This window comes from Bradyrhizobium sp. MV1.5 (assembly GCF_055807615.1).
This window is the reverse complement of sequence record NZ_JBVVPL010000028.1, coordinates 24,654-78,702: the sequence shown is the minus strand read 5'-3', so window position 1 is coordinate 78,702 and position 54,049 is coordinate 24,654. Positions and strand designations below refer to the sequence as shown.

General features: G+C 61.9%; 49 protein-coding genes and 2 pseudogenes. 17 read left to right on the top strand and 34 right to left on the bottom strand.

Annotated elements, in window-relative coordinates:
• The 7 genes from AC0L2J_RS24140 to AC0L2J_RS24110 form a co-directional block, all read right to left on the bottom strand.
• Nucleotides 1-1,074 (bottom strand): NAD(P)/FAD-dependent oxidoreductase (locus tag AC0L2J_RS24140; RefSeq protein WP_473394753.1); only part of this gene is annotated, 1,074 nt, incomplete at its 3' end.
• Nucleotides 1,071-1,367, bottom strand: coding sequence for a (2Fe-2S)-binding protein (locus tag AC0L2J_RS24135; protein WP_063994747.1), 297 nt, complete (start codon nt 1,365-1,367; stop codon nt 1,071-1,073). The genes AC0L2J_RS24135 and AC0L2J_RS24140, both read right to left, overlap by 4 nt.
• 19 nt (nt 1,368-1,386) lie before the next feature.
• Entirely contained in the window at nt 1,387-2,523 is a 1,137-nt protein-coding gene (locus AC0L2J_RS24130; RefSeq protein ID WP_007614352.1) for an NAD(P)/FAD-dependent oxidoreductase, read from the bottom strand.
• 8 nt (nt 2,524-2,531) lie between these two features.
• A complete protein-coding gene (locus tag AC0L2J_RS24125; RefSeq protein WP_007614354.1) occupies nt 2,532-3,338 on the bottom strand; it encodes an ABC transporter permease in 807 nt (268 codons plus the stop codon).
• Complete coding sequence (locus AC0L2J_RS24120; protein WP_473394752.1) at nt 3,335-4,210, bottom strand: ABC transporter permease; 876 nt, start codon at nt 4,208-4,210, stop codon at nt 3,335-3,337. The genes AC0L2J_RS24125 and AC0L2J_RS24120 overlap by 4 nt, the downstream gene beginning before the upstream one ends.
• Nucleotides 4,207-5,241: an ABC transporter ATP-binding protein gene (locus tag AC0L2J_RS24115; RefSeq protein WP_007614358.1), complete on the bottom strand. Its 1,035-nt coding sequence runs from the start codon at nt 5,239-5,241 to the stop codon at nt 4,207-4,209. Before AC0L2J_RS24115 ends, AC0L2J_RS24120 begins: the two co-directional genes overlap by 4 nt.
• A gap of 23 nt (nt 5,242-5,264) precedes the next feature.
• On the bottom strand, nt 5,265-6,299 hold the full coding sequence (locus AC0L2J_RS24110) for an ABC transporter substrate-binding protein (RefSeq protein ID WP_063994743.1): 1,035 nt from the start codon (nt 6,297-6,299) through the stop codon (nt 5,265-5,267).
• Nucleotides 6,300-6,574: 275 nt separating this feature from the next.
• Here AC0L2J_RS24110 and AC0L2J_RS24105 point away from each other — a divergent pair, with 275 nt between their 5' ends.
• Entirely contained in the window at nt 6,575-7,474 is a 900-nt protein-coding gene (locus AC0L2J_RS24105) for a LysR substrate-binding domain-containing protein (RefSeq protein WP_007614361.1), read from the top strand.
• A 200-nt stretch (nt 7,475-7,674) separates the two neighbouring features.
• Here AC0L2J_RS24105 and AC0L2J_RS24100 read toward each other — a convergent pair whose 3' ends face one another.
• Genes AC0L2J_RS24100 through AC0L2J_RS24060 form a run of 9 tightly spaced genes read right to left on the bottom strand, consistent with a single transcriptional unit; the run spans nt 7,675 to nt 16,442 of the window.
• Entirely contained in the window at nt 7,675-9,048 is a 1,374-nt protein-coding gene (locus tag AC0L2J_RS24100; protein WP_473394751.1) for an amidohydrolase family protein, read from the bottom strand.
• The gene (locus tag AC0L2J_RS24095; RefSeq protein WP_473394750.1) at nt 9,045-10,628 is read right to left on the bottom strand and encodes an ABC transporter substrate-binding protein; all 1,584 of its coding nucleotides are present in this window, start codon (nt 10,626-10,628) and stop codon (nt 9,045-9,047) included. The genes AC0L2J_RS24100 and AC0L2J_RS24095 overlap by 4 nt, the downstream gene beginning before the upstream one ends.
• A gap of 22 nt (nt 10,629-10,650) precedes the next feature.
• On the bottom strand, nt 10,651-11,301 hold the full coding sequence (locus AC0L2J_RS24090; protein WP_063994740.1) for an aspartate/glutamate racemase family protein: 651 nt from the start codon (nt 11,299-11,301) through the stop codon (nt 10,651-10,653).
• A gap of 8 nt (nt 11,302-11,309) precedes the next feature.
• Nucleotides 11,310-12,194 carry a polysaccharide deacetylase family protein gene (locus AC0L2J_RS24085; RefSeq protein ID WP_473394749.1) on the bottom strand — a complete coding sequence of 295 codons (885 nt, stop codon included), beginning with the start codon at nt 12,192-12,194 and terminating at the stop codon, nt 11,310-11,312.
• Nucleotides 12,181-12,996, bottom strand: coding sequence for an ABC transporter substrate-binding protein (locus AC0L2J_RS24080; protein WP_473394748.1), 816 nt, complete (start codon nt 12,994-12,996; stop codon nt 12,181-12,183). The genes AC0L2J_RS24085 and AC0L2J_RS24080 overlap by 14 nt, the downstream gene beginning before the upstream one ends.
• A gap of 14 nt (nt 12,997-13,010) precedes the next feature.
• A complete protein-coding gene (locus AC0L2J_RS24075; RefSeq protein ID WP_473394747.1) occupies nt 13,011-13,775 on the bottom strand; it encodes an amino acid ABC transporter ATP-binding protein in 765 nt (254 codons plus the stop codon).
• Nucleotides 13,772-14,629 carry an amino acid ABC transporter permease gene (locus AC0L2J_RS24070; protein WP_473394746.1) on the bottom strand — a complete coding sequence of 286 codons (858 nt, stop codon included), beginning with the start codon at nt 14,627-14,629 and terminating at the stop codon, nt 13,772-13,774. Before AC0L2J_RS24070 ends, AC0L2J_RS24075 begins: the two co-directional genes overlap by 4 nt.
• Nucleotides 14,626-15,450: an ABC transporter substrate-binding protein gene (locus AC0L2J_RS24065; protein ID WP_063994736.1), complete on the bottom strand. Its 825-nt coding sequence runs from the start codon at nt 15,448-15,450 to the stop codon at nt 14,626-14,628. The genes AC0L2J_RS24070 and AC0L2J_RS24065 overlap by 4 nt, the downstream gene beginning before the upstream one ends.
• A gap of 35 nt (nt 15,451-15,485) precedes the next feature.
• Nucleotides 15,486-16,442, bottom strand: coding sequence for an N-carbamoyl-D-amino-acid hydrolase (locus AC0L2J_RS24060; RefSeq protein ID WP_007614391.1), 957 nt, complete (start codon nt 16,440-16,442; stop codon nt 15,486-15,488).
• A 151-nt stretch (nt 16,443-16,593) separates the two neighbouring features.
• On the opposite strand from AC0L2J_RS24060, the gene AC0L2J_RS24055 reads away from it, so the two are divergent.
• Together AC0L2J_RS24055 and AC0L2J_RS24050 are read left to right on the top strand one after the other, a co-directional pair.
• Nucleotides 16,594-17,526 (top strand): LysR family transcriptional regulator, encoded by a 933-nt coding sequence (locus AC0L2J_RS24055; protein ID WP_473394745.1) that lies wholly within the window; start codon nt 16,594-16,596, stop codon nt 17,524-17,526.
• 17 nt (nt 17,527-17,543) lie between these two features.
• Nucleotides 17,544-18,263: a type 1 glutamine amidotransferase gene (locus AC0L2J_RS24050; RefSeq protein WP_473394744.1), complete on the top strand. Its 720-nt coding sequence runs from the start codon at nt 17,544-17,546 to the stop codon at nt 18,261-18,263.
• Nucleotides 18,264-18,383: 120 nt separating this feature from the next.
• On the opposite strand, the gene AC0L2J_RS24045 is transcribed toward AC0L2J_RS24050, so the two are convergent.
• Nucleotides 18,384-18,851, bottom strand: a complete 468-nt coding sequence (locus AC0L2J_RS24045) for a nuclear transport factor 2 family protein (protein WP_473394743.1) — start codon at nt 18,849-18,851, stop codon at nt 18,384-18,386.
• Nucleotides 18,852-18,928: 77 nt separating this feature from the next.
• Nucleotides 18,929-19,444, bottom strand: a complete 516-nt coding sequence (locus AC0L2J_RS24040; RefSeq protein WP_473394742.1) for a YbgC/FadM family acyl-CoA thioesterase — start codon at nt 19,442-19,444, stop codon at nt 18,929-18,931.
• A gap of 1,101 nt (nt 19,445-20,545) precedes the next feature.
• Between AC0L2J_RS24040 and AC0L2J_RS24035 the strand changes: the two genes are divergently transcribed.
• Together AC0L2J_RS24035 and AC0L2J_RS24030 are read left to right on the top strand one after the other, a co-directional pair.
• Nucleotides 20,546-21,280 (top strand): outer membrane protein, encoded by a 735-nt coding sequence (locus AC0L2J_RS24035; protein ID WP_085348947.1) that lies wholly within the window; start codon nt 20,546-20,548, stop codon nt 21,278-21,280.
• 291 nt (nt 21,281-21,571) lie between these two features.
• Entirely contained in the window at nt 21,572-21,673 is a 102-nt protein-coding gene (locus AC0L2J_RS24030; RefSeq protein WP_369126693.1) for a hypothetical protein, read from the top strand.
• Between the two features lie 2,162 nt (nt 21,674-23,835).
• On the opposite strand, the gene sbmA is transcribed toward AC0L2J_RS24030, so the two are convergent.
• A complete protein-coding gene (sbmA, locus tag AC0L2J_RS24025) occupies nt 23,836-25,047 on the bottom strand; it encodes a peptide antibiotic transporter SbmA (protein WP_473394741.1) in 1,212 nt (403 codons plus the stop codon).
• A 164-nt stretch (nt 25,048-25,211) separates the two neighbouring features.
• Entirely contained in the window at nt 25,212-25,955 is a 744-nt protein-coding gene (locus AC0L2J_RS24020; protein WP_473394740.1) for an outer membrane protein, read from the bottom strand.
• 861 nt (nt 25,956-26,816) lie between these two features.
• On the opposite strand from AC0L2J_RS24020, the gene AC0L2J_RS24015 reads away from it, so the two are divergent.
• Entirely contained in the window at nt 26,817-27,020 is a 204-nt protein-coding gene (locus AC0L2J_RS24015; RefSeq protein WP_143272996.1) for a hypothetical protein, read from the top strand.
• Nucleotides 27,021-27,089: 69 nt separating this feature from the next.
• Here AC0L2J_RS24015 and AC0L2J_RS24010 read toward each other — a convergent pair whose 3' ends face one another.
• Nucleotides 27,090-27,305 (bottom strand): hypothetical protein, encoded by a 216-nt coding sequence (locus tag AC0L2J_RS24010; protein WP_473394739.1) that lies wholly within the window; start codon nt 27,303-27,305, stop codon nt 27,090-27,092.
• A 125-nt stretch (nt 27,306-27,430) separates the two neighbouring features.
• Entirely contained in the window at nt 27,431-27,874 is a 444-nt protein-coding gene (gene ybgC / locus AC0L2J_RS24005; protein ID WP_007596415.1) for a tol-pal system-associated acyl-CoA thioesterase, read from the bottom strand.
• Nucleotides 27,875-28,231: 357 nt separating this feature from the next.
• Between ybgC and AC0L2J_RS24000 the strand changes: the two genes are divergently transcribed.
• Entirely contained in the window at nt 28,232-29,515 is a 1,284-nt protein-coding gene (locus tag AC0L2J_RS24000; protein WP_473394738.1) for an NAD(P)/FAD-dependent oxidoreductase, read from the top strand.
• A 1,162-nt stretch (nt 29,516-30,677) separates the two neighbouring features.
• Here the strand turns inward: AC0L2J_RS24000 and AC0L2J_RS23995 are convergent.
• Nucleotides 30,678-30,839: a hypothetical protein gene (locus tag AC0L2J_RS23995; RefSeq protein ID WP_204512251.1), complete on the bottom strand. Its 162-nt coding sequence runs from the start codon at nt 30,837-30,839 to the stop codon at nt 30,678-30,680.
• A 208-nt stretch (nt 30,840-31,047) separates the two neighbouring features.
• Between AC0L2J_RS23995 and AC0L2J_RS23990 the strand changes: the two genes are divergently transcribed.
• Nucleotides 31,048-31,278 carry a hypothetical protein gene (locus tag AC0L2J_RS23990; protein ID WP_473394737.1) on the top strand — a complete coding sequence of 77 codons (231 nt, stop codon included), beginning with the start codon at nt 31,048-31,050 and terminating at the stop codon, nt 31,276-31,278.
• A 1,186-nt stretch (nt 31,279-32,464) separates the two neighbouring features.
• Nucleotides 32,465-33,151, top strand: a complete 687-nt coding sequence (locus AC0L2J_RS23985) for an HAD family hydrolase (RefSeq protein WP_473394736.1) — start codon at nt 32,465-32,467, stop codon at nt 33,149-33,151.
• Nucleotides 33,152-33,559: 408 nt separating this feature from the next.
• Here AC0L2J_RS23985 and AC0L2J_RS23980 read toward each other — a convergent pair.
• The 4 genes and pseudogenes from AC0L2J_RS23980 to AC0L2J_RS23965 all read right to left on the bottom strand — a co-directional run bounded on the left by AC0L2J_RS23980 (nt 33,560) and on the right by AC0L2J_RS23965 (nt 38,077).
• Nucleotides 33,560-35,069, bottom strand: a pseudogene (locus tag AC0L2J_RS23980) (ISL3 family transposase).
• Between the two features lie 959 nt (nt 35,070-36,028).
• Nucleotides 36,029-36,439: a ubiquitination-like system serine protease family protein gene (locus AC0L2J_RS23975; RefSeq protein ID WP_473394735.1), complete on the bottom strand. Its 411-nt coding sequence runs from the start codon at nt 36,437-36,439 to the stop codon at nt 36,029-36,031.
• Complete coding sequence (locus tag AC0L2J_RS23970; protein WP_473394734.1) at nt 36,436-37,635, bottom strand: ThiF family adenylyltransferase; 1,200 nt, start codon at nt 37,633-37,635, stop codon at nt 36,436-36,438. The genes AC0L2J_RS23975 and AC0L2J_RS23970 overlap by 4 nt, the downstream gene beginning before the upstream one ends.
• Nucleotides 37,610-38,077, bottom strand: a complete 468-nt coding sequence (locus tag AC0L2J_RS23965; protein WP_473394733.1) for a multiubiquitin domain-containing protein — start codon at nt 38,075-38,077, stop codon at nt 37,610-37,612. Before AC0L2J_RS23965 ends, AC0L2J_RS23970 begins: the two co-directional genes overlap by 26 nt.
• A 135-nt stretch (nt 38,078-38,212) precedes the next feature.
• Here AC0L2J_RS23965 and AC0L2J_RS23960 point away from each other — a divergent pair, with 135 nt between their 5' ends.
• Entirely contained in the window at nt 38,213-38,581 is a 369-nt protein-coding gene (locus AC0L2J_RS23960) for a helix-turn-helix domain-containing protein (RefSeq protein WP_473394732.1), read from the top strand.
• The gene (locus tag AC0L2J_RS23955; RefSeq protein WP_473394731.1) at nt 38,578-39,504 is read left to right on the top strand and encodes an ImmA/IrrE family metallo-endopeptidase; all 927 of its coding nucleotides are present in this window, start codon (nt 38,578-38,580) and stop codon (nt 39,502-39,504) included. Before AC0L2J_RS23960 ends, AC0L2J_RS23955 begins: the two co-directional genes overlap by 4 nt.
• A 1,623-nt stretch (nt 39,505-41,127) precedes the next feature.
• Here the strand turns inward: AC0L2J_RS23955 and AC0L2J_RS23950 are convergent.
• A complete protein-coding gene (locus AC0L2J_RS23950) occupies nt 41,128-42,459 on the bottom strand; it encodes a tyrosine-type recombinase/integrase (RefSeq protein ID WP_473394730.1) in 1,332 nt (443 codons plus the stop codon).
• Nucleotides 42,460-43,021: 562 nt separating this feature from the next.
• Between AC0L2J_RS23950 and AC0L2J_RS23945 the strand changes: the two genes are divergently transcribed.
• Entirely contained in the window at nt 43,022-43,294 is a 273-nt protein-coding gene (locus tag AC0L2J_RS23945) for an AbrB/MazE/SpoVT family DNA-binding domain-containing protein (protein WP_473251235.1), read from the top strand.
• Nucleotides 43,295-43,562: 268 nt separating this feature from the next.
• Here the strand turns inward: AC0L2J_RS23945 and AC0L2J_RS23940 are convergent, their stop codons facing one another.
• The 4 genes from AC0L2J_RS23940 to AC0L2J_RS23925 form a co-directional block, all read right to left on the bottom strand.
• A complete protein-coding gene (locus AC0L2J_RS23940; RefSeq protein WP_473251236.1) occupies nt 43,563-44,240 on the bottom strand; it encodes a hypothetical protein in 678 nt (225 codons plus the stop codon).
• Nucleotides 44,241-44,294: 54 nt separating this feature from the next.
• On the bottom strand, nt 44,295-44,777 hold the full coding sequence (gene greA / locus AC0L2J_RS23935) for a transcription elongation factor GreA (RefSeq protein WP_473394729.1): 483 nt from the start codon (nt 44,775-44,777) through the stop codon (nt 44,295-44,297).
• A gap of 91 nt (nt 44,778-44,868) precedes the next feature.
• The gene (locus tag AC0L2J_RS23930) at nt 44,869-45,381 is read right to left on the bottom strand and encodes a hypothetical protein (RefSeq protein ID WP_007614466.1); all 513 of its coding nucleotides are present in this window, start codon (nt 45,379-45,381) and stop codon (nt 44,869-44,871) included.
• 362 nt (nt 45,382-45,743) lie between these two features.
• Nucleotides 45,744-46,082 carry a hypothetical protein gene (locus tag AC0L2J_RS23925; RefSeq protein ID WP_063993803.1) on the bottom strand — a complete coding sequence of 113 codons (339 nt, stop codon included), beginning with the start codon at nt 46,080-46,082 and terminating at the stop codon, nt 45,744-45,746.
• Between the two features lie 168 nt (nt 46,083-46,250).
• Between AC0L2J_RS23925 and AC0L2J_RS23920 the strand changes: the two are divergent.
• From AC0L2J_RS23920 to AC0L2J_RS23905, 4 genes and pseudogenes are all read left to right on the top strand, one after another.
• Nucleotides 46,251-46,355: pseudogene (locus AC0L2J_RS23920) on the top strand (DUF3551 domain-containing protein); the annotation flags it as partial.
• A 324-nt stretch (nt 46,356-46,679) separates the two neighbouring features.
• The gene (locus AC0L2J_RS23915) at nt 46,680-48,215 is read left to right on the top strand and encodes a peroxidase family protein (protein WP_007614469.1); all 1,536 of its coding nucleotides are present in this window, start codon (nt 46,680-46,682) and stop codon (nt 48,213-48,215) included.
• 263 nt (nt 48,216-48,478) lie between these two features.
• Nucleotides 48,479-50,080, top strand: a complete 1,602-nt coding sequence (locus AC0L2J_RS23910) for a tetratricopeptide repeat protein (RefSeq protein ID WP_473394728.1) — start codon at nt 48,479-48,481, stop codon at nt 50,078-50,080.
• Between the two features lie 22 nt (nt 50,081-50,102).
• Nucleotides 50,103-50,669, top strand: a complete 567-nt coding sequence (locus tag AC0L2J_RS23905; protein WP_063993804.1) for a hypothetical protein — start codon at nt 50,103-50,105, stop codon at nt 50,667-50,669.
• 45 nt (nt 50,670-50,714) lie between these two features.
• Here the strand turns inward: AC0L2J_RS23905 and AC0L2J_RS23900 are convergent, their stop codons facing one another.
• The gene (locus AC0L2J_RS23900; protein ID WP_473394727.1) at nt 50,715-51,233 is read right to left on the bottom strand and encodes a hypothetical protein; all 519 of its coding nucleotides are present in this window, start codon (nt 51,231-51,233) and stop codon (nt 50,715-50,717) included.
• A 136-nt stretch (nt 51,234-51,369) separates the two neighbouring features.
• Nucleotides 51,370-52,917, bottom strand: coding sequence for an acetolactate synthase large subunit (locus tag AC0L2J_RS23895; protein WP_473394726.1), 1,548 nt, complete (start codon nt 52,915-52,917; stop codon nt 51,370-51,372).
• 262 nt (nt 52,918-53,179) lie between these two features.
• On the opposite strand from AC0L2J_RS23895, the gene AC0L2J_RS23890 reads away from it, so the two are divergent.
• Complete coding sequence (locus AC0L2J_RS23890; RefSeq protein ID WP_007614485.1) at nt 53,180-53,755, top strand: L,D-transpeptidase; 576 nt, start codon at nt 53,180-53,182, stop codon at nt 53,753-53,755.
• Nucleotides 53,756-54,049: the final 294 nt, after the last annotated feature.

Sequence of the window (54,049 nt, the reverse complement as noted above, 5' to 3'; positions counted from 1 at the left end):
CCCCCGCCCCGGCGGGGCCGGGGCTAGCGGGGCGGGGCGGCCCCCCTTGGCGCCACGCGGGGGGGGGGCGGGGGGCCCAAATGCTCCCACGCCCGCGGGCGCCGCGCGGGGCCCGCCCACCACGGCTGCATTCGCGCCGCCGATGCCGGCGCCGTCGCCGGCGATCGCAATGCCGGCGACCGATGAATTGCCGCTGGCATCGAGCACCGGAGACCAGCACAATTGCAGATCATCCCAGCGATGCTCGATTCCGGCCGCCATCGCCAGATTGACATTGGGCACGACGCCCTGGTGCAGCAGCAAGAGATCCGCAAGGACGGTCTCGCGCTTGCCGCCGGCGACATAGCTCACGCTCGCGAGCTGGCCGTCGCCGGATGCCGAAAGCTCGGTGACGCCGGACACGACCTGCACTTTCGCCTTCACTTCGCGCATCATCGAGAGGCCCTTGGCGAAATACGGCGAGGTCAGGAAAGCAAAGGCGTGGGGAAGAGCCGCGAAGTAATTGCCGCGCTCGGTGGTGTCGAGAATGCGATCGATGCGACCGCCGAGACGCAAGATCTGCGCGGCGAGCAGCCAGAGCAGCGGCCCCTGCCCCGCGATCACCGTGCGGCCATCCGGCACCAGGGCCGACGATTTCAGCATCGTCTGCGCGGCGCCCGCGGTCATCACGCCCGGCAGCGTCCAACCGGGAATCGGAAACGGCCGCTCCAGCGCGCCGGTCGCGAGGATCACGCGCCTGGCCTTGACGAAGGCGGACGCGCCGCCGACCGAGACGGCGATGTCGAGATTGCGGTCGAGGCTCCAGACGGTGGCACGGTGGATGACCTCGGCGTCGCTCGCGCGCAGCGCCTGCACGAGTTCGGTGCCTACCCAATAGTCCTCACCGAGCTGTTTGCGGTCGGTCACGGGCGTCGAGGCGATGGCACGAAACACTTGGCCGCCCGGGCCGATATTCTCGTCGAGCAGTAGCGTCGACAGGCCGGCTTCGGCGGATGTCGCGGCGGCGGCGAGGCCGGCGGGGCCGGCACCGATCACCACCACATCATAATCTTCGCGCTTGGGAGCCACAGTCATTTTCCGATCTCCCGCTTGCCCTTCTGGATCTCGATCTGCATGCCTTCAGTGACCGGCACCAGGCAGCCCTGTCGGTTGCCGACGCCATCGATGGTGACGAGACAATCGAAGCACACGCCCATCATGCAATAGGGCAAACGCGGCGCGCCGCTCACCGCGGTCGAACGGCGTGCATCGCAGCTCGAGGCCAGCAGCGCCGCGGAGACGGTGTCGCCCTGCCGCGCGGCGACGGCAATGCCATCGACGAAGATTTGCACCGGCGGCCGTTTGTCCTGTTCGGATCGTTTGAACATCTGGGCTCCTTCAATATCCCTAGTAGCCGCTATTGTTCGCAGCGCCCGCGCCGCCGAAACGGCTGGCCGAGAACGCGCCGACCAGCTCCGGCTCGAGCGAACCTTGCGCGACCATGCGCGCGATCTCGAAAGCGTGGTTGGAGGCGAGCGTCACGCCGGAATGGCAGCAGGCGACGAAGGCGCCGGGATGCGTTTCCGACTGGTCGTAGATCGGAAAGCCGTCCTGCGGCATGACGCGGATGCCGGCCCAGCTCCTGACCACATTGAGCCGCGCGAGATGCGGAAACATGCGCTGGGCGCGATCCGTCATCACGGCGCTGATCGAATGCTTCAGCGTGCGGTCGTCGAGCTCGTCTTCCTTGCTGTCGCCGATCATCACCGTGCCCTCATCGGTCTGGCGGATCGTGGTCAGCGGGTGCGGCAGAAACGGCATGGTGCGTTCGGTCACCACGATCTGGCCGCGGGTCGGGCCCATCGGAGCGGTGAGACCGACCATCGGCGCCAGCGTCTGGTTGGCATTGCCGGCGGCGAGCACGATCTTGGCGGCGCGGAGCTCGCCCTGCGGCGTTATCAGGCGGAATTCGCCGCCGTTCTGGCTGATCGACGAGACCGGGCGCTCCGGAAGATAATCGATGCCGAATGCCCTGAAGCCGGTGTGGAACGCACGAAACGTGCGCAGCGAATTGACGTGACCGTCGAGTGGACAAAAGCTGCCGCCGGAGACTTCAGGCCCGATCAGCGGCAGCACCTTCTTGACCTCGGACGCCGGCAGCATCTCCATCTTGTAGTCGGCAGCGCCCGTCTGGTTGTGCATGCGCTTGACCAGCTCAGTGCGCTGGCCGAATTCGTCTTCGCCGAGCGTGAGATGAAAGCCGCCATTCTGCTGAAGCGAGACGTCGAGGCCGGTCTGCTGCTTCAGCTCGGACGCGAGCCGGCTCCATGCCTGTGACGCCTGCACGGTCCACACCGTATAGGCCGGCATGCCGAGGCCCTTGCTCTGCACCCAGACCAGCGCAAAGTTGGCACGCGAGGCACGCTTGGTGATGTCGCCTTCGTCGAGCACGGCGACGCGCTTGCCGAGCCGGCCGAGGCCCCAGGCGATGGCGGAGCCGAGCAATCCGCCGCCGACGACGGCGACGTCGTAATCTGTTCGCATGGATTCTCCTATCGCCCCGTATCGCCCTTGCCGGCGAGCACGCGATCGAGCCCGTAGAAGCGGTCGAGCAGAATGAGGGCGGTCATGGTGATCGCGATCACGCAGGCAGAGACCGACGTCACCAGCGGATCGATGTTGTCCTGGATGTACAAAAACATGCGCACCGGCAATGTTTCGGTGCCGGGTGCCGCGAGGAAGACGGTCATGGTGAGATCGTCGAAGGACTGGATGAAGGCGAGCGCCCAGCCGCTGATGACGCCGGGCAGGATCAGCGGCAGCGTCACGCGGCGGAACAGCGTCCAGCCGCCGGCGCCGAGCGAGACCGCCGCCATCTCGACCGAGAGGTCCATGCCGGTCGCCGCCGCCAGCGTCAGCCGCAGCGCGAACGGAAACACGATGATGACATGCGCGATGATCAGCGCGGCGAAGCTGCCGCCGAGGCCAGCCGAGGTGAAGAAGCGCAGGAACGCGATGCCGAGCACCACATGCGGAATCATCAGCGGCGACAGGAACAACGCCGCCAATGTGTCACGACCGCGAAACCGATAGCGCGCGATCGCCAGCGCCGCAGGGACCGCGAACAGCAGCGCCACGAAGGAGGATAGTGCGCCAAGGCCAAGGCTGACCCAGAAAGCATGGATGAATTCGGGATAGTTGGCGATCGCCCTGAACCAGCGCAGCGAAAAGCCGTTGGTCGGCAGCGACAGGAAGCCTTCTGGCGTGAACGCGACGAGGCAGACGACGAGGATCGGCGCCACCATGACGATGACGAAGATGGTGTGGAAGATCAGCGCGAGCGGCCCGTTCCGGCTCATCGGAACACCTCCGCGTAACGGCGCTCGATCAGCGCGTTGCTGCCGACGACAATCAGCACCAGCGCGGCCAGCAGCAGCGTGGCAACCGCCGCACCCAGCGGCCAGTTCAGCGTGTTGAGGAATTCGTCATAGGCGAGCGTCGCCGCGACCTTGAGTCGGCGGCCGCCGATGATGGCGGGCGTCGCAAACGCACTGGCCGAGAGCGAGAACACGATGATCGCCCCCGACAGCACGCCCGGCATAATCTGCGGCATGATGATGCGGCGGATGATGGTCACAGGGGCGGCGCCGAGCGACATCGCGGCATTCTCGATCTGCGGATCGAGACGCTGCAGCGCCGCCCACACCGACAGCACCATGAACGGCATCATCACGTGCGCGAGCGCGACAACCATACCGGTTTCGGTGAACATGAAGGGGATAGGCGCGCGGATCAGCCCGGCCGACATCAGCAGCTTGTTGACGAGCCCGTTGTTGCCGCCGAACAGCAGCGCCCAGCCGAGCGTCCGCGCCACCACGGAAATCAGCAGCGGCCCCAGGATGACCAGCAGGAAAGCGCTCTTCCAGCGTCCGCTCATGCGGTTGAGGATGTAGGCCTCGGGCGCACCGAGCAGTGCGGTGAGCAGCGTGGTCAGGATCGCGATGCGAAACGTCCGCCCGAACATCTCGGCGTAATAGGGATCGGTTACGATCTCGCGCCAGTTCTTGAGGATGAAGACGGGCTCGATGCCCTTGTACTGGCCCCAATCGTGGAACGACAGCATCACGGTCATTGCCAGCGGAATCAGGAGCACGCCGAAGAACAACATCAAGGCGGGCGCGGTCAGCGCCCAGGGCGTGCGTGCGTTTCGTTCCTCGGCGGAAGCGCTCATGCGACGCCTCTCACGCCCATGTCCTCCGGCCTCCAAGTGAGGTGAACTGCCTCGCCTTCGACCGGCTGCGACCGGCCGTCATTCTGGCGGATTACGGTCGCCGGGCCGCATTCGCTCTCGCACTGGTACAGCCAGTGATTGCCCTGGAAGATGCGCGTGACGATCTTTGCGCTGAGGCCTGCGTCGCCAAAGTCGATCCGCTCGGGGCGAATGCTGACGGTGACAGGACCGCTGCGCCCGGCAGGCGCAGGCGCGCTCCACGAGCCGGCGATCAATCGCGCAGGCGCACTGGTCTGATCGATCGTCGCGGCAAAGTCGTTGGTCTTGCCCAAAAATTGCGAGACGAAGGCCGAGGCCGGCTTCTCATAGGTCTCCTGCGGCGTGCCGATCTGCTCGATCCGGCCCTGGCTCATCACCACGATGCGGTCGGACAGCGACATCGCCTCGTTCTGGTCGTGGGTGACGAGGATCGTGGTGGTGCCGATGGTGCGCTGGATCTGGCGCAGCTCGATCTGCATCTCCTCGCGCAGCTTGGCGTCGAGATTGGACAGCGGCTCGTCGAGCAGCAATACGCTCGGCTTGATCACCAGCGCGCGCGCCAGCGCCACTCGCTGCTGCTGGCCGCCGGACATGCGGCGCGGATGACGCTCCTCGTAGCCGGCAAGCCCGACCATCGCGAGCGCGGCGCGGACGCGCTCGGTCCGTTCGCCGCGCGGCACATTGCGCATCTCGAGGCCGAAGGCGACATTCTCGGCCGCGGTCATGTGCGGAAACAGCGCGTAGCTCTGGAACACGATCCCGAGCCCCCGTTTGGCCGGATGGATCGCGGTCAGATCCTTGCCTTCCAACCGGATCGCGCCGCGGGTGGGATCGAGGAAGCCCGCGATCATTTGCAGGGTCGTCGTCTTGCCGCAGCCGGAGGGACCGAGGAAGGAGATGAACTCTCCCTTCCCCACCGCGAGACTGAAGTCGTCGACGACAGTCTGCGCTCCGAATTGCTTGGCGACCCCTTCGAGCTCGAGATAGGCCATCATACTGACTCCGGTATGACCGATCAGCGCTCGACCTCGCGATTCCAGCGCTTGGTCCATTCCTCGCGCTTCTCGTTGATGACGGTCCAGTCCGGATTATAGAGCTTTGCCGCGCGCTCGCCGATCGGCGCCATCTTGCCGAGCTCGGGCGGGATCACCAGCGATTTCAACACCGGGCCGTAGCCGTAATCCTTCAGCATCACGAGCTGGATCTTGGGTTCGAGCAGCATCTTGACGAAGCTGGACGCAAGCGGCGAGGCGTTCGGCTTGGTGATCGGACAGGCGGTCGTCAGCAGCGTCGCGGCGCCTTCCTTCGGGTAGACGAAGTCGACGGGAAAACCGGTATTGGCAAAGCTCTGCACGCGGCCCGTGCCCCACACCGCGATCACGGCCTGGCCGGACTGAAACAGCTCGGTCATCTTGCCCGGCGACGGCTCATAGGCGAGCACGTTCGGATTGATCTGCTCCTTGAAGATCTTGAAGCCGGAATCGACATTGGACTCGCCGCCGCCATTCATCTTCGACAACATAACCAGCGCTTCGAGCCCATAGGTGTTATTGATCGGCGGGATCACGAGCTGCTTGGCGTATTTCGTGTCCTTCAAATCGTTCCAGGAGGTCGGCGGCGCCCAGCCCTTCTCCGCAAACACCTTGGTGTTGTACATCAGACCGGTCGCGACGATGCCGATGGCAACCGCACGATCGTCCTTGAAGCGCGCGGTGTCGTAGAGATCGGCCGGCAGGCCCTCGAGCTTGCCACAGAAGCCGAGCTGGATGGCCTGGTACATCGGGCCGTCGTCGACGATGGCGACGTCGATCTGCTGGTTGCCCTTCTGCGCCTGGAGCTTTGCCAGCGTGTCGGTGGAGTTGCCGGCGACGTACTCGACCTTGACGCCGTTCTCCTTCTCGAAGGTCGGGATCACCTCGTCGCGGATGGTCTTCTCGAACGAGCCGCCATAGCCGGCGACATAGAGCGTCTTTTGCTGGGCCGTGGCGACCGACGGGGCGGCGATGAGCGCCGCGATGCTGACCGCTGTCAGAAGGCGAAAAGTCTTCATGTGGTCCGATCTCCATACCGGGATGAGGTGATGTGCCGACGAGTCTCGCTGGCCGAAGCGCGTTGCCGCATTTCCTTCCGCGCAAATCCCTCTCTGATCAGGGCTCCGGCCCCTGCTTGGCGGGTTTGGCGCGATCTGGAGGTTCGAACCCCTCCAATCTGCCGGAAAAGCGGGCTGTCTCCAGTCCTGATGAAAAAGATTGCAAACCCAAGCTTCCATCGTCCAATGAATAATGGCACCCTTTGCATGCCTAAATGTTATGAATGGAATTGAGGATGGCACGGATCAATTCGCGGCAGGTCGAGGCCTTCCGGGCCACAATGCTGACCGGCAGCGTGACCGAGGCGGCGGCGCTGATGACGGTGACGCAGCCGGCGGTCAGCCGGTTGCTGCGCGACCTCCAAGCGCTGTTGAAGATGGAGCTGTTCGAGCGGCGCGGCACCGGCCTCGTGCCGACCGCTGCGGCCATGGCACTCTACACCGAAGTCGAGCGCTCCTTCGTCGGCCTCGAACGCATCACCGCGGCAGCCGAAGAAATTCGCGGCCGCCGCACCGGCTCGCTGCGGATCGCGGCACTTCCAGCACTGTCGAATGGCTATTTGCCGCGGCTCACCGGGCACTTCCTGAAGGAGCGGCCGAACCTCAACCTCGCTTTCTTCGGCGTGATCTCGCCGATCGTGGTCGATTGGGTGCTGAACAACCAGTGCGACGTCGGCTTTGCCGAGGTGCCGATCGCGCATTCGGGCTTGCCGAGCCAGAAGCTGCCAGCGCCGGCCCGCGTCGCGGTGCTGCCGACCGGTCATCGCCTCGCGGAAAAGGAAGTGCTGGAGCCCCGCGATTTCGAGGGCGAGACCTTCATCTCGTTGTCGGCGGGATCATCAAGCCGGCATCTCGTCGACCAGGTCTTCCATCGCCACGATGTCCGCCGCGTGCTCAGGGTCGAGACCACGCTGTCGGAGATCATGTGCGGCATGGTGTCGTCGGGACTTGGCGTCGCCATCTGCGATCCCTTCACCGCGCAGGAATTTTCGACCCGCGGCATCGTCGTGCGCCGCTTCCTGCCTCGCATCGACTTCGAATTCTCGGCGGTCTTTCCAGCGCAGCGCAGCCCCTCGCCGGTGGCGCTGGATCTGGTGGAGACCATGCGCAAGTCGCTCGCCGAATTCGACGACTAGCCAAGAACGATTTGAGTTCAATCGATCTCGCCGCGGGCTCGCTGCAACCTCTCCCGCTTGCGGGGGAGGTCGGCGCGAAGCGCCGGGTGGGGGCTCTCTCCTCATCGGGAGTGTCCCCGTATGGAGAGAACCCTCTCCCCCCTGCCCTCTCCCGCAAGCGGGAGAGGGAGCGCACCACCATCGTGGCTCCAGGAGACCCCTCAACCGTTGAACGCAGCCTGCGCCTCGGGCAGGTCCCAGATCTTGCCGATCGCAGCGGTGCCCGCCGCCGTGATCGCCGCCTCGTCGGCGCCAAGATAGCGGCCGGCATCGATCAGCATGCGGCCGTCGACCATGACCTGATCGATATTCGCGCGATTGGCGAGCGCGATCAGCGCGCGGCGCGGATCGAACAGCGGCTGAAGATGCGGATGGGTGAGATCGACGATCGTGAGGTCGGCGGTCGCGCCGGGCTCGATCCGGCCGAGGTCGGGCCGCTTGATGACATCGGCGGCGATTGCCGTGTTCGCCTCGATCAACTCGGGCGCGTTCGCGACATCGGCGCGCGCCGAGGTGATCTTGGAGATCAGCGACGCCGCATTGAGCTCGCCGAGCAGGTCCATGTTGTAGCCGTCGGTGCCGACCACGGTGCGAACGCCGTGCTCCGCAAACCGGCTGAATGCGGCGGTGACGCCGGCGCGCGCGAACACGCGCGGGCAGTTGAGAACCGTGATGCCGCGCGCGGCCATCAGCTTGAGATCGTCGTCGGTGCTGAACATGCAGTGCGCCGCCATCAGATCGGGAGCCAGCAGGCCCAGCCAGTCGAGATATTGCGCCGGCGTGCGGCCGCCATAGCGTTTGCCGATGGTTTCAACCTCGGCGCGGCTCTGCGCCATATGCGTCGTGATCGGCACACCAAGCTCGCGCGCCCGCGCGGCACAGGCCTTCAAGAGATCGGGGCCGCAGGTGTCGGTGGCATGTGGACTCATCGCGAGACCGATGCGGCCATCGCCGCGATTATTCCAGCGCTGATAGAGCGCATCCCACGTCGCCATGTCGGCGGTGCCGTCATCGCCGGAATAGTGCACGACCCCATCGGGTCCGGCCTTGGCGTCCGACGTCGAAAACAGATAGGGCGCGCCGTAGAAACGGATGCCCATCTCCTCGGCGGCGTCGAACATCTCCGGGATCGAATTCCGGAACGGCTCCATCACCGTGGTGGCGCCGCCCTTCAGGAGTTGAAGGATGCCAAGCCGCGCGACCGCCATGCGCTCTTCCGCCGACAAGATATCTGCGCCGCGCTTGGTCAGCGGCAAAAGCACCGTGTAGACAATGCTCTGGTTGTTGCGGCGGCCATTGCCGTCTTCGGTGTGGCTGCGCGCAACCGCTTCCGAGAAGCAGTGATTGTGCAGGTTGAGCAGGCCGGGCAGAACGAAGCGGCCGGGACGGTCATGCACCTCGTCCGCACGTGGCTTGTCGCGCGTGACCGCGGCGATCGTCTTGCCTTCGATCAGGACCCAGTGGTCGCGCAACACGTCCTGCGCGCCGTCCTTGCGTGACAGCACATAGCTGCCGAAGATTGCGATCGTGCTCATGCGGGGCGTACGTTCCAGAAGACGGCGGTGCCGTCGAGAATGCCGGTGATGGCTTTGCGATAGGCGGTCGGCTGCTTGTACAGGCCGATCGGAATATAGGGGATTTCCTGAAACGCCACCGCCTGGATCTCGCGGCAGATGCGCTGCTGCTCGGCGAGCTCGGAGGCCGCGAGCCATTGGCTGCGCAGGCCGGCCATCTTCTCGCTCGCATACCAGCCGGCGACCTTGCCCTCGCCACGGATGTTGGTGTTGCCGGCCGGATTGAGCCAGTCGATGCCCTGCCAGTTGCCGACCGCCGCGCTCCAGCCGCCCTGCGGAAGCGGATCCTTCTTGAGCTGGCGCTGCAACACCACGGCGAAATCGAGCCCGGCATATTCGACGTTCATGCCGGCCTTCCGCAGACTGTCGACGGCGATCTCGCCAAGCGGCTTCTGCGCCAGCGAGTTGGTGGGGACGAGCACCACGATCTTCTCACCATTGTAGCCCGCGGCCTTGAGATCGGCCTTCACCTTGGCGTAGTCACGCGGGCCGCGGAAGACATCGAGGCCGACCTCGCTCGCCATCGGCGTATTCGGCGCGAAATAGCCGATGGGAGAGACCTGAAAGTTCGGATCGGTACCGGCCACCGCGGTCATGAAGGCGGATTGATCGATCGCCCCCAGCAGCGCGCGGCGAACGGCAGGGTTGTCGAACGGCGGCTGAAGATGATTGAGGCGCAGCATGCAGGCATAACCTCGGGGATCGAGCACGCGCGTCTCGATGTCGCCGGCCGCCTTGATGATCGGCAGCAGGTCGTGCGGCGTGGTCTCCTGCCAGTCCTGCTCGCCGGTCTGCAGCGCGGCGACGCCGGTGCCGGCATCGGGCGTGGTGGTCCAGACCACCCGATCGTAATGCACGATCTTCGGACCCGCGGTCCAATCCGGCTTGCCGTCGCCGCGCGGCTGATAGCGTTCGAATTTGGCATAGGCGTTGCGCGCGCCCTGCACGCGCTCGTCGGCGAGATAGCGGAACGGGCCGCTGCCGATCACTTCGGTGAGCGGCTTGAACGGATCCTGGCTCGCCAGCCGCTCCGGCATCATGAAGCACGCGTTGATCGCGGCCTTGCCCAGCGCCTGCGGCAGGAGCGGGAACAGACGCTTGAGGCGGAAGCGGATGGTGCGGTCGTCGGTGGCCGACAGCTCGTCCGTCGCCTCCATCAGCTCACCGCCAAAGCCGTCGCGCGCGGCCCAGCGGCGGATGCTGGCAACGCAGTCGCGGGCGAGCACGCGCTCGCCGTCGTGCCAGAACAGGCCGTCGCGCAGGCTGAGGTCCCATTGCAGCCCGTCGCCGGAGACGACATGGCCCGACAGCATCTGCGGCGAGACTTGCAGGGAGGAGCTCATGCCGTAGAGCGTGTCGTAGACCATGAAGCCATGGTTTCGCGACACTTGTGCCGTCGAATAGATGGGATCGACGAAGGCGAGGTCGATCACGGGAATGAAGCGCAGCGTGGTCCGGGATTCGGCGCGCAGGATGCCCGGGAATGACAGCGCCGGTACAGCGGCTGCGGCCTTGAGGAGCGAACGGCGGGAGACGGGCATTGCAAGAGGCTCCTGAAGGATCTTACGTGTTCAGCAAGACGGCACCGATGGCAGCAGCCACCGCCTGTTGCGCTGGCTCGACCACGGGAACGCCGATGGCCTCCGCAATCGCCGCGCGATGCGAGGCCATGCCGGCGCAGCCCATCACCACGACGTCGGCGCGGCATTGCGCAACCAGCGCGCGGCCGGCTTCGATCAACCGTCCGCGGACGTCGGCGCCTGCCGTCTCGGCCGCGCTCGCACCGACCGACCAGCTTCCGGCATAGCGGCTATCGACACCCATCAGCCGCACCATCCGCTGCTGGCGGCGAATGCTCGAGGGCGACAGCGCGATGATTCCGAAGCGCTCGCCCAGCATCAGCGCGCGAAAGATGCCGCACTCGGCGATACCCATCACCGGGCGCCCGCCGGCTGCCTCGCGCACCGCATGCAGGCCGGGATCACTGAAGCAGGCGAGCACGAAGGCATCCGCCTCGTCGCGCATGACGCGATTGACCAGCGGCATGACGACGCTGTCGGCGTCGCGTTGCGAGCTGATGCCGGGCGGCCCCTCGGCAAGACCGACGACCTCGATTTGGGGTCCGCCGACGATGCGCAGCGGCGCGACGGCGTCATCGATTGCCGCCGTCACCGATGCGGAGGAGTTGGGGTTGATGACGAGGATGCGGGTCATGGCGTGGCTCAGCTTTGTCCGGCCTCGTGGCGCAGGAAGTTGGCCGCGATCTTCTCGCCGGTCGTGATCCAGACATCCGGGCACGACTTCGCGTAAGTCAGGAACTCACGCAGCAGGCGCAGCCGCATCGGTCGGCCGCTGCATTGCGGATGCAGCACGGTCGTCACCATCGCGCCCCAGTCGCGGACTTCGTCAAGCTCGTCCTTCCAGATCGAAAGCACATGCTCCTTGGGGAAAATTGAGCGCGGACTGAAGCGCGCGGACAGACCGTGCATCCAGTCGTCATAGCTTGCGGTCACCGGCAGCTCGATCGTGCCCGGCTTGCCGTCGGCGAGACGATGGCGGTAAGGCCGCACGTCGTCGCGAAACGAGGAGGTGTAGACGATGCCGTGGCGCACCAACCCCACCCGCAGCTCCTCGGTGAACTCGCCGTAAGGCGCGCGGTAGCCGGTCGGCTTGACGCCAAGCCGGCGCTTGAGCGCCTCGAAGCCGCGCTCAAGCTCCTCCTCGATCCAGGGATCGCCGGGATCGGGAAGGAGATGGTGATAACCGTGGTGGCCGATCTCGTGACCGGCCTTGAGAATGGCCTCGGCCATCGCCGGATGCGCGTCGACCGACCATCCCGTGACGAAGAAGGTCGCCTTGAGATCCAGCTGGTCGAGCAACTCCAGGAGCTTCGGCGTGCCGACGCGCGCCTCATAGCCGCCATAGCTCATGGTGATGAGCCGCTGCGCATGCATCGCGTCCTTGCTGGTCCAGGCGCTCTCCGCGTCCACGTCGAACGACAGGAACATCGCCGAATTGTACGGCTTCGGCCAGGGGTATTCCGGCGCAGGATCCGCGGTGTTGGCTGGGGTGAGCGGAATGCTCTGGAGTGCCTTACTGTCCAGCATTGATGGTCGCCTTTTCGAGTGCGTTGTCAGTCAGTTTCCACTTGGCCAGCAGCGTACGATAGGTGCCGTCCGCGATCAGCGCATCGACCGCCTCCAGCATGGCTTGCTGCAGCGCCTTTTCCTTGACCGGCAGAGCGATGCCGGTGAATTGCTGCGCAATGGGCTCGCCCACAGTCGCATAGGTGCCGGGCTCGAGGTCCATGATGTAGGGCAGCGTCTCGTTGCCCTGGGCGGCGGCATCGATGCGGCCCTGCCTCAGCTGGGTGCGGGCGTCGCCCGATCCGTCGGTGCCGACGAACTGGATCGGATTGGTACCGCAATTCTTCTCGCTCCAGGCCGCGATCTGGGCCGGGAACATGGTGCGGCGGCTGGCGCCGACCTTCTTGCCGCAGAGCGCGGCCGCGTCCTTGAACTCCGCCTTGCGCGACTGCTGCACGAAGAACTGCGGACCGCTGCGCAGATAATCGACGAAGGACGCGATCTCGTGCCGGCTGGCATAGTCCGTGAAGCCGGACAGGATGGCGTCCACCCGCCCGGTCGAGATCGACGGCATGAACTCGGCAAAGCTGGTCTCCTGCCATTCGATCTTGACGCCGAGCTTGCGGCCGATGGCCTCGCCGAGATCGACGTCGAAACCGGACAACGCGTTGGTGGCGGGATCGCGGAACTCCATCGGCGGATAGTTCGGCACCAGCGCGACCTTGATGCTGCCGCGCTTGGCGATCTCCGCCGGCAGCTCGACTGCCATGACCGGAGCGCTCATGGCGCCCACGAGTGCTGCCGTAACCAGAAGTCTCTTCATCGATACGCCCCCATTCAGATCACTGCCGAAAGAAATGCCCTGGTGCGCTCCTCGCGCGGCGCGCCCAAGACGTCGGATGCGCGCCCCTGCTCGATGATCGCGCCCTGGTCCATGTAGACGACGCGGTCGGCGACCTCGCGCGCGAAGCCGAGTTCGTGTGTCACCACCATCATGGTCATGCCGCTCCGCGCCAGCTCCTTCATGACCGCCAAGACCTCGCCGACGAGCTCGGGATCGAGCGCGCTGGTCGGTTCGTCGAACAGCATCAGCATCGGCTTCATGGCAAGCGCGCGGGCAATCGCGACGCGCTGCTGCTGGCCGCCGGAGAGCTGGGCGGGATACGAGTCGGCTTTGGCCGACAATCCGACGCGCCGCAGCAGCTCGATCGCCTCCGCACGTACTTCGTCGGATTTTCGGCCTTGAACCTGGAGCGGACCCTCGGTGATGTTTTCGAGCGCGGTCTTGTGCGGAAACAGGTTGAAACGCTGGAACACCATGCCGGTCTTCAGCCGCTGCCGCCCGATTTCGCGCTCGGTGAGGCGATGGAGCCGCCCGCCCTTCTCGCGCACGCCCAGGAGCTCGCCGTCGAGCCAGATGCCGCCACTGTCGATCGCGGCGAGCTGGTTAATGCAGCGGAGCAGCGTGGTCTTGCCGGAGCCGGAGGCGCCGATCAGGCACATCACCTCGCCGGGCCGGATGTCGAGCGAGACATTTTTGAGAGCCTGAAACTCACCAAAACTCTTGCTGACGGAGCGGATCGCGACGAGGGGTTTTGTCATCGTGCGAGCCGCAATGTGCCGCGCGCAAAACGGCGTTCGAGCAGCATCTGGAGCGGCGTCAGCACCGAGACGACGAGCAGGTACCAGAGCCCGGCGACGATCAGGAGCTCGATCACGCGTGAATTGGCGTAGTAGATGTTTTCGGCGTTGTGCAGCAGTTCCGGATACTGGATGACGCTGGCGAGCGAGGTCGCCTTCACCATGCCGATGAACTCGTTGCCGAGCGGCGGGATCACCACCCGCATCGCCTGCGGCAGAACGATCCGGCGCAGCGCACGCAAGCGTCCCATGCCGATCGCCTGCGCCGCCTCATATTGCCCGATATCGACCGACAGCATGCCCGCGCGCATCACTTCCGACGTATAGGCGCCTTGGTTGATGCCGAGTCCGAGCAGCGCGGCAAGGAACGGCGTCATGACGTCGACGGCGCGCGCGCTCCACAGGCCGGGAATGCCGATGGTCGGAAACACCAGCGCGAGATTGAACCACAGCAGCAGCTGCAGGATCAGCGGCGTGCCGCGGAACAGCCAGGTATAGCCAGCGGCGACGGTCTTCAGCACCGGGTTGGGCGACAGTCGCATGACCGCGACGACCACGCCGAGGAAGATGCCGAGCGCCATCGCCAGCACCGCCATCACCATGGTGTTGACGATGCCTTCGAGAATGACCTTTGCCGTGAGGAAGCGGCTGACATAGGACCATTCGATCTGGCCAGCCGCAAACGCACGCACGATCAATGCGAGCACAAGAACGATCAGCGCTGCGCTGAGCCAGCGAAACCAGTGCGGCTCGCGCGCGATCCGCATCCCCGACAGATCGGGAAAACCCTCCGCGAGTGCCGGTACCGTCTTCATTGCGGCGCCGCGTTCAGCATGGGCTTCTCGACTGCGTTGGCGCCGAGACCCCATTTGTCGAGGACAGCCTTGTAGGAGCCGTCGGCGATCATGGCGGTGAGCTTCTCGGTCACCACCTCACGAAGCGCCGCATCGTCCTTGCGGAACATGATGCCCTGATATCCTTTGGCAAAAGGCTCGCCGATCACGCGGTATTTGCCGGGTTCCTGCGTCTGCGCATAAGGCAGGGTTTCGCTGCCCTGTACGGCGGCGTCGATGCGGCCCTGCTTGAGCTGGTTGCGAACGTCGATCGAGTTCTCGCCCGGCACGTACTGGATCGCCGGCTTGCCGGCCGGCTCGCAATTCTGCTTGCTCCACTTCTCGATCTCGACCGGGAAGCTGGTGCTGCGGGTAGTCCCGACCTTCTTGCCGCAGAGATCGGTGGCGACCTTGGCCTCGTTCTCCGCCATCACGAAGAACTGCGGGCCGGTCCCGAGATAATCGACGAAATCCGCGGTCTCGCGCCGCGAGGCGCGATCGGAGATGCCGGAAATGACGAAATCGGCGCGCCTGGTCTGGAGCGACGGGATCAATTCGGCGAACGGCGTCTCGCTCCAGACGATCTTCACGCCGAGACGCTTGGCGAGCTCGTTCGCCAGATCGACATCGAGCCCGACGAGCTCATTCGTCGCGGGATCGCGATATTCCATCGGCGCGTAAGTGGAGTTGACCGTGAGCTTCAACGCGCCCGCCTGCTTGATCTCCGCCGGGAGCTCCGCCGCCTGCGCGGACATCACGGCAGCCAACGCTGCGAACCCGAGGAAATGCGAGAGGCGTGTCATGTCAGCTCCTTTGCCAACGTTGTTGGAACGTCCTGTCAGTCTGCGTCGAGAACCGCGGGTTCGATCACGCCGGCACGTTCGGTGATCACCCTGTATTGCTCCGGCCGCCGGTGGGCGGCGAAGTTGAACATCTTGTCCTTGCCCTGGCGGCAGAGGTCGAGATCGATGTCGGCGACGATCACCTCGTCAGTCAGCGTTGCGGCCTGCGCGACGATGCGGCCATTGGGATCAACGATGCAGGAGCCGCCGATCAGCCCGGAGCCGTCCTCCTCGCCTGCCTTCGCCACCGAGATCGCCCAGGTCGCGTTCATGTAGGCGTTGGCCTGCGTCACCAGCGTGGAGTGGAAGGTGCGCAAGGAGGCATCCTCCGTGCTGCCGCCATTGGGATCATAGGCCGCGGAATTGTAGCCGATGCAGACAAGCTCGACGCCCTGCAGGCCAAGCACGCGCCAGGATTCCGGCCAGCGGCGATCGTTGCAGATCATCATGCCCATGATGGCGTGGGCCCAGGCCGAGCCGGCGCGGAAGGCGGGAAAGCCGAGGTCGCCATAGTCGAAATAGCGTTTCTCGAGCTGCTGGTAGCGCGCACCTTGTCGCGGCTCGACCGAGCCCGGCAGATGCACCTTGCGATAGCGGCCGAGCAGCTCGCCGTCGCGATCGACCAGGATGGCGCAATTGTAGCGGCGTCCATCCGGCGTCAGCTCGGCATAGCCGACATAGAAGCCGACGCGCAGCGCACGCGCACGGTCGAACAAGGCGGCGACGTTCGGGTTCGGCATGCCGCGTTCGAAATAATGGTCGAGCGACTCGCCTTCGAGCAGCCAACGCGGAAAGAATGTGGTGAAGGCAAGCTCGGGAAACACCACGAGGCTGGCGCCGCGGCCGGCCGCCTCCTCCAGCAGCGCAAGCATCCGCGACAGCGTATGCTCGCGCGTATCGGCTTTTTGCGTCGGCCCCATCTGTGCGGCGGCGGCGCGAAGGACACGAACCAAGATTGCCTCCAATCTGTGCGCAGTGCTGCCTCAATGGGCGAATGAACCCTTTGATGCGACGTGCAAATCCGCTGCCATTACGCGGAAGCGGGGCTGCAAAATCAATTCGTTCTGCTATGATGTTTTGGCCCAGAGTATAATCGGCAGTGATATGAACCTGCGCCAGCTCGAGATTCTCCGCGCCGTCATCCGCCACCGCACCACGGTTGCGGCCGCCGACGAACTGGCGCTGTCGCAGCCTGCGGTCAGCAATGCGCTGAAGACGATGGAGGCGCAGGCGGGTTTTGCGCTGTTCGAGCGCGTCAACAACCGGCTGTTTCCGACCACGGAAGCGATGGCGCTCTACAAGGAGAGCGAGGCGATCTTCGCGCTGCACGCCAAGCTCGAGAACCGCGTGCGCGATCTGCGCGAGAACCGTTCCGGGCATCTCGCGCTGGTCGCCACGCCGCCGCTCGCCTACAGCATCATCCCCGCGGCGCTGTCAGGCTTCCTGCGCCGCCGCCCGGAGACGCGGGTGTTCTTCGACGTGCGGCGCTACGAGGGCATCATCGAAGGCGTGCTCAACCGCGTCGCCGAGCTCGGCTTTGCGCTCGGGCTGACACATCATCCAGGCATCGCCCATGAGGTGGTGCACACCGGCGAGATGGTCTGCGTGCTGCCGCCGCAGCATCCGCTCGCCGACCGGCCGGTGATCTCGGCCGCGGACCTGTCTGGCCTGCCCTTCATCGGGCTCGAGCGCGGCACGCGGCTTGGTGAGGCCGTGCGCGACAGTTTCGCACGCGCCGGCGCGCCGTTCCAGCCGACCGTCGAGGTGCGCTACTGCAACACGGCCTGCGTGCTCGCCGCCGCCGGCGTCGGCGCCGCGGTGGTCGATCCCTTCTCGCCGCGGCAGAACGGCGGGACCGGCCTCGTCGTACGGCCGTTCGCGCCGACAACGCACGCGGTGGCCTATATGCTATGGTCGGAAGCCGAGCCGCTGTCGCGCCTGGCCAAGGCGTTTCTCAACGAGGTCCGGAAAGAGAGTGCGCTGCTGGAGCGCACAGCGCCACACCAGCAACATGGAGCAGGAAGCGACGAGGCTTGACCTTGACCAGAGGGCACATGGCACGCATCACCATCATCGAGACCGGGCAGGTCCCACAAAAATATCGCGAGCGCCACGGTTCGTTCCCGGACATGTTCGAACGCATGGTCCGCGCCGAGGATCCGACGGCCACGATCGACATCGTCAGCATCCCGAATGGCGAAGCGCTTCCCGACCCGCGCAGTTTGGGGGCGGTGCTGATCACCGGCGCGGCCGCCGGCGTCTATGACGGGCTCGACTGGATCGCACCGCTGGAGGATTTCGTCCGCACCGCCTATGCGAACAAGACGCCCATGGTCGGCATCTGCTTCGGTCATCAGTTGATCGCGCAGGCGCTCGGCGGCACCGTGCGCAAATCGGAGAAGGGCTGGGGCATCGGCCGGCACGTCTATCAGGTGCTGCCGGACAACGGCGTCGTCGACGGCGAAGCGGTCGCCATCGCCTGCTCGCATCAGGACCAGGTGATTGAGCCGCCGAATGATGCGCTGACGATCCTCTCCTCCGAGTTCACCCCGCATGCCGGCCTGCTCTACGCCAACGGCGCAACGCTCACCGTGCAGCCGCATCCGGAGTTCGACGTGGAGTTTGCGCAAGTGTGCTGCGAGCTGCGCGACGGCAAGGCGCCGGACGATGTCGTTGCAACCGCGAGGAAGTCACTGGCGCAGCCGATGGACCACGCCAAACTCGGAGGCGCGATTACGCGGTTTCTGGCGCGCAAATCCATCCCCTCATCCTGAGGAGCGCGCTCTCGCGCGCGTCTCGAAGGACAGAGGCCCGGATGCGGCAACGGGGGCCTGCATGGTTCGAGACGCCGCTTCGCGGCTCCTCACCATGAGGGGTGACAGTTGTTTCTCGGCTCAGAAAGGATCCGTCCCCAACCCCGCCACGTCCGCGGGCCTCGGCCCCGGCGCCGGCCAGTGAAATCGCCTGTCCTTCTCCGCGATCGCGATGTCGTTGATCGAGGCTTCGCGCCGCCGCATCAGGCCGTGCTCGTCGAACTCCCACTGCTCGTTGCCGTAGGAGCGATACCACTGGCCGCTCGCGTCGTGCCATTCGTACTGGAAGCGCACGGCGATCCGGTTTTCGTCGAACGCCCAGAGGTCCTTGATCAGGCGGTAGTCGTGCTCCTTCTCCCATTTGCGGGTGAGGAATGCGACGATGGCTTCACGCCCCTGAAAAACCTCGGAGCGATTGCGCCAGCGGCTGTCCTCGGTATAGGCGAGCGACACGCGCACCGGGTCGCGCGAATTCCAGGCATCCTCGGCCATGCGGGCCTTCTGCGCTGCGGTCTCACGGGTAAAGGGCGGAAGCGGCGGGCGCGACATGATGGCCTCATCGGTTGGCGGGAGTGCAATCTATCGCCGCGCGCGGGGGAGTCGAGAGGCCGTCCGCTATCGCCCGATCACGAAATCAGATCAGCCTTCATCAAGGCGCGGATCGACTTCGGGATCGGCTGGGCGCGGCCGCCGCTGATGAAGGCGACACGCACCTCGGCTTTCACCAGCACGTTTTCCCCGCGCCGCACCTCCTGCGCCAGCACGATGGACGCACCCTTCACGGCGACCGGCCAGGTCACGACATCGAGCACGTCATCCATCCGGGCAGGCTTGAGGAAATCGAGATGCATCGAACGCACCACGAAGGCAAAGCTTGCGTCTTCCGTCTCGGCCTGCTCGAACAGCGCCTGCTGTTCGGCACCCATTAGTCGCAGATGGTTGGTCCGTCCGCGCTCCATGAAGCGCAGATAGTTGGCGTGATAGACGATGCCGGAAAACTCGGATTTGACGATATCGCAACAGAATACCAACTGCTTGATCTCGTTGGGGCGCTGGAGGGCGGTAGCGTGAACAAGCGCAGATTTTTCTACGTCCCTTTCATGGCGAGCCGCAGCGCCTTCGGGATCAGCTTCAGTGTTCACCTAGCTCGCCTCGAGAGAAATGTCAGCCCGGCCGCGAGCATAGCGGCCCGAAGGGGCATGCGGGACGAGTGCAGCGACAACACCGGTGTTTGAGCGGCACGCGGGAACGGGGCCGTAATAACGCTCGCCACAGGCGAGCCCGTTTTCCGAGTGCCCCCGGCGAGGAGCACTTTATGGCTTGCGCGAGGCATCGTGATCCGAAAGGCCGAGACAGCATGGCTCGGCAAGCTGGCTCATAGAGCCCCGTCCGCGGAGCGGACGCGCCCACAACCTAATCGGACCCGTACTTGTGGCATGGGCGAAAACCGCGGCACTTATGAGCCTGATTTCGGGAGATCCTATCGCGGACCTCACACCACTGACCCACATTAAGAACGTGTGCGGTTATTTGCGTGAGAGTTTCCGGGTTCGTTGCTCCGTCGGCGCCGCCCCTGACCGAAAGCCCAACCGATCGCTCCTGCATTGACGGTTTCATCCGCGGAGCCGGAGCAGGACTGGCGTGTATCGTACTCCGTCAACCCAGCTCCATGGTCTGGCCGGAATAGTCGACGAACAGCTTCTCGCCGGCGACATGGCCTGGGACAGGATGGGCTTGAGGGGGCCGGCCCATTGCTTGTAGCGTTCGAATAGCTGAAGCAGTCGGAGTTAGGCAAAAGACCAAGGTAGCCGGGTTGCAGACTGTCAGCGGTGCGCGCCTCCTGGTTACCCCGATCGCAATCGCTGAAATAGCGATCACGATCGGCTGGAAACGGTGATCACGATGCTCTGGAATGGGCGATCACGATGGCTTGGACTCCGTGATCACGAACGGCTGGAACACGCACTTACCGGGCGCCCCGTCGACCTACCACGCTACTACGTCGCGAGGTGGAGCATGCCGTCAAGCTGTCGGGTGCGCGAGAGGCAGGACACCGCGCTGATCTACGCTCGCAAGCGAAGGGGCATGTCAAGGAGTTGGAGATATCTGCAACGCCGCAACCTGACGCGGCGTTTGTTTCACGCATTTCTTCCAGCGCCAATGTTGCGATGCAGTTACAGCAATTTGCGTGCACGTTGTTAAGACGCAGCAGGCTCGGGGGCACTCAAGACATGGGAATAGAAATGAAGAACTTGTTGCTTATGACAGTCAGTACGGTGGCGCTTGCTGCGGTGGCCCCCGCATTCAGTGCTGATCTGCCTGCGCAACCCATCAGGCCTCTCTACACCACCGCTCCGGGACCTGTCGCGGCTGCAATCTACGATTGGAGTGCTTACTATTTCGGCGTGAACGGTGGTCTGAGCTCAGGCGAGAGTTGTTGGGAGTACCTTGGCAGCAAGCCCGAGGGCTGTCATCATCCGACAGGCGGTAGCGTGGGCCTCCAGATCGGCTATCGATGGCAGATGGGCCAGATCGTGCTGGGTGTTGAGGGCCAGGGCAACTGGGCTGATTTGACCGGGTCCAATCACAGCATCCCGTTTTCCGATACTACCAACCAGACTAAGATTGACGCGTTCGGTCTCATGACGGGGCAGATTGGTTATGCCTTTGGGAATAACGTACTTTACGGCAAAGGCGGCGCCGCAGTCACGAGCAACATCCATCAGATCAGCTCGACCGTGGCAGGAGCCGCTAGGAAAAGTGACGTTCTTTGGGGCGGTGTGTTGGGGGTCGGATTCGAGCACGGCATCGCACCGAACTGGACGGTGGGCTTCGAGTACGACCACCTGTTCTTCCAGCCCCGCACGGTGAAATTCAGCGGGAACATTGGTGGGGCCGATCGCATCCGCGAGGATCTCGATCTTATCACGGTACGGGTCAACTATAAGTTTGGCGGTCCGATTCTCCTGAAATATTGATCCCTAGTTGCGTCGATGGCCCCGGCCTAGCCGGGGCCATTTGAAGGGAAGCATGGCCCGCTCAGAGCCCGGCCATTCAGGCAATTCCGACGTGAGATTCAAGCGCCGCCTGCGCGATCCCGGCCCCTTTCGCTGGCCTGCGACCCCTCCTTCTCCGGACGGCAAGCTCAGCACTTCGCGGGGAACCGCCGGCTCAGCGCTGAGCACACTCGACACCGCAAGTCAGCCGTAGTCGTGGAGAGGGGTAGTCGCAAGGGCGACGAGCTCGGAACCTGCGTCGATGCCGCGGGAATGATACTGCTTGGCTTGCGGCTGCCGCCTTGCCAGGGTAAGCGGCGCATCGCCGTCGCAATCGAGGCAGACGAGATCGTCGAACACAGCTGCCTCCGCTGAGGCGGCCACGGCAAGAGTCCGCCTGCAAGCGTTGAGGACATAATAGATCGGCTCATCCGCGTCTGTCGCGAACCCGGACGATAGGCAGCTCGGCTTTCCAACATCTCACCGGCCCGTCCGATCTTTCGGATCACTCGGCCTCGCCCGCTTCGGCTACTAGCGGCAACCGGGCAGGCGAGCACCCTGCCCTCCGACATCGCCGATATCGCGCGCCAAGCGCCGATGCGGACAGAGGAGAAATCCGTATGTGCCGCGGGCGGGGCGCAATGACGTCAGTGAAAGCCGCGGACACGGGCGACCTCATGATGGAGCAAGGCGGCATCCACAGCAGGACTGACCCGAGTTTCTCCGGGCAGGACGCCATAACCCTCGCGCTCAGATGGCATCGCTGCCGGGCGCAAGCTCCATGGCCGGGCAGACCTCTAATCTCGCGCCGCCTTGCAACCCGCCGAAACCCAGGCGGTCAGCTACGCCGGAGCGCGGGGAATAGGTTTGGAGTTCATTCTCGGTCCTTCACACCTCGGAGGGGGTTCTGCAGTTCGCACCCGTAGCAACCACAACAGGATTCCTGCAGACTCCGTAGCGCGAGACGCGTCAAGACAGTTGGATCCAAGTGACCTTTTGCGGCCAGAGCTAATACCTTTTCGGCGAGGCACGCCTTCAACGAAGACGTCCGGTTTGCTTCGGGCACCATCCCGATCGCATCGTCCAGAACACCTCGCAACAAAGCGCATAGTTTGGTTTTCGGTGTCATGGCGCTAATCCAAAAACAACGGAGATCTGGCCGACCTCGGCTCCGGCCCGCCTGGCCGGTGGCCCCCGGAAAGCCGTGCGGAATAAACCTTCTTCGCTCCAGGGAGCGGGAGGAGTAAGGGAGACGGCCGAGCCTACAAGTACAAGAGCTAGGTTTCGGTAATGTGACAGTTCGTGCTCCGCTCATTCTGGATGCATGACGGCTTAAGAAAGCATCCTGCGGATAGGTCCTTTGGTTTTCAAGTCGACGCTTGCTGACGCTATCAACAAAAGTTCGTAAAGCATTTGGTGAGGATCGCCGAGCCGTGAATTGGGCAGCCTTAGTGGATTGCTTGTTCCGATCGCGCCAATTCCAGCTTAGGAGCTCGTCGCGCCTTTTGAGCCGGATGTGCGGCGCGGTTGCTATAGTCGGCGAGCCACGCTTGTGAATCCACGCTGCTCAATCTGGCGGTCATGTTCACGGCCAGAGCTCCGGCTCGGCGGAAACGGATTGGTCCGCAGGCTCAGAGTTGTCAAATCCCGGTTCTGGTAGTTGAAACACGACGCAACATCATCTTGAACTCTTCTGGCACGGTTCACAGTTGAGCTTACGGTGATAAGAATTTCTCTTCGAGATAATTTCGGCGTGCTCCGGCCAGCCCAGCTTGTCGCCGTCCAGGATCGCTGGTTCGAGTGGCTCGATATTCGCACCGAAACTTTCGCCCAGCTGCGCGATCCAGTGACGCTAGAACGAGCTTGGGTGCCACTGGGCTCGATTACCGTTCCGCCAGAACCAGAATGGACACCAACACATCCGGCGGTCACAAGGGCTCGCCGCCCCACGTAATGCCTACCCCTGTTTAGCACCGTATTCCATGGAGGCGGATCAAGTTTGAAACATCCCGCATGGTCGTTCTGGCTAGTCAGTCAGTGTCCGGTGCCATGTGTGACACAATTATGATTGCTCGCTGGACAACACCGTTGAGGCGTGTCTGACTCACACTGTCGAACTTACGACACGCTGGTACTTATTTGTAGAGCTAGGCGGTGTGGACTCTGAGAACCCATTTCCAGGAGCAAATCAGATTCATGGCTGTTTTCTCGGAGCAAGTCTTCGGTGTCATGAACCCGCTGGCTCGACTGCAGGTCGAACGCGACGCGGCTGCTTTGTAGCTTACCCGCCGCGGCTGTAATGGCCCCTACAGCCATCCGCCGCCCCTTTGCCTCAGTCCGCGCGCTGCAACGGCGCGCTAGCCGTCATCCACAACAACACGTCACGGGGGTTCCGATATGCAGTTGCTAAGTTTCTCCACGCCGAGCGCCATTCTCTCGAGTGCCCCTTCTCACAACTTAAGCAATTCAGCAGCGTTGCGACCGATTGACGCGGAACGGAAGGTCAGGTGTCCGTCAACTCCCTATAGCTATAGGAATCATGTGGCTGGCTTCCTTATCTCGATCGACGGCAGTGGCCCACCGTGGATCTTTGCCTCAAAGCTCCGCAGCCGCTGATAGATCGAGATCAGTTCGACGATCGTGCTCCAGGAGTTGACGAGATACTGAAACGAGGTTCGTACTTGCGTGAACGCGTTGAGGATCTGGTTCATCGCGCCGAGGGTGATCTTGCCCGCGATGATTGTGGGCGCAAGCAGCAGATAAGGAAAGATGACGTCAGTCTGGAGATAGACGATCCGGCCGATATTGAAGTACATGAAGCTCAGATAGAGCCGGAAGTAATTCCTGCGAATGTCTCTAAACAGCACGCTCAATGTCGGCGCATTGGCACGCGCCGTATCATCCTCGCCGAGCACGAGCTCCTTGCGATAGGCCGCTTCGACCCGCTGGTTGAAAAATTCAATTCCGGGCAGGCGGATGCCGATAAGCGCGAGAACGCCGGTGCCCAGGATCGACCAGATCACCGCGGCGAACACCAGCGGATAGGCAATCGAGCCGAACAGAGGCAGCTCCGTGACGTTGCTGGACAGCCTCACCAGAACCGGCAGGAACGCCAACAGTGTCAGCACCGCGCTGATGAGATTGACGCCTAGACCTTCCATGGTGCTGGCGAAGCGCATGGTGTCTTCCTGGATCCGCTGGGAGGCGCCTTCGATCGTGCGCAGCCGTGGCCAGTTGGCGACATAAAAATCGTTCATCGCCGTGCGCCAGCGGAAGATGTAGTGGCTGACGAAGAATCGCGTCATCACGCCGACCACGACGGCCACGAGCGCTATGCCGGCAAAGGTCGACAACTCGCTGTAGAACTGCTCGACCGTGACCGGCGCCGACTTCGAAAGCGCAGCCTGGATCATGTCATAGAACGGTCCATACCAGCTGTTGATCGCGACCGAGACCTGGACCTGAAAGTAAGAGGTGAACAGGATTAGCGCCGAACCAAGAATGGACCACGTCGCCCAGGGATGCGGGGCAAATAACATCCATGCCGCCGCGAACACCGTACCGGCCAGCGCAAAATAGAGATCAAACCACAGCGCCGAGGCCGACCAGAACGTCGCAAGCCCGACCGGCTTCTCCGGGGCTGGAAAGAGATTGCCGGCAAATACATACCAAAACGCCATCGCCAACGCCGTCCAAAGAATTGACGACGCAAAGAACAACTTTGGTCGAGGGAAGAATGAAACGAACATGCTCGCTGTCCTTTATCGATTTAGAACTTCAGCTCAGAAGATGAACTCGCCGCGGTTTCGCTAACTGTTCCTGACTTCCGGTCACCCGCCAGTCGCGTCGCACGCGCGATGCCTGAAAGGCCCCGGTCTAGCCGGGGCCTTCGATTCACCAGTCCGACTTCAGATCAATATTTGAGCAGAATCGGGCCGCCGAACTTATAGTTGAGCCGCGCAGTCACAAGATCGAAATCCTGGCGGATGCGATCGCCGCCCAGCGAACCAGCAGCCACGACAAAGTTCACGTCGGCATCCCGCATGAACAAGTGGTCGTACTCGACGCTTACCGACCAGTTCGACGCGAAACCGACTTCGATCCCGGCGCCCACAGTAGCACCCCAAGGGCTGCTATCAGCGCCCGCGAACTGCGCGCCCGTGACTGCGGAGTTGACTCGATACGTGTTGCTCGCCACTGCGACGCCGCCCTTGGCGTAAAACAGTACGGTGTCGAGCGCATAACCGATCTGCCCAGTCATCGTACCGAACGCACCAATCTTGCTCTGGTCGACATCGCCGAACGCAATGCTGACGTTGGATCCGCTCAGATCAGCCCAGTTCCCCTGACCTTCAACGCCCAGCACGATCTGGCCGATCTGCCATCGATAGCCGATCTGCCCGCCGACGGTAATGCCGGTCGCATCATGACAGCCCTCAGGGGTGCGACCATTGTAGTACCAGCAATTCGAGCTTGAGCCCAAGCCGCCGTTCACACCGACGTAGAGGCCGCTCCAGTCGTAAATTGCAGCCGCGACAGGCGGCGGAGCTTTGGAGTAGAGAGGTTGGACGGGCTGCGCAGCCAGGTCTGCACCGGATGCGGACGCAATTGCGCCAAGCGCCACAATGCTCACAGTCGTAAGCAAGAAGTTCTTCATTTCTACTCTCATGTCTTGAGTGCCCCGAGCCTCGTGCGTCTTAACAACGTGCGCGCGAATTGCTGTAGCTGCGTCACAACATTCGTGCCGAAAGAAATGCGTGAACCGGACGCTGCGTTAGGTTCTGCGTTGCAGATCATTCCCAAGTGTCCCCTTACGGAGGCCACCATGGGCGGAGCGCCACATCGGCATGCGTTTCTTGGAATCCCGGGCCCACCTTGATATCCCGCATTCCAAGTTCGGCGGAGACAATCGAGCAGTTTGCTGACGGAATTTGTCGGATTCCATTCGCTTCTCGTCAGTCCGGTACCAATCGAGCAGAAATTCAATCTTCAGATATTTGATGCCATTGTCTTGAAGAATGCGTCTCATTTCCGCAAAACCAATCTTGCTTTGCGCGACCATCGTGTCTTCGTAGTGAAGACCGAACCCGTTGAACCCCGCGCGCGCTGCCCCTTCGACCCTGCCTTTGAATTGGAATGGAGTGACCTCAGCAGGCCCCCAGCGGGTAAACGTGCCCCGAAAGCGCGAAATACGAGATCAGAAGCTCTACGTCATTAGCCACGGCACTATCCTCGCGCGTTCAAGCGGTGAAGTAAGGTATGGCAGCCCACAGGCCACCGGTTGCCATTCTGATATCATGGCACTCGCTGACATAAAGTGGGCGCCCCACGAAACAGTTTTGCCTATTGGAGGCCCGGACCAACTTCGAAAATGGCCGCGCGGCCCTTCATTCGATTGGCGGCGCATCCGGCGCAATGTTGTTGTCGGCACGGCACGCGGCATAAAGAGCGCTAGCCGATGCGCGGTCTCGAACGTAAGCGGCATTTCCGCGACGATATCCATCCTCTTTGAGCGACGGTGAATGACGATCGCTCGATCGTGCTGATCCGCATTCCAGAAAACAACATAAAGATTGAACCTTCTAATGAATCCGACAAACGTGCCTTTGATGTTTTCAGACCCAAGGACGAGGCCGCCGGCCGCCTTCGATTGGGCCGGCTCCTGGACCGTCTTGACCATCTCGTCGAAAATGATCGCGCTCGGTTCCGCCCTCTTCCATGATTTTTTATCCGGAGTGGCAAGAGCACCGAGCGTTGGCGCGCAGCTCGGAAACCATCCGCCTCGCTGCCGTCAGCCAGATGGAGCATGGGGCAATGGAGACGGTGCCGCCATTTGAGAAGAGCCGCGAAATGCGATCGCGCAAGTTCGCCACGGCAGCGCCGCGGGATAGCCGCGCCAGTCGCCAATCGGCCCGTCATCCTTGACGTGGGTTTCGCTGTGGTCGCTGTGACCAAAGCGGCCGACGAAGTCCGATTTATTTTCGTTCTTAGCCGGCTTCTGTTTCATTCGGCTGGACTGTGCAATTGAGCCACCCCGGGTTTGCCGCAGCCCATTTGCTTTAACTTACGCCGCCATGATGACTTGAATTCGTTGGAGCGCTGCAAGGCAAACGCGTGAATGAGGCGGCAGATTTATCTATGCCCTTCCATAGCGAGCCGCAGCGACTTCGGGATGCGCTGCGCCTTTCCAGCTGAGATAAACGCTACCCGTACACGTGCTGTGACCAGGAGATCGTCGCCACGCCTGCATTCCTGCAGCAAGGCAATCGACGCGCCCCTCACCTCTTGCGGGACTGTGACGACGTCAAGAATGTCATCCAAGACCGCCGGTTTTAGAAAATCGATCGTCATCGAGCGCACAACGAAGGCAACACCGGGCGCATCGTTCTTGGCTTCTTTGAGTAATGCTTGCTGATTCGTTCCGAGCAGGCGCAAGTAGTTCGTTCTGCCGCGTTCCATGAAGCGCAAGAAATTTGCGTGATAAACAATCTGGCCGGAGTCGGTATCTTCGAAATAGACCCGGATCTGCATATGATGGCGGCCGTCGCGAATTTCGCCATCAAGAGAGGCTCTCACGGTGTGGTCCCCTTGCTGCCCTTTTGGGACCCATTGTCTCGCACAAAGGCGCGTTCCAGAGCAAGCGCCGAGGGGCTTTGGCTTTGTTCGCGCAGTCGGAGCTCCGGCGCACCGCCGCGTGGGTGCTGCGCGTGCCCTCAACAGATCAACAACTTAGTAGCTCGGCCTGATCTTCGGGGTGATGACGAACTGCCCTTTTGGCCTGCGATTTGCCTGCCGGTGTGGCGCTGGCACGTCAGTGTTGGAAGCTAGGGAGGTCCGCTTGGATACTAGAGAGGTCCGCCAGAACTTAGCGGTATTCACGATGGCTGCTGGAGCTCGGGTCGATCAAGAAGCTACTTGTAAGAGGATTGGCGGATGCGAAACAATCGACGATCACACGGACTGTGGGTGCTGACTGCGCCACCAGCGCCACAAACTGCTCCACTTACTGATGAAATTGCAGCGGATATCGTCGTGATTGGCGGTGGATATACCGGGCTGTCGGCGGCCCTTCATCTAGCTGAAGGTGGAGCGCGTGTTGCGCTTTTGGAGGCGTCTGAAATAGGATTCGGCGGGTCCGGGCGGAACGTCGGACTCGTGAATGCGGGCATGTGGCTCATGCCTGAGTCGCTTCCGGCCGCGCTCCGCGCGCCTTTTGGAGAACGGTTACTTGAACAGCTCGGCCGCGGACCGCAGACGGTATTCGAGCTCATCGAAAAGCACCACATCGAATGTGAAGTCGAACGTGCCGGCACCTTGCATTGTGCGGTCGGACGTAAGGGCTTGGAGGAGGTTGAGGCCCGTGCCGAACAGTGGCAGAAGCGTGGAGCGCCCGTCCTGGTGCTAAATGCGGAGGCAACACGCAGCAAAGTAGGCGGTGGCGACTACACCGGCGCGCTGCTCGATAAGCGCGCCGGCACCATACAGCCATTGGCTTATGTGCGAGGGTTAGCGCGGGCCGCGCTTGCGATGGGAGCCAGGATATTTACGCATAGTGAGGCCGTCATGGCGCAACAGAATGGTTTCCGCTGGAGAGTCGGCACCGAAAGCGGATCTGTAGAGGCCGACTGGGTGGTCGTCGCGACGGACGCTTATAGCAAAGGACTTTGGTCTGAGGTACGGCAAGAACAGATTCAACTGCCCTATTTCAACTTTGGCACGCCATGTCTGCCCGAGGATCTGAGAAAGTCGATCCTGCCTGAGCGGCACGGTGTGTGGGACACTCGAGAAGTCCTCTCTTCGTTTCGCCTCGATCGCTCCGGGCGACTCGTGTTTGGCAGTGTTGGTGCGCTTGAGGGGATTGGGCGATCTATTCACCGCGCTTGGGCCCAAAGATCGTTGCACAAGCTTTTTCCAGGGCTTCGGGGCGTCCAGTTTGAAACCGGCTGGTTTGGCATGATTGGAATGACCTCCGACAACTTGCCCCGGCTTCACAAGCTGGACCGCAAAGTCATCGGTTTCAGTGGCTATAACGGCCGCGGAATCGCACCAGGCACTGTGTTTGGCAGTGTTTTGGCTTCGTATGTATTGGGGCAGATCGCGGAGAACGACCTGCCGTTGCCGGTCACCGCCGTTGAAGCCCAGCGCTTTCGTGCAGCGCAGGAGGCGTTTTATACGGCGGGCTCCCAGCTTGTTCACCTGATGGATTCCTGGTTCTGATCACCCCAGCAACCTGGTTGGCTTCACAAGCTGCCCTCGCTCGAAGCATGCCGGTCCTCGTGATGTTGTTATGATGTGTTCAAGGGCGCCGTCATGGAACTTAGGATACCTCGGGTCAGACAATCGGATGGTGAAAACGACGAGCTTGCGACGGATGACGTTCATGACTCGAGCTGTCGGTTCTCCGCCGAATGCCAGTCCGCACCGTGGAGGCGGATCATCTCCCCGACGGGACCGCTCGATGAAGACGCGCTCAACGCAAAAGCCGGCAGTGACCGAAGCCGCACTTTAAAAGGGTTTCTCGATATCGCGAGACACCGGCGCGAAGGCCCACCCCAAACTGGAAGCGCTCATGAGTTGCCGTCACGGCGGTCGAAAGGGAAGCGCCAGCCTGTGAGGCGAGTTCTGCGTCGTTTCGTTTCGCTGAATCCGTCTGGAAACTCCCTTATGATGGACAGGGCAACTTCGCCTCCCTGCTTTATCCCGGCATCGTAGTGCTAGATGCCAGCGCGGCTTTCTGTTTGGGTGTCATAATTAATCCATGCGCCGAGCGCGTGCGGTGCGCGGCGAAATCTCTTCCGAATAATGAGGTTGTCCACAGGAAGGCCCTGTGAATAGCCGGCGTAAGATTCCGCTATTTGCGGTTGCACGCCGGGAAACGTGTTCCACTGGTCGAAACGAATCGGGGAGAACCGCCAGCTTGCGACTGGCGGCCCCGATTGCCCGCGCAACGCTTGCGGACTGCGGGCCAAACGCTGATGTTAGCAGCAACAGCATTACATTCGGTAAGTCCCGAGAGGTCAAGTCCGGCTTTACTCTAGTGACAGAAGTCGAATGGCTACCTATAAGAACGCCAACTACCTACAGCAATCTAACAGCGACTGTTTCGATCAGGATCAGGGGCCGGGAGTCGCGGCTCCCTTTGCCGCTCTCTACCGATGCACGGGCTGTCATCGCGAAATCGGAATTGCAGCAGGCCACACACTGCCTCCGCAAAGCAATCATGCGCATACGTCAGCACAAGCACCATTCGATGGCGTCTGATCGTATGGGCAGATCACAATCCGAAGGGAGCGACCGACAACAGCGGAAGTCCGGTTCAGCCGGGCTTCTACACTCTTGTTTGGAGATGCCCATTCAGGCGAGAGTAATTGAGAATGAGCTAGAAGTATTTCGTGGCCGGGTCTTCAGCATCTTCCACTTCCGGCATCATTACTTTCGATGCATCGAACAGCGAGCCGCCAATGGAATTCAGCATCATTCTGAGAAGATTCAGAGCTTTCGCCAACGTCTTCGCCTCCGATTTGCCGCGCAACCAGCCCACTTGCCATTGCCACTAGCGTCCGGTGGCTCCGGGTTGAACCATCGAAGGTCATCAGACAGCGTTCGCCGCGCCTCGCGCTCGTGCGGTTTGCCTAAGCATTTCGGCGGTTCGCCTAACGGACCCAAGCCGTTTGGCTCTTTGCGGCCCGAAAATCGTTTTGGATTCTTGCGAGTGCGGCCGGCCGCCCGGGCTTTGCTGAGAGGAACGCATGCGCGTGCCATTGAAATTCATTCCTTTATATAAATTGGGTATGGGGGCTCCATTTGCAGCTGTGCGCGTGAACGACCCGGTCGGTGTTTGGGTTGGCCGTTCTGTGCCTTTCGAGATGCCCCCTACCCATGTGGAGCCACGCGAGCGCGACAAAGATTGCAATCAGGTGCATGCTCCGAACAAACATCTTCTCGGAAGCAACGGCAATACGGGCAACGGCGATGAATGAAGTTACGATGCTCAACGCGGAGTTAGAGCGCTGCAAGGCTGAGCTGAGGGACCTTAACGCGAAGATGAGCTCAATTTCCTGCACGCAGCCGGTGGACATGACCGCAGTCGAGGACGTGGCGAGGCGAATTCGCCAAATTGCCGAACGGGTCGAAGTCTTGACGCGCGCCATCCTCCACGGTCCACAAGCCGGAACACAATAAGCTGCCAGGAGCGCTGCCGGGCGGCCAGTTACAAAGTTAACCCGGCAGGGACATGCCCAGGTTAGATCATATTTCTAAGGCTTGCGTGTTCTTGCAGCAGCTCAACTTCTTCTGTCTGAGCCCTGTTGCTTTCGTCAACTGTCGGCCACCTAATCTTGCGAAGCGGTTCGCGATCACCGTAGGTCGCAGGAACGTGCGCTTTTAGATGACGTAACGTGCGCGACACGCGATGCAGCTTCTGCGCTGCTACGGTCGAAAATGCCTTAAGCGGGCAGATATTCTGGCGGGAATTGTGCGAGGGCTTTAGCCTCTTCGCCCTGCCCGTGGGTTGGATGTAACCGTTGACACAAGTGCGATGGCAAGGGCCGCGTCCCCAAGCCGGATGATGATCGGACCTGAGGCGCATTCAGCGAAGCTCGAGTCTGCCAAGGACCGCGAGTGCTCGCCACGAAAGATCGCTTCGCGGTCCTCAAATCGCGTGTTGCTCAGGCAGTCGCCTGCTGAAGCCCGACTTCCCCATGCCAACCGGAGCGTCTTCTGCGCAAAGGCCCCGTCTCCATGGAGCGCCGCCCGCGAACACTTGCGAATGGCGCCTCCATCATATTCAACATTTCGCGTTGTCGTGTTCAGCCGTATCCGGCTGAAGACGTTAATGTCGGAGACCAGACACTGACGCGCGAGTATTCCGTCGCCGGAGCCGAAGAACATGGTTTTGCCCTCTTCAAGCGAGGCTCGCAAATGGCTTTGGTGGCACGTGGATTGCTGGGACACCGAAAAGAGCCCGTACGATCATGACGGCCTCGCAGTCGCCGGCCCAGGAGTCCAAATGAAACTTGCTCGATTGATCGCGGGCGTCAATCGTCTCCATTCTCGCCAGCATTTCAACTCATCTAGATGTGTCGATGCCCATGCCGTAGTAGTTCGGTGCTACTACGTGGCGAACGACGGTGGCACCCGCACGGAATCTATGCTTAAGGTCAGATCATGAAACCGGTTCTCGTCTTCGATTGGAATGGAACGTTGCTCGATGATGCATACGCACTGCTCGAAACCACCAATGCAATTCTAGATCGCTTTGGTCGTACAACGATCGACATGAAGACGCTTCGGGAGCATTGCGACGTTCCGCTGTCTCTTCTTTATCGCAGCCTCGGACTATCGCGAGACGAGCTTGCGACGGTGGATCGCGATGGGAGTGCAATGTTTCACGACGCCTATGAGGCTCTTGCGGGCAGAGCCGATCTACGCGAGGGCGCGCGCAGAGTCTTGGAGTTGGCGCGCCGAGAAGGGGTTTCGTCCATCATCGTGAGCAACCATATAGTCGACCCTCTGCGCTACCAATTGAGAAGACTTGGAATCAATGACTGCATCGACGATGTGCTCGCGTTCGAAAGCCGCGACACGCAATACAAATCGACAAGCAAAGGAGAGCGACTTCGTCTATACATGCAGAAGAACAACTTGAAACCAGCGTCAACTTTCATCATCGGCGATATGCCGATCGAAACGGATATTGCACGGAATCTCGGACTGATAAGTATAGCCATTACCGGGGGATTTGTTTCCGAGGCGCGCCTGCAAGCGGCGCATCCAGACTACACGATTAACAACCTTCATGAGCTGTTGCCAATCTTACGAAGCTACGGTTTTTTCGGAATGCACAAATCATGATCGGCGAAGAATCACCGCACAGGGTCTGTAAAACCTTGATCATGTCGTCCATGTTGAACGAGTTTATCTCGGCGATTCGAACTCCGCCTTCGACATCGCACGCGTCGCATGGCTCAACTCAGTCGCGAGTCCAGCATCTGCAATACCGAACCCGTAATCCGGTACCTGCCGCACACGCGGCATTCCAGACGCCTGTAGTCGTCACGGGTGCGCTGCTCGAGGCTTGACGATGTCTTGCAGATCGAACAATAACCCATCCCTCACCCACACATTGCCGCTCTTACGACCTCAGCGATCCCAGATAGTCGAGCGTGTTGGGAAGCGTCACATTGTAGAATCGGAGAGCAACTTCACCCCGATGTGCGTCGAACGCTGGCTCTGACGCGTATTCGATGATCGTGTTTGTTTTTATGGCGCGCCAATCAGCCTAGCCTGAAGGAGATCGAGCTTAGCGCGCCCGTACATCTGCCGCTTGACCAGCTTGAGCTTGGTGATCTGAGCTTCCACTTGGCCATTGGACCACGGTTGCGTGATAGCCGCGTGCACCGCGCCCTTGTCGTTGGCGATCCCATTCGCGAACGAGCCAATGAGGCTCCGCTTGGATTCATCTATCCAAGGTTCGAGCTCGATCTCGGCCCTCTTTCGGATCATCGCGTGGAAGCGGCCAACGAGAGCGTTGGCATCGGCCAGCATAGGGACGCTTTGTTCAATAGCGGCAACCGTGACGGTCTCGGCCTTGGTTAGGTGGTCCCGCTTCATCGTCATCAACTGCGCTATCGTCCGGGCGGCGGGGACCCTCTGCAATTGTTGACGGCTGATGGTCTCGGCGCGTCGCCGTCGCGTGGCCCATTCCGCCACCACGCGCAGCGATCCCTTAAAGCCTTGCCCTCTCAAACGGCGCCAGAGTTCGGCACCGTTACGACAGCCGCCTGACCACTGCGCGTCCAGGAACGGCAGGTGCCCATTCAGGGTGCTTTGACGGGTGCGGAAGATATCCGTACCGCCGCCGCGACTAATTTGGCGAACCAGATTGCGACTATGTCCTGTGCGGCGGACGATCTCCTTGAGCGGCACACCGTCGCTGACAAGAGCCGCGATTGCGGCATGGCTGTCCTGGCGCCGCAGATAACCCTGATAGCGAAGCTTTTCCGCGCAGGTCAGCAGTTTAAGATCGATCGTCGTCGCCCCGATTGCGGCTCGGATTTTGCTCATCGAACGGCGCACCGCTTCAAGGAAGGCCGCGCTCGCGTTTTCCATCAGATGCCAGCGGTCGGCGACCTGGATGGCGTTCGGCAGCGCCTTGGCTGCTGCCTCGCCATATCCACCACCGCGATCTCGCGACACAATGTTGATGCCCGGGTGCTTCGACAGCCCGCCGACGCTCCAAATCGCACACGATGGTCCCGTACCGACGATTTCTCCGGAACGCCCAGTCATCAATACCCACAACAAGCAAGGGATCCATCGGCATCGCCGCCCGCCGGCGGACCACCCGCAGCAAGGTATCGTTGCTGACAGGCAGCATGAGCCGCTTGGCGAAGCTTGCTGCCGGCCGGCCGCCGAGCGCCAACCCCAGGTGATGGACGATGTGTTCGAGCCGTGCCGTCCGACGCCGTCGAAGCGGAACGACGTCTTCTCCGAACCGCTCCGCGAAGATCCGCCGGCGGCAATGCGGCACCTCGCATGTGAAGCGCCGCGTGAGTAATCGGAGGCGCACCTTTCTGCCCGCTGATGGCAAATCGGCCACGTGCCGGATGTAGCGGCTATGGACTCGGCGCGATAGTGTCGCGCACAAAGGGCACTGGGCCTCCGCAGCCTCTGACCGAACAGCCAGAATAACCGAATCCTCTGAATCACTTACGCCATCAAAGACCAAACCACTCGGTACTAGCGATGAAATTCGAAAGCCTGTCCGCATGGCGCCGATTCTCCGTTGAAGAACCACAGTCGCCGGCGAACTTCATCAGAAATGAGTCAGAGCCGAACGCTGACCCCAGCTATTCCATCGCAAGTCAGTACTGGACTGGACGAAATCAGCAGTAGGCCTGGGTCATGGTTGGACGCTGACGGGGCCAAAGTTGGGCATCCGGAACTCCGCAATCGTAACAGCACCAGCGCTCGTGCCGCACGGTACGCCAAAGGCACCGGGTTCGGTTTGAAGCGCGGGTCGCGCTGCCGGATGGAGATGCGCTTCGCCGCTGCTGGCGGACATAGTCCAATTCGCTCCCACACCCCCTACCCAGGGGACCTGTTCGTGTGCGCCACAGGCGAGTCAACGACCTGACTTTCTGAGCCGCTGGGAGAACTCGGCGGCTGCTCCTCAAGATGCATGCGCTCGCGCGCGTTCGCGGGCTTCGCGGCGACGCTGGAAGCGCTCGCGTCAGCGGTTCGCAGTTTCGAGGGCTGGGCACGGATGGCACCGGCCCGGCCGTTTCGACTGGGACCTTCTCCGTCGGCTCGTCTTGGCCTCGGCGCGCCTCCATGGTCTCGAGCACAACTCGCCCTCTCACCGTGATTTTCCAACCGCCGTTCTGGCGTTCAACGAGGCCGTCCGAAAAAATGTCCTGCCCGGGAACGCGCGCGGCCAGCCGTTTGGTGCGCTCGGCCCATTCCGCCGCTGGTCGCGAGGATTGCCATTTCGCGCTTGAGGCGCCCCATTACTTTGTTTAACTACCGAATTTCAATAGTTTAGCATGCCTGCAGGATTTGTGGGGGACGTATTGTTGGACGAAATGTTGGACGTTTTTCGTGTGGCAAAAATCACCCACCTCGCGCGATTTTGAACAGCATCCGGCGACCTAGTCGTGTTGGACCTCGGAAACGAGATCCGCCCGACAAAAAGCGTCAGTAATCCAGTTTACGGATCACGATGCACTTTTAACCGAATAAAGCTTTCCACAATGCGCGGATGCCTCTTCCAACGCGCCGCCACCACGGCCACGCGGCCTGCCTGAAGTAAGCATCTCTAAGAGAGTCATCATGTGCGCGGCCGGCTTGAATCTGTGCCTTTGTCATTGCTCCCGCCCAAACGACCATATTTTTCGTAATCCAATAGTGCGACTGGCACGGATGGTTCCAATTGCCTATCGACGGAGAGAGAGAAACAACGCCGTTCTTTTGGGTCAGGGAATATTCAGCGTTGCGAAACGGCGTGACGACTCTGGTGCCACAGCCGCAACAGCAGCGATGGCTTGCGGTCTGAAATCGCTGGGAGACGTACAAAATACCGTCGTCGATCTCCTTTGGAATAAAGTCGACGAAAAGAGGCTGCAGCGCGGAAATCTTCACTTCCTGTCCTCTTTCGTCAAACCATGGGTGGCAATGGTATAGAGCGAGTGGTGCTCACGGCAGTCGTCGCCGTAAAAGCCTCTCATTTTCTTCCATTTCGTAACGGCCATAGCCGCGTTCTGCATGTTCAGATCCGCGATTTGGATATTGCGGTAAATATCGTTCTCTGCGGTGGCAAAAGAAACGACCTCCTGAAGGTGCTCGTGCTGTTCGGAAGTTGCAACAGTGACACGGCATTGACCTCGCAGCTGTCCCTTTTCGTCGATGCCGACATCTATCCCGACATCGATAAAGGGGACCTGCATAGCGAGAAGTCCCTCCAAGATGACCTTTCTTGCGAATGAGTCGTCGATCGCCACGAATACAAAGTCGAATCCGGCGAGCTCCGGTAACTGTTCAGCTCGAACATGATACGGATGCCGAAATATTCCCGTGCGCATGCGGTCGTAAATGCCAAAAAGCCAATCTACCTTTTTTGGATTGGTCAATTCCTCGGCTGCGGGTGCGCCTGGTGACCGAAAGGCATTGTGAAGTTCGAAGTCATCGCCATCGAACAGGTGCAGTTCCTCGATCGGCGTCTTCGCCAGAAGATCGAGAATGTACGAACCGGATCCGCCGAGGCCAATGATTGCTACGCGTCTCGCAAGGAGCTTCGCAGTTGCAGCACCGATGCCCGCACGCGTTGTTGCCATGTCCGGATAGCGAAAGACTCGGTTTTGCGCTTCGACAACTGCCGGCACCGGCTTATCGCTTCGAGGATCACAATTGCGGTCGAGAACCTGCGCCTCGTGCCAGATCAAGCGTACATAGGCCCATATCTTTTCGTGATAATCGCCATAGTCCGTCTTGTTGGCCCGCTTGCGCGAAAACCCAACAGTTGTCTTGATGCCATCGCCCTTATCTTCTGCAGGGTTCGATATCATCTCTGTCATCACACGGCCGGTCGAATCGCACGGCGGTTCACCAATCCACCAGCACTGATGATTTGCACACGGATTTACGGCAACGCCAACCGAATTGATCTCGAGCGGGCAATAGAGCACCCCCGGCACCACCTGCCCCGCGGACGTCACGGCCGGTATGCCTTCTATGAGCAAATGGGAGGCGGTCCCTTGAACAAGTTTGAGGCGGAACCCTTCCGCCTCAAGCTTGGCAAGGTCTGGACTTAGACTAAGATTTATCGGTGTTACGGACATCGAAAATCATTCCTTCAACCACCGCGACAGAATGGCCGGGCCGCAAGGAATTCTCTTGGCCGTCGGGTTTCGTCCACGAAACGCTGTAGCGAATGTCGCCGCCGAACGGGCCATGGGGAAAGGCCAGCTTCACGACCTGATCGTAGGAGATCTTACGGCGCGGCCAGAGCTCCTGCGTACCATTGACATAGATCGTTATGACCTTCTGCGAGTAGAAATGCTCGTCATCCTTCAGATGGATCTGCGTACCGTCCCGGGGGATCGGCATATCCTCATGATCACCCTCCACCTCGCGAAAAAGCTCTTTGTGCTGGCCGATGTCGGCCAGGCTATAAAGCGCCTCGCCCGTCGTCGGATTGGGGGCCTCGTAGGCCTCCCGATCAATGTGGATGCGAACTTCGTGGTAGTGGTCAGACATGATGTCGAGACTTTCTGCTGGCATGGCTATCTGCCCGAAGGCCATACGCTAGATATACGCCGCTGCGCTAACTTTGTCAAGCAACTACCACGCAATGCTTGACACATCAAGCTAAGCGCCAGTATTCTTCTATTGGATCAGATAGATGCGAGATTTGCCATGCCAGAAGAAAATGAGCCCGCCGTCAAACTAACTTTCGGCAAACACCTAGCAAGGCTGAGGAACGCTGCCGGGATGACCTTGCGTCAGGTCGAAGAAGCCTCGGGCAAAGAAGTTTCGAACGCCTATCTGAGTCAACTTGAGAATGATAAGATTACCAAGCCCTCGCCCAACGTGCTTCATGTCTTGGCTGGAATTTATAGTACGTCCTACGAAGATCTGATGGAGCGCGCCGGCTACTTTCCCGCATCAACACAAGAAGCACGGCAGGCTCGCGTCGCAACATTTGCCGTCGAAAATTTGACGCCGGATGAAGAGAAGGCGCTCATCGAATACCTTGCATTCATACGGAAGCAACAGCGCACGTGACACGGCCCGATGATTCCTTCTTAACCGCAGATCAACTCGCAAATGTCCAACGGCACGCCGATCGATTATTGCGCGATGCGGCAGCCTACGGCGTCTTTCCAACGCCGATCAAAACGATCATGGAGGCTGCAAAGCTCACGGTCGTTGACGATGAAGTGCTCAATGACGGCTTTCTTCAGCGCTTCGTCAAATCCGCAAAAGCAAGCGTTGCCACGATTAAGTCCGCTCTTAGCAAAGTCTTAGGGTTATTCGAGGCGAACGACCGTCTCGTCATAATCGACAAGGACACGCCAGGCCCACGCATCCCATTCGTCAAGCTACACGAAGCGGGGCATGGAACGATGCCACACCAAAGCAAAGTGTATTCGCTGATCCACGATTGCGAAAAAACGCTCGATCCAGAAATCACCGATTTGTTTGAGCGGGAAGCCAATGTCTTTGCATCGGAAGCACTATTCCAAGGAGAACTCTTTGCGCAGCACGCGCACGAACTTCAGTTCGGCATCAAATCTGGCATCGCATTGGCAAAGCAGTTTGGTGGCTCGAACTATGCAACCTTCCGCCGATATGTGATCAGCAACCCGGCTGCCTGCTGCCTCGTCGTTCTTGAACCGGATCTCGCTTTCAATGTTGCCGGCTTTCAGGCCGCCATCCGGCGCATCATCGTGTCAAAGACGTTCCACCGAATGTACGATGCCACAATGTTCGGCAACATCATCTCTTCGGGTCATCCGCTCGCCCTTCTCGTGCCGCGCGGCGCCAAGCAGCGAATGGTCGCCCCTCGCGAGATCGTTCTTGCTGATCGCAATGGTGACGTACGCGAGTGTATTGGCGAAGCATTTAAGACTCCTCATCAGACTTTCCTCCTCGTTCGTGATGAACGTCCCAAAATCAAGTTGGTAGCCCTTCCTGGAGAACGCTGAAAATGGGTCCCTGGACGTCCTCGGCAACTGAGCGCGGCATCTAATCTCATATCCAAAGCGCGCCCCCCAAGTTAGTGTATCCCCGGTCCACCCTGCCCGGTTTGGATTCGTCGCCTTCGCTCAATTGAACCTTGCCTGCCTTTCGCGTAGCCGCTTCTCGCGCAGCGCGGTGACCGCCTGCTGATACCAATCCCTAGCCGCTCGATACGCTGCCGTTCGCTCCCTTCGCCTCAACCGCTGCATACCCGCAAGACGCCGCCGAAACTCATACTCGATTTCAGCGATAGCGCCATCGTCGGGCTCGGCACCTTCAGGCTCATTCGAGGCCGCTTGCTGATTTGTTTAGTGCCAAAGAAGCTGGGGCCGTGGCGTGGCTGGCCAGGTCCCTTGATCATTCTCCGTAAGATGCCTTGGACGGTTGCCGCCACTCCTCGTCGTACCGCTGTTGCTGCTCATGCTGGACTTGCTTGGTTGCTTCCTCCGCCGCTACTTCAAAGCGGTCGCGATCGCCTGGCAAGGATTCATTTGTTTTCGGGGCCGAACCGAGGTTGGTGAGGCCCGTAAAGAGGGCATCAAGGAGCCCAACGCCGGCTGAAAATGCGCGTCGCCCAGCACCTTCAGCCAAGACATTTGGACCTTTGTCGCGTGAATGCGCCGTGCGGTCGCTATCATGCTCAACAGTCGCGCGTAGCGAAGCCCGCGGCTCCTCGCCCCGCGGATGAGCCGTAACTTGCTGTGCCGCATCAAAGAACGCGGAGCGCAGCTCTTTTCGCGGCGTTTTCTTTTCACTAAATGCGATTCAGAATTATGTGGACATCCCAGGACGATTTGTACTGGATATGGACGCGATTGCTTGATCTCGTTCGTCCTGAGTCATGCACTCCAACGCATATCATCGGGAGGAGAGTCCTGCGATGGAGACCTTACGGATATCAGGTCCAGCTCGTTAGTATAAGCAGGCGTTCCGCACCAGTTTCGCACCAGTAACGACGTGATCGAAGCGTAACGAACGAGAGCGAAATCAGACAAAACTGCAGAAAGATCAACGAAGGTGATCGATAGTCTGCCGATCATAACGGTCTGGTTGCAAGTCGTGCGCCTTTCATCGCCCAGTTAAATCAATCGTGTTTCGATCGGAATATTTGCCGCAGAGATGCGACCTCCAGCCCAAGTCAAGCTCTGGGGCAAAGAATGGCGTCCTTTTTGTCCGCCACAGCTATCCGGCAGCCATACCTGTGCGCTTGACTCCTTTCTTGCTGGAGCAGCCCACGGTCTTATCGCTGCAGACGGAATGGTTCGGGGGAGGAGGCATGCCAGAGAAGGAGGAAGAGACACGGACCGAGTTATTTGGGCCGGCAGATTCCAGCGAGACGCCGCGTGCCGCGAAGAGCCCTCGCAAGAACCGTGGCATGCCGCCGCCCGCGACCTTCGATTTCGATGCATTGCCGAACAGCTCTAATTTGACGGCACTAGAGGCGGCCGCGGTTATCCGGCGCACGCCAGGCGCACTGGAGCAGTGGCGGCGCGATCCGAACCACCCCCTGAAATGGCGCTACGTCGATGGCCGGCCCCTCTATCGTGTCGATGCGGTGCGGGACTATCTGGCCAGGTGCGATAAGACGACTAGGACGCCGCGGCCGCATAATGCTCACGGAGACGGCCGAGCAGCTCGGCCTTGATCGGGTCAAGCGGATTCGTCCGCTGCAGGCGCACGATCTTCCCGATGCGTTTCGCGCCAACCAGCTCTGCAATGTAGTCGTGAGCCGCCTCGAACGCCATCTTGCGGATGATCCACTGTTCGTCGTGATTATAGACTTGATCGATTCCGCTTGGCTTCTGCCCAACGCACAACCGCTGGATTTCGTTGTCGTAGCCACAGCGCGACATGATGGTGCGCAAACTGCGCCTTAGGTCATGCATGGTGAACTTGGCAACGTCCGCTTCCTTGACCAGGCGGTTGACCATCTTGGTGAAGCCGGACATCTGCCCACCGGTCTTCGGTGACGGGAAGACATAGTCGGACGTCGCGCGCTGGAAATGTTTCGCGGCCGTGAGCACCTCGTCAACCAGGTGAGTGCGCGGCACATCGTGGTGCAGCCCCATCTTGGTCCACGCCGCATCGAAGGTGATCCGGTCGTCCATGATGTGCTTTCGCCACTCGATCATGGTAGGCTCGCTGCGGCGCGGGCCGCCGAGCAGGCACATGCGTGCCAGGAAACCGAAAGCCCCAAGCTTGCCGGATGCATCCCAGACCTTGATGATTTCCTCATCGGTCAGCGCGCGGCCCTTTGTTCGGCGCCCGACTCTCTGCGCGCGAGTTTCCTTGGGCGCGCGATAGCCGGCGAGCACGTTGTGCTCGACGTAACCTTCGCCGACACACCATTCGAGGAAGGTATGCACGTGCTTGCGCAAGTCCTTGGCGGCACCGCGCTTGCCGGTCTTGGCAATCTTGTCGACCGCAGCCATGATTTGCCGTCGCGTCAAGTCCCCCACGCCGCTCTCGGCGTGATCCTTGAGCCCGCGCCGCAACGCCGACATTGCTGGCTTCCAGTTGACGACTTGACGTTCGGTCAAGGACGTCTGGTAGGGACCATCTTCAGCAATGAGGGCCGCGAGCGTGGTGCGCTGCTTATCGGCGGCCTGTTGCCGCCTCGCCTCGCGCTTCGCATCGTTTGGGTCCAAGCCCTTGACGACCTCGCCTGCGGCGATGGTGGCGGCCTTGCGCGCGGCCTTCTCATTATACTTGGGCCACGCGCCGAGGGTCTTGCGCTGGGTCCCCCTCACCCCCGGCTTGGTGAAGAGGTAGACCCAGGTTCGGCCGCCGGTGGCGCGCATGCGCAAGGCAAGGCCGGGCAGCTTGTCGTCGTGGAGATAATGCTGCGCCTTACCCGGCGGCAGCGTTGCGTTGCGGATCACCGCATCGGTGAGTGTCAGCTGGTTGGCCGGCTGCGTCATGATCCATTTCCTCTCTCTGTGCCCCTGATGTGCCCCGCAACAAGGGCGGCCAACCTCGAACAGAACCGGGTCTCAGACCTCCCCCGTTTTTGTGCCCCGAGGGAAAATCCACGGCGGGCACAACGGGGGCATACAAAATGTAGCAAGGTCGCCTATGGGCTCTTATGGCTGCACAAGGCCATAACCACCATCAATTAAAGGGGTTTTTACATTTCAACTATGGCCGGATTTGGTTAGCTCGGGTCTATTGATTGTGGTTCACACGGGAGAGGTCCAAGGTTCGATCCCTTGTGCGCCCACCATCCACCTTCCTGAACCCTGCTGATCGCGGACTCATCGTCGACGCACGGTCGCGTGTGGGGACCGTCTCGATCAAAAATGTCGAAAACAACCCCATGCACAGTAGCCGACGCGTGCGAAATCAAGGGGTTACGCTTTCCCGAATGTTTTGATTCTTTGGGTGCGGCCCACATGACGTGATCAACCGCAGCGATTTAAGGCTGACCGCCCTTGCCTGAAGGGCGGCCGACTTGTCTAACTTTTGTCGTACCAAGGAGACCGCATGGCTTTGGACAAGCTGACGACGACCGTCACGACCAAGGGTCAGGTCGTCCTGCCGAAGGCGATCCGTGATGAGCGCTGCTGGCGGGCGGGTACGCAGCTCACGATCGAGAACACGCCGGAGGGAGTGCTTCTCAAACCGGCCTCGCTTTTCGCGCCGGCCAAGACCACGGATGTCTTCGCGTCGCTGCCCTATCGGGGCAAGCCAAAAAGCGTGGAAGAGATGGAGGCGGGTATCGCTGCAGAGGCGCGAAGACGTCATGCTCGCGATTGATATCAATCTTGCATGGATTTTGCCGATTTGCTCCACCTTGGGCGGGCTGCTTCCTGCGATGCCTTACTGACCTTCAATCAGCGATTCGTCAGATCGGCGAAGGCGATGGGCGAAAGTCCGTTTGCCGTAGCCGCGCTCGCGCTGCGCGAACGCCTCACCGCGCGATGCGCCCCCTGCGAGTAACTACTCTTTTTCCGAATTCACTTGCGCCGTCGGGCAAAACACTGGCATGATGGCATCGTCGCGGGGGCTGAAGTCTGATGGCGGATCAAGCCGCCCGCGCCGGCCGCCAGGCCGCGTAGAGACCCACCAGCGTCCCGATGGCGAGCAGCGCTGCGGCCAGGAGCAGCTGCAATTCGCCATCGTCTGTCGTGCCTACGGACGACACGAGTCTGCTCACGACGACGAACAGCACGCCCACGGAGGCTGCTGCACCCACGGCGAGATAGGCGAGTTCGCGCGTCAGGTTGCGGCCGAGAAGTCCGAGTGCCGTGAAATACATCGCGCAGGCGTTGGGATGAATGAACAGGGCAATGCGCGCGTAAGGACCGTAGGCGTCGAGGAGGGACTCACAGCGGTTCAGGGCCGCCTTTGAGGCAACCCGCTGCAACAGCGGTCTGAAAAAACGAGCCTGTCCGTAGCTCAGAACGGCGCCCAGGATGATGGCCAGCCACGCCACGATGAAAACGGAGACGTCCGCAGGCTTCGGATTGAGCGCCACGGACATCAGGATGAGGGCGGTTCCGGGAAAATAGCCAAAATACGGGAAGACCGACTCCAGCAGCACGCAGACGAAGATGAAGACCAAAAACCACGACGAACCGGTCGCATCCTGGACGATGGCGTTCAAGTCGAAGAGGTTTGTCCTGTACAGGACGAGGTACATGCACATGGCCAATCCGGCCAGCGCGTAGAACGGCAATGCTCCCGACAGAAATCGTCTCATCCAGCTATCGCGCCTTGTTGCGCGGACACAGCGGAAACCATCGATAAACGTCCCCTACCCGATCGACAAAATCTCGATCTCCTGCGCACCCGACCCCACGACATCCCCGACCGCCTTCCCCATCAACGACTTCGCCACCGGAGCCACGAACGAGATCGAGCCGGCCTTGGGATCGGCTTCGTCCTCGCCGACGATGCGATAGGTTTGCACGCGGCCATCGGCGCGGCTGAACGTCACCGTGCTTCCGAAGGCGACGATATCGGTCGAGGCCGGGGCGGCAATGACCTGCGCCGTGCGCAGCCGTTCGGTGAGATAGCGGGTGTCGCGCAAGGGCACCGCCGATTGCCGGCGCTTTTCGTTGACGTCCTCAATGGCCTGCGCGGCTTCATAGGCCTCGCGTGCGTCCTGAAGCTGCTTTTGCAACGCCTGCAAACCCGCTTCCGTCACGAGGTTTGGATGCGGCGAGATCGGCCGATCCGGCAACAGCGTCTCGGCGGCGGCTTCCGCGCTCTCTTCTTTGGTAAAGGCAACGCTCAAGTCGAAAATCCTGTCGAACTGTTCGGGCTCACGGCCCGCGCCTTCGCGCCGCGAGGAAACGCGGCGGGCCGAAGCTGGCGATCATCCCGGATCATATCTCAAGTTCGACGAAACGGCGCAGCTTGAAGACGATGTCCGGCATGGCCTGGCGGAACCGCGTAGCATCCCGGAACGTGGTCGAGAACGGCGCGAAGGTGATCATCGCGTTCCAGTGCCTGTAACCATAGACCGTCACGGAGGCGCCGGCCGCCGGAAAATTCTCGAGCTTGCGCAGCTCACCCAAGACGAGATCGGCGATCGCCTCGGCGGGCAGCAACTGCTTGCCATCAGGTGTGGTGGCGATCTTCGCCGGCGGCTCGGCCGGCTTCGCGGCAGCCGGCGTCGCATCGGGCGCGTTCTCGGAATTATTTTCGGGCTTGTTCTCTGGATTGGCGGGCGATGTATCGGGGGCGGGCTCGACCAGCTCAAATCCGTTCGTCGGCGCGGTCGGCGGCGGAACCTCGATGAGCGGCGGCGGCGCAACACTTTCTGAATTGCGCTTGTTGCCTCCCAGGATGCTGCTGATCATGGCCACAAGGCCAGCATCCCTCACGTCGTCACTCATTACTTCCCCCAGGCTTCGGCCTACTCTAGCACCGCTCGCGCGGACCGCCAGCCGTTACGTCTTCAGATGCCGCTTGGCCACGGCCGTCCCCGTGGGCACCCAAGGTATCGCATATGGCTCATTGGCGGGCCTGAGCGCGCGCCTCCTCCTTCGAGACGACCGCTCCGCGGTCTCCTCAGGATGAGGCTAGGCAGCACCGGTTCTGTCGAAATTGCCGCCGCGAACTTTGCCCTCATCCTGAGGAGCCCGCCAAAGCGCGCGTCTCGAAGGATGGGCTACAGGGAAGCTGCCTCTTACATGCGATAGGCTTGCCATGCAGCGGCGGCGCGACGCCCGATCACGCCGCGCCGCCGTGCGATCCGTCACTGCTTATCGAACGGAATGTATTGCTGGTACTGCTTCGGCACCGAGCTGCGGTAGCGCGCGGGCACCGTGCCGCTGTCGACCGAGTGATCGATCTCCTGCTGCCGCGTCATCTTCTTCTTCGCCGGCTTCTTCGACGCACTCTTTTTGGAGTCGGTCGGCTGGCTGGAAGCGTCATTCGTGGCGGCAGGCGCTGTGGTCGTCGCTGCCGGCGCGGCGGTTGTCGCCGCAGGCGCCGCGGTTCCGGCGGCGGCTGGTGCGCCCTGCGCCAGCGCGAGCGGTGTCTGCATGAGAAGCGCCAGCGCTGCTGTCGCAGCCAGCAAGTATGATTTCTGCATTAGAACCTCCAAAATACCTGATCCGAACAAGGCAAGCGTAGTTCTCCGGGATCGACGCGTGCAAGTCCGTTCACGATAGGCTCGAACCCCATCGTGAACTGTGGCCGAGATCACATTGCCGGCGGCAGGCTGCGACACGATGTGCCTTGTCGCGAACGCAAGGCATATTGCCAGTTCGCCAGCTACCAGCAGTGCCTTGCCACCGCGTCCGGCACGTCGTCCCATTGTGGCATCAGCCCGCGCTACGCGTTCTCGCAGCAGCGCGACTACTGACGATTCGCGGCGTGCGCGCATGCCGCGCACGCCGTCACAATTTTTTACGTGAAGACGATCCGCTTCGCCGACGCTCCGGCGAATTGATACTGCCCGAAGCCGCCTGCGTCCGTCGATGACGAGAATGTTATCCGTCATCGTCACGGAGAAATTCACGATGCGCCGCCGTGGCTTGCGGGCCAAGCACACCTTCCGAAAATTTCGATGACGGGCAATTGTGATCCATCTCGCTCGTGGCAGGCGTGATCGCGCCTAGGCTGCAAATCCCAGCGCGAGAAACTTGAGCCCGAACTGTTTCATCCGACTTTTCAGGAAGGTGTTTCAATGAGCAGCCGCCACGCAATTGTTCCGCGCGGTCTGAACGCAACGCGTTCGCCGCTTTCGCAAGGCCGCTTCGGCCGCATGTTCCGCAAGCTCGCACCGGCCAAATTCGGCCCGAACGATTCCAACACGATCGCAAACCTGTCGGCGCTCGCCGACAAGATGATCGCCGGCTTCGACGGGCCGAAGGACGGGCCGGACGCGGAAGAGAGCGGCATTCCTTCGCTCTACACTTATTTCGGCCAGTTCGTCGACCACGACATCACCTTCGATCCGGTCAGTTCGCTGACCAAGCAGCAGGATCCCGACGGCCTCGTCGATTTCCGCACGCCTTCGCTCGACATGGACAATGTCTACGGCCGCGGCCCGAACGACCAGCCCTACATGTATGACGGCAATAAGTTCCGGCTCGGCGAGAAGGTCACCGGCGCGGGCGTGCCCGATGCGGTCGACCTGCCGCGCTTCAAGGGCCGCGCGCTGATCGGCGATCCCCGCAACGACGAGAACAGCATCGTCTCGCAGTTTCAGGCCCTGATGCTGCGCTTTCACAACCGCATGGTCGACGACAATGACAGCCTGTCGTTCGAAGACGTGCAGCAGCGCGTTCGATTCCACTATCAGTACGTCGTGCTGAACGACTTCCTGCCGCGCATCGTCCACGCCAGCGTGCTGGACGAGCTGAAGACCGCAGGTCAATATGACCGCAGCAAGCTCGCTTACTACCATTGGAAGACCTATCCGTTCATGCCGGTCGAATTCTCGGTCGCGGCTTACCGGCTCGGGCACTCCATGATCCGCCCCGGCTACCGGCTGAACGATGCGGCCAACATGCTGCTGCAGATCTTCCCCGACCCCAACAATCCCGATCACAACGCACTGACCGGCTTCCGTGCGATGGGACCCGGACGCGCCATGGACTGGGGCCGCTTCATCGATCTCGACACGCGCCCCTACGGCGTCGAGGACGACGACGCCAATCCCGACAACAAGAGGCGGCTGCAGTTCGCCTATCGCATCGATGCCTCGCTGGTGGACCCGCTGCGCAAGCTGCCGCCGGAAGTCGCCTCCAATCCGGCGTCGCTGGCGCTACGCAATCTCGAGCGCAGCTGGCGGCTCGGACTGCCGTCGGGCCAGGCCGTCGCCCGGGCGATGAACCTGACGCCGCTGACCGACGACGAGATCATCATCGGCAAGGCCGTCGACGAGCCGGGACCGGGCGATCCGCAAGTCAAGATCGCGAGCATCGCGAATGGCGTGTTCGCCGACAACTGCCCGCTGTGGGCCTATATCCTGGCCGAGGCGCGGCAAAACGCGACGGACATGCCAATCCCGGCTACCGGTGGGCCCGCCACGGTCAAGACACCGCAACTCGGACCGGTCGGCGGCCGCATCGTCGCCGAGGTCTTCCTCGGCATGATGTTCGGAGATAATTCCTCCGTGCTGTCGCTCGACCCGCAATGGACGCCGGTGACCGGCTCCGGCTTCGCGCTGAAGGACCTCGTCGCCTACGCGCTCGGCCAGGGCGACCCGCTGCATTGAGCGGGTGACGGACGATGATGCAAGGCCGCTCGTCGTGCGAGCGGCCTTGTGGCCCCATCGCCTCGACGGGCGGGCGGACGGGTCCTGGCAGGCGTGCTTCCCTAACGCGAATCCGTCCGCTTCCTGTTGACTCGCATCGCGAATGGAGAAATCCTTCAAGAAGACAATTGCCATTGCCAATCTCAGCAGTACGAATTTCGGCGCCCTCGGTTTTATCGGCGCCATCCGACCAAATTTATTCTGAACAGAAAATGGAGGGGCTGATGCGCGCGCTCGCCTTGAGAACCGTCTCTCTTCTCGCCCTCGCTGCCCTGGGTTCGATTTCCGGCACGCCTGCCGCACGCGCGGAGGACGGGACCGACGAGCAATTTGGCAAGGTGCACTTCCAGACCACCTGCAATGAGGTGGCGCAGCGCCGCTTTGATCGCGGCATGCGCTATCAGCATTCATTCTGGTACCGGCCCGCAAAAGAAATTTTCGAGGAGACGCTGCAGGCCGATCCGGATTGCGCGATCGCCTATTGGGGCATTGCGCTGAGCCTGCTGTACAATCCGCATTTTCCCGCGCCGAAGGAAAACCTCGCCGGAGGCCTCGCCGCGCTGCAGAAGGCCAAGGCACTCGGCGCCAAGAGCGAACGCGAACGCGACTATATCGACGCGCTGCTGGCCTTCTATTCGGGCGACGAGAAGACGACGTTTGGCCAGCGGGCGCAGGCCTATCTGAAGGCAACCGAAGCCGTCGCCGCGCGCTATCCCGATGATGACGAGGCGCAGATCGCCTACGCCATCACGCTGAATGTCACGGCGTCACCAAACGACAAGACCTATGCCAACCAGCTCAAGGGCGCTGCTATCCTGGAGCCGATCTTCAAGCGCCAGCCGCGGCATCCCGGCGTCGCGCATTACCTGATCCACCTCTATGACTATCCGGCGATCGCAGAGCAGGGACTCGACGCTGCCAAGCGCTACTCCGAGATCGCGCCGGCGGCACCGCACGCCTTGCATATGCCGTCGCACATCTTCACGCGCGTCGGCTACTGGAACGAATCCATCGACGCCAATAGCCGTTCCGCCAAGGCTGCCAAGGAGGGCAAGGACCCCAGCGAGCAGCTGCATGCCGACGACTATATGGTCTACGCCTTGCTCCAGCTTGCGCAGGACAGCCGCGCCAGCGACGTCATCGCGGATATGGTTGCGACCACGGGCTATGCGCCGGCTGTCCGCGCCGGTCCCTACGCGATAGCGGCCAGCCAGGCGCGCTATATGGTCGAGCGCGGTGATTGGCAGGGCGCTGCCGCGCTGAAGGTCGAGCCGAGCCGGTTTGCCTATGTCGATGCGATCACCTATTTCGCCCGCGCCCTCGGCGCCGCGCGCTCCGGCAATGCAGACGCAGCAACTCCGGACATCGCCAAGCTGGCGGAGTTGCGGGACAAGCTGCAGCAGGACAAGGACGCCTATTGGACCGAAATCGTGGACATCCAGCGGCAGGTCGCTACAGCCTGGCAGCTCAACGCCCGGGGGAAACAGGCGGAGGCGCTGGAAGCGATGCGCCTTGCCGCCGATGCCGAAGACAAGACCGAAAAATCCATCGTGACGCCGGGTCCGCTTGCCCCCGCACGCGAGCTTTACGGGACCATGCTGCTCGAACGCGGCATGGCGACCGAGGCATTGACCGCGTTTGAAAGCACCATGCGCAAGGAGCCGAACCGCTTTGGCGCGACCATCGGCGCCGCTCACGCGGCCGAGAAAGCGGGGGATGCTGTGAAGGCCCGCCAGTACTACGCAAAAATCGTCGAAACGGCGAGAAATGGCGACTCGTCGCGGGAGGACCTCGCAGCCGCACGAAAGTTGATGGCTCAGAATTAGCAAAAGTGCCGCGGCAGCATCCATGCGCCTGATAAGCAAAGTCGTTGCAACCAGCGCAGCCACCGCGCTGCTCTGCGCAGCCGCAGCGCTCTGGATATCGCGATCCGGCGAAACGGCACCCGCAACAGCGACCTCCGGCGAGGTCCGCCCGGTGTGGACGGAAATCGACTGGCCTTTCGGCGCGGATCCCTGGGGGAAAGGCAAGGCGTTCCGCTGCAAGGCCGAAGATTGCGGCGGCGAAGTCCAGCTCTACGTTCGCGCCAAGCTCGGCTTTTGCAATTGTGCCACCGGGGTTGCCGACGACGGCGACCTCGAGCAGATGGGCGACCTGGCGCTGATCGGGAAGGCAACGCCGACGGCTGCCGGCCGAGAGATCGTCGTCGGTCCGATGCGCGGCCGCAGCCGGGCATATCGCGTTGAGGGAAACCCCAAGGCCGCGCTCTCACTCGCCTTCAATCAACGCTGCGACATGGTGGCCGCGACGGCTTTGCTCGCACCGGGCGCGACCGCGTCACTGGAGCCGGCGGTGCTGTCATTCCTCAATAGCGACCGCATGTTGAAATGGGCCGAGATCGCGCTTGGGCTATGACTCAAAGCAATAGCTGAATTGAAGGCGACAATCTCGGCACATGCCTTACCGCGCCGTCCCCAGGCCGATCTCCGCGAGCCGCGTGGCGAACCAGCGCGACAGCGGTTGATCGAGGACGCCGCTGACATAGACCTCCGAGATCGTCACATGGTCCTTGTCCACCACCAGCAGCACGCCGATCCAAAAGGCGAACCAGACATGCGCATCGGTCAGCGCCATCAGCTTGTGCTGGTCGTGGTCGAGCGCGGTGTGATTGCTCGCCTTGCGGATCTCCACGGTGAGCAAATTGTTCGGGATCTCGCGCTGATGCACGACGACGTCGGGATAGATCGACTTGCCCAGATGATCGTCGGTCGAGATGATGGTGCCGTGCGGCAGATGCAGCGTACGCTCGCCGAGCCGGTCGTAGTTGCAGTCGACCGACCAGCCGGAGAACTGCTTCTCCAGATGCACGGCGAAGCGGTGCGTGATGGTCCGCTCGCCGATGTCCTTCTCGAACAGGAATGCTTCGTGCGCGTAGAAGTCCCGGAGCGCCGCGATCACCTTGTTCAGCTCGGTCTGCATCTTGCCTCCGGGCCCAATCGTAGCCCGGATGGAGCGCAGCGCAATCCGGGTTCTCGCAAAACGCACGGCGTCCCGGATTACGCTGCGCTCCATCCGGGCTACATGAGGCCGGAATTCGCGGCGCAATCGACCAGAGTTACATCTGGACTTCGATCAGCCGCGGCCCGGGCTCGGCGACGGCTTCGGCCAGCGCCTTGTTGAACTCGTCCGCGTTGGTGACGGCGCGGCCGGGCACGCCCATGCCCTTGGCCAGCGCCACGAAATCCAGCGTCGGCCGGTCGAGGCGAAGCATGTCGTTGGCGCGCTGGCCGGGTTCGCCGGCGCCGACATTGTCGAACTCGCCGCGCAGGATCTGGTAGATGCGATTGGCGAACACGATGGTGACGATGTTGAGATTTTCTCTCGCCTGCGTCCACAGCGACTGGATCGTGTACATCGCGCTGCCGTCGCCGACCATGCAGATCACCTTGCGGTCCGGGCAGGCGATCGCGGCACCGATCGAGAGCGGCGTCGAGAAGCCGATCGAGCCGCCCATGTTCTGGAGCCAGTCGTGCGGAGCAGCCGCCGCCGTCGGCGGGAAGAAGGCGCGGCCGGTGGTGAGGGATTCGTCGACCAGGATCGCATTCTCGGGAATCGCATAGGCGATCGACTGCGCGATCGAGGCGTGGGTCAGTGCGCCGGTCGGCTTGAGCAGCTCGGCCGAGACCTGCGGCTTGACGTCCTTCGCGCTGGCCTTCACCGCGCCGGCGAGCGCTTCCAGCGCCGCGACCGAATTCTCACCCCAAGAGGTCATGCGATGCACGTCGCAGCCCTCGGGCTTGAGGATGCTCGGCTTGTTCGGATAGGCGAAGAAGGCCACCGGATCGTCGGACTCGACCAGCACGATATGGCGGAACCTCGCCAGCATCTGCAGCGCGTTGTCGATCACGTAGTGGATGCGATCGATCGAGAAGCGGCCGCGGCCGCGCGCCATCCTGGGACGGAAGGTCGGGCCCATCACGGTGCAGCCGGTCTTGGCGGCGATGCGCTCGGCCAGCGCCAGGCCCTGCTCGCTCAGCGCACTGCCGGTCATCAGCAGCAGCGTGCCCTCGCCGTCGCCGTGCAGGATCTTTGCGGCCTGCTCGACGGCCTGCGGCGAATAGCTCGCGCGCTGCTGCTCGGCCGGAACCTCGGCGATGCCGTCCGCTTCGTTCCAGGCGGTGTCGGCGGGAAGGATCAGGGTCGCGATCTGCGGCGGCGCGCTCTTGGCGGCCGCGATCGCCGCGGCACCGTCGGCGGCGACCGATTTGGAGTCCGGCGAGGTCCGGACCCAGGAGGACATCGGCCGGGCCAGGCCCTCGATGTCGGAGGTCAGCGGCGCGTTGTAGCCGATGTGGTAGACGGCGTGCTGGCCGACGATGTTGACGATGCCGGAATTCGCCTTCTTGGCGTTGTGCAGATTGGCAAGGCCGTTGGCGAGGCCGGGACCGAGATGCAGCAGCGTCGAGGCCGGCGTGCCCTTCATGCGGAAATAGCCGTCGGCGGCGCCGGTCACCACGCCTTCGAACAGGCCGAGCACGCAACGCATGCCGGGCACGCGGTCGAGCGCTGCGACAAAATGCATCTCGGAGGTGCCGGGGTTGGAGAAGCAGACGTCGACCCCGCCCTTGACCATCGTCCGCACCAGACTTTCCGCACCGTTCATCCGTCAGCTCCCGCAACCATGATCGTAGATCCACGGCCGATCAAACATTGTTCGCCGTCTTCGTCAAAGCATTCGGCGGCATTGCTGCCCTGCCCGGCCCCGCGGCTGCGGACCTCGCCGTTCAATTTGACGGTCACGGTTTACGGATTCGCTAACGGCGACGCCATCGGGTTGCGCACGTTCACGGCGCCGGGGCTTGCGAAATCCCGGCAAATATGGCCTCTGATGGGTGTGTTGAATCGATTTTCCCCGGGGGTAGAGCATGTTCCGGTTTTTTGCCGCGTCGGTCGCCGCAATGGCGCTTTTGGTCACCGGCGCGAGCGGCGTGTCCGCGGCAGGGATGGTAGACTTCACGGGTACCAGTTCCGGCGGATTTCTCGGCGGTGGCGCGAGCCCGATCCCGCGCTCGACCGTGATGTATCCGACCAATTACGCGCCGGGCACGGTCGTGGTGAACACCACCGAGCGCCGGCTCTATCTGGTGCTGGGAGGCGGCCAGGCCCTGCGCTACGGCATCGGCGTCGGCCGTGACGGCTTCCGCTGGGGCGGCGTGCACAGGATCACCGCGAAGAAGGAGTGGCCGGACTGGACGCCGCCGTCGCAGATGATCGCGCGCCGGCCGGACCTGCCGCGCCACATGAAGGGCGGCATCGAGAATCCGCTCGGTGCGCGCGCGATGTATCTGGGCTCGACGCTCTACCGCATCCACGGCTCCAACGAGCCGGAGACGATCGGCCAGGCAGTATCCTCGGGCTGCTTCCGCATGACCAACGACGACGTCACCGACCTCTACGGCCGCGTCGGGGTCGGCACCACCGTGGTCGTGCTGAACAATTAGCAGGAACCGCCGGGCGCGTGGATATGCGGTCTTGTGTGCGCGAGGCGAATACGGCAGCGTCGCCCGGCAATGAGCGCAATGGCCCCGCCTTCGTCCGGCTTTCGCATCGCCCTGCTGGCGCTCGCCACCGTCGCGTTTGCCCCTGACACCGCTACCATCGCCGTGGGGGGGGGGGGGGGGGGGGGGGGCCCGCCCCCCCCCGCCCCGCGGGCCGGGGGGTGGGGGGGGGGGGGGGGGGGGGGGGGGGTGGTGGGGGGGGGGGGGGGCGCCGGAGCACAGTGCCGCCCGGGGGGG

What these genes read in the sequence shown, in the direction of transcription:
- AC0L2J_RS24070 (WP_473394746.1), bottom strand. Translation starts at nt 14,629, where the DNA reads ATGAAGACGGTACCGGCACTCGCGGAGGGTTTTCCCGATCTGTCGGGG.
- AC0L2J_RS24100 (WP_473394751.1), bottom strand. Translation starts at nt 9,048, where the DNA reads ATGAGCACGATCGCAATCTTCGGCAGCTATGTGCTGTCACGCAAGGAC.
- AC0L2J_RS23990 (WP_473394737.1), top strand. Translation starts at nt 31,048, where the DNA reads ATGCGCGTGCCATTGAAATTCATTCCTTTATATAAATTGGGTATGGGG.
- AC0L2J_RS23950 (WP_473394730.1), bottom strand. Translation starts at nt 42,459, where the DNA reads ATGACGCAGCCGGCCAACCAGCTGACACTCACCGATGCGGTGATCCGC.
- AC0L2J_RS23965 (WP_473394733.1), bottom strand. Translation starts at nt 38,077, where the DNA reads ATGCCAGCAGAAAGTCTCGACATCATGTCTGACCACTACCACGAAGTT.
- AC0L2J_RS24000 (WP_473394738.1), top strand. Translation starts at nt 28,232, where the DNA reads ATGCGAAACAATCGACGATCACACGGACTGTGGGTGCTGACTGCGCCA.
- AC0L2J_RS23945 (WP_473251235.1), top strand. Translation starts at nt 43,022, where the DNA reads ATGGCTTTGGACAAGCTGACGACGACCGTCACGACCAAGGGTCAGGTC.
- AC0L2J_RS23910 (WP_473394728.1), top strand. Translation starts at nt 48,479, where the DNA reads ATGCGCGCGCTCGCCTTGAGAACCGTCTCTCTTCTCGCCCTCGCTGCC.
- AC0L2J_RS24020 (WP_473394740.1), bottom strand. Translation starts at nt 25,955, where the DNA reads ATGAAGAACTTCTTGCTTACGACTGTGAGCATTGTGGCGCTTGGCGCA.
- AC0L2J_RS24065 (WP_063994736.1), bottom strand. Translation starts at nt 15,450, where the DNA reads ATGACACGCCTCTCGCATTTCCTCGGGTTCGCAGCGTTGGCTGCCGTG.
- AC0L2J_RS24135 (WP_063994747.1), bottom strand. Translation starts at nt 1,367, where the DNA reads ATGTTCAAACGATCCGAACAGGACAAACGGCCGCCGGTGCAAATCTTC.
- AC0L2J_RS24105 (WP_007614361.1), top strand. Translation starts at nt 6,575, where the DNA reads ATGGCACGGATCAATTCGCGGCAGGTCGAGGCCTTCCGGGCCACAATG.
- AC0L2J_RS24120 (WP_473394752.1), bottom strand. Translation starts at nt 4,210, where the DNA reads ATGAGCGCTTCCGCCGAGGAACGAAACGCACGCACGCCCTGGGCGCTG.
- AC0L2J_RS23925 (WP_063993803.1), bottom strand. Translation starts at nt 46,082, where the DNA reads ATGCAGAAATCATACTTGCTGGCTGCGACAGCAGCGCTGGCGCTTCTC.
- AC0L2J_RS24110 (WP_063994743.1), bottom strand. Translation starts at nt 6,299, where the DNA reads ATGAAGACTTTTCGCCTTCTGACAGCGGTCAGCATCGCGGCGCTCATC.
- AC0L2J_RS24080 (WP_473394748.1), bottom strand. Translation starts at nt 12,996, where the DNA reads ATGAAGAGACTTCTGGTTACGGCAGCACTCGTGGGCGCCATGAGCGCT.
- AC0L2J_RS24055 (WP_473394745.1), top strand. Translation starts at nt 16,594, where the DNA reads ATGAACCTGCGCCAGCTCGAGATTCTCCGCGCCGTCATCCGCCACCGC.
- AC0L2J_RS24115 (WP_007614358.1), bottom strand. Translation starts at nt 5,241, where the DNA reads ATGGCCTATCTCGAGCTCGAAGGGGTCGCCAAGCAATTCGGAGCGCAG.
- AC0L2J_RS24130 (WP_007614352.1), bottom strand. Translation starts at nt 2,523, where the DNA reads ATGCGAACAGATTACGACGTCGCCGTCGTCGGCGGCGGATTGCTCGGC.
- AC0L2J_RS23895 (WP_473394726.1), bottom strand. Translation starts at nt 52,917, where the DNA reads ATGAACGGTGCGGAAAGTCTGGTGCGGACGATGGTCAAGGGCGGGGTC.
- AC0L2J_RS23960 (WP_473394732.1), top strand. Translation starts at nt 38,213, where the DNA reads ATGCCAGAAGAAAATGAGCCCGCCGTCAAACTAACTTTCGGCAAACAC.
- AC0L2J_RS24035 (WP_085348947.1), top strand. Translation starts at nt 20,546, where the DNA reads ATGAAGAACTTGTTGCTTATGACAGTCAGTACGGTGGCGCTTGCTGCG.
- AC0L2J_RS24050 (WP_473394744.1), top strand. Translation starts at nt 17,544, where the DNA reads ATGGCACGCATCACCATCATCGAGACCGGGCAGGTCCCACAAAAATAT.
- AC0L2J_RS24010 (WP_473394739.1), bottom strand. Translation starts at nt 27,305, where the DNA reads ATGAAACAGAAGCCGGCTAAGAACGAAAATAAATCGGACTTCGTCGGC.
- AC0L2J_RS23985 (WP_473394736.1), top strand. Translation starts at nt 32,465, where the DNA reads ATGAAACCGGTTCTCGTCTTCGATTGGAATGGAACGTTGCTCGATGAT.
- AC0L2J_RS24090 (WP_063994740.1), bottom strand. Translation starts at nt 11,301, where the DNA reads ATGACCCGCATCCTCGTCATCAACCCCAACTCCTCCGCATCGGTGACG.
- AC0L2J_RS24125 (WP_007614354.1), bottom strand. Translation starts at nt 3,338, where the DNA reads ATGAGCCGGAACGGGCCGCTCGCGCTGATCTTCCACACCATCTTCGTC.
- AC0L2J_RS23905 (WP_063993804.1), top strand. Translation starts at nt 50,103, where the DNA reads ATGCGCCTGATAAGCAAAGTCGTTGCAACCAGCGCAGCCACCGCGCTG.
- AC0L2J_RS24075 (WP_473394747.1), bottom strand. Translation starts at nt 13,775, where the DNA reads ATGACAAAACCCCTCGTCGCGATCCGCTCCGTCAGCAAGAGTTTTGGT.
- AC0L2J_RS24030 (WP_369126693.1), top strand. Translation starts at nt 21,572, where the DNA reads ATGATACTGCTTGGCTTGCGGCTGCCGCCTTGCCAGGGTAAGCGGCGC.
- AC0L2J_RS23930 (WP_007614466.1), bottom strand. Translation starts at nt 45,381, where the DNA reads ATGAGTGACGACGTGAGGGATGCTGGCCTTGTGGCCATGATCAGCAGC.
- AC0L2J_RS24045 (WP_473394743.1), bottom strand. Translation starts at nt 18,851, where the DNA reads ATGTCGCGCCCGCCGCTTCCGCCCTTTACCCGTGAGACCGCAGCGCAG.
- AC0L2J_RS24095 (WP_473394750.1), bottom strand. Translation starts at nt 10,628, where the DNA reads ATGCCCGTCTCCCGCCGTTCGCTCCTCAAGGCCGCAGCCGCTGTACCG.
- AC0L2J_RS23890 (WP_007614485.1), top strand. Translation starts at nt 53,180, where the DNA reads ATGTTCCGGTTTTTTGCCGCGTCGGTCGCCGCAATGGCGCTTTTGGTC.
- AC0L2J_RS23900 (WP_473394727.1), bottom strand. Translation starts at nt 51,233, where the DNA reads ATGCAGACCGAGCTGAACAAGGTGATCGCGGCGCTCCGGGACTTCTAC.
- AC0L2J_RS23970 (WP_473394734.1), bottom strand. Translation starts at nt 37,635, where the DNA reads ATGTCCGTAACACCGATAAATCTTAGTCTAAGTCCAGACCTTGCCAAG.
- AC0L2J_RS24085 (WP_473394749.1), bottom strand. Translation starts at nt 12,194, where the DNA reads ATGCTGGACAGTAAGGCACTCCAGAGCATTCCGCTCACCCCAGCCAAC.
- AC0L2J_RS23940 (WP_473251236.1), bottom strand. Translation starts at nt 44,240, where the DNA reads ATGAGACGATTTCTGTCGGGAGCATTGCCGTTCTACGCGCTGGCCGGA.
- sbmA (WP_473394741.1), bottom strand. Translation starts at nt 25,047, where the DNA reads ATGTTCGTTTCATTCTTCCCTCGACCAAAGTTGTTCTTTGCGTCGTCA.
- AC0L2J_RS23915 (WP_007614469.1), top strand. Translation starts at nt 46,680, where the DNA reads ATGAGCAGCCGCCACGCAATTGTTCCGCGCGGTCTGAACGCAACGCGT.